Annotated in this window: 42 protein-coding genes and 2 riboswitches (1 of these 44 only partly in view); of the genes, 19 read left to right on the forward strand and 23 right to left on the reverse strand. The window is 39.8% G+C overall.

Annotation, left to right across the window (positions count from 1 at the left end):
- Window positions 1–635, forward strand: the 3' portion of a protein-coding gene (locus tag H9648_RS16410; RefSeq protein WP_225218947.1) for a DegV family protein. The gene continues 229 nt to the left of window position 1, outside the view; 635 of the gene's 864 nt are visible here — the last part of the coding sequence; its start codon lies beyond the left edge, outside the window; the stop codon is at window positions 633–635.
- A gap of 56 nt (window positions 636–691) precedes the next feature.
- Entirely contained in the window at window positions 692–829 is a 138-nt protein-coding gene (locus tag H9648_RS16415) for a hypothetical protein (RefSeq protein WP_186320546.1), read from the forward strand.
- A gap of 60 nt (window positions 830–889) precedes the next feature.
- On the opposite strand, the gene H9648_RS16420 is transcribed toward H9648_RS16415, so the two are convergent.
- Entirely contained in the window at window positions 890–2,023 is a 1,134-nt protein-coding gene (locus H9648_RS16420; protein WP_191754892.1) for a histidine kinase N-terminal domain-containing protein, read from the reverse strand.
- A gap of 326 nt (window positions 2,024–2,349) precedes the next feature.
- Between H9648_RS16420 and ku the strand changes: the two genes are divergently transcribed.
- Genes ku through ligD form a run of 3 tightly spaced genes read left to right on the forward strand, consistent with a single transcriptional unit; the run spans window position 2,350 to window position 5,089 of the window.
- Window positions 2,350–3,237, forward strand: coding sequence for a non-homologous end joining protein Ku (gene ku, locus H9648_RS16425; RefSeq protein WP_191754893.1), 888 nt, complete (start codon window positions 2,350–2,352; stop codon window positions 3,235–3,237).
- A complete protein-coding gene (locus tag H9648_RS20745) occupies window positions 3,234–4,196 on the forward strand; it encodes an ATP-dependent DNA ligase (protein ID WP_225218948.1) in 963 nt (320 codons plus the stop codon). The genes ku and H9648_RS20745 overlap by 4 nt, the downstream gene beginning before the upstream one ends.
- Window positions 4,169–5,089, forward strand: a complete 921-nt coding sequence (gene ligD / locus H9648_RS20750; protein ID WP_225218949.1) for a non-homologous end-joining DNA ligase — start codon at window positions 4,169–4,171, stop codon at window positions 5,087–5,089. The genes H9648_RS20745 and ligD overlap by 28 nt, the downstream gene beginning before the upstream one ends.
- Window positions 5,090–5,465: 376 nt before the next feature.
- Here ligD and H9648_RS16435 read toward each other — a convergent pair whose 3' ends face one another.
- The 5 genes from H9648_RS16435 to H9648_RS16455 all read right to left on the reverse strand — a co-directional run bounded on the left by H9648_RS16435 (window position 5,466) and on the right by H9648_RS16455 (window position 11,726).
- Window positions 5,466–6,494 (reverse strand): LacI family DNA-binding transcriptional regulator, encoded by a 1,029-nt coding sequence (locus H9648_RS16435; RefSeq protein WP_191754894.1) that lies wholly within the window; start codon window positions 6,492–6,494, stop codon window positions 5,466–5,468.
- A gap of 155 nt (window positions 6,495–6,649) precedes the next feature.
- Window positions 6,650–8,179, reverse strand: coding sequence for an alpha-amylase family glycosyl hydrolase (locus tag H9648_RS16440; protein WP_191754895.1), 1,530 nt, complete (start codon window positions 8,177–8,179; stop codon window positions 6,650–6,652).
- Window positions 8,180–8,209: 30 nt separating this feature from the next.
- Entirely contained in the window at window positions 8,210–9,046 is an 837-nt protein-coding gene (locus tag H9648_RS16445; protein WP_191754896.1) for a sugar ABC transporter permease, read from the reverse strand.
- Window position 9,047: 1 nt separating this feature from the next.
- Window positions 9,048–10,310 (reverse strand): carbohydrate ABC transporter permease, encoded by a 1,263-nt coding sequence (locus H9648_RS16450; protein ID WP_191754897.1) that lies wholly within the window; start codon window positions 10,308–10,310, stop codon window positions 9,048–9,050.
- Window positions 10,311–10,457: 147 nt separating this feature from the next.
- Window positions 10,458–11,726, reverse strand: coding sequence for an extracellular solute-binding protein (locus tag H9648_RS16455; protein ID WP_191754898.1), 1,269 nt, complete (start codon window positions 11,724–11,726; stop codon window positions 10,458–10,460).
- A 335-nt stretch (window positions 11,727–12,061) separates the two neighbouring features.
- Here H9648_RS16455 and H9648_RS16460 point away from each other — a divergent pair, with 335 nt between their 5' ends.
- Window positions 12,062–13,786, forward strand: coding sequence for a glycoside hydrolase family 13 protein (locus tag H9648_RS16460; RefSeq protein WP_191754899.1), 1,725 nt, complete (start codon window positions 12,062–12,064; stop codon window positions 13,784–13,786).
- Between the two features lie 115 nt (window positions 13,787–13,901).
- Window positions 13,902–15,257 (forward strand): MATE family efflux transporter, encoded by a 1,356-nt coding sequence (locus H9648_RS16465; RefSeq protein ID WP_191754900.1) that lies wholly within the window; start codon window positions 13,902–13,904, stop codon window positions 15,255–15,257.
- Between the two features lie 45 nt (window positions 15,258–15,302).
- On the opposite strand, the gene asnB is transcribed toward H9648_RS16465, so the two are convergent.
- Window positions 15,303–17,150 carry an asparagine synthase (glutamine-hydrolyzing) gene (gene asnB, locus H9648_RS16470; RefSeq protein WP_191754901.1) on the reverse strand — a complete coding sequence of 616 codons (1,848 nt, stop codon included), beginning with the start codon at window positions 17,148–17,150 and terminating at the stop codon, window positions 15,303–15,305.
- Between the two features lie 159 nt (window positions 17,151–17,309).
- Here asnB and H9648_RS16475 point away from each other — a divergent pair, with 159 nt between their 5' ends.
- A complete protein-coding gene (locus H9648_RS16475) occupies window positions 17,310–18,398 on the forward strand; it encodes an AI-2E family transporter (protein WP_191754902.1) in 1,089 nt (362 codons plus the stop codon).
- A 243-nt stretch (window positions 18,399–18,641) separates the two neighbouring features.
- Here H9648_RS16475 and H9648_RS16480 read toward each other — a convergent pair whose 3' ends face one another.
- The 5 genes from H9648_RS16480 to H9648_RS16500 form a co-directional block, all read right to left on the reverse strand.
- A complete protein-coding gene (locus H9648_RS16480) occupies window positions 18,642–19,178 on the reverse strand; it encodes a 1,2-dihydroxy-3-keto-5-methylthiopentene dioxygenase (RefSeq protein ID WP_144701207.1) in 537 nt (178 codons plus the stop codon).
- Window positions 19,156–19,821 carry a methylthioribulose 1-phosphate dehydratase gene (locus tag H9648_RS16485; protein ID WP_191754903.1) on the reverse strand — a complete coding sequence of 222 codons (666 nt, stop codon included), beginning with the start codon at window positions 19,819–19,821 and terminating at the stop codon, window positions 19,156–19,158. The genes H9648_RS16480 and H9648_RS16485 overlap by 23 nt, the downstream gene beginning before the upstream one ends.
- A complete protein-coding gene (locus H9648_RS16490; RefSeq protein WP_191754904.1) occupies window positions 19,818–20,492 on the reverse strand; it encodes a 2-hydroxy-3-keto-5-methylthiopentenyl-1-phosphate phosphatase in 675 nt (224 codons plus the stop codon). Before H9648_RS16490 ends, H9648_RS16485 begins: the two co-directional genes overlap by 4 nt.
- Window positions 20,489–21,730, reverse strand: a complete 1,242-nt coding sequence (locus H9648_RS16495) for a 2,3-diketo-5-methylthiopentyl-1-phosphate enolase (protein WP_191754905.1) — start codon at window positions 21,728–21,730, stop codon at window positions 20,489–20,491. Before H9648_RS16495 ends, H9648_RS16490 begins: the two co-directional genes overlap by 4 nt.
- Before the next feature lie 77 nt (window positions 21,731–21,807).
- A riboswitch (SAM riboswitch) is annotated at window positions 21,808–21,927 on the reverse strand.
- 270 nt (window positions 21,928–22,197) lie between these two features.
- Window positions 22,198–23,364, reverse strand: a complete 1,167-nt coding sequence (locus H9648_RS16500) for a pyridoxal phosphate-dependent aminotransferase (RefSeq protein ID WP_191754906.1) — start codon at window positions 23,362–23,364, stop codon at window positions 22,198–22,200.
- 21 nt (window positions 23,365–23,385) lie between these two features.
- Between H9648_RS16500 and H9648_RS16505 the strand changes: the two genes are divergently transcribed.
- The 6 genes from H9648_RS16505 (at window position 23,386) to H9648_RS16530 (ending at window position 30,544) form a co-directional block, all read left to right on the forward strand.
- Complete coding sequence (locus tag H9648_RS16505; RefSeq protein WP_404825762.1) at window positions 23,386–24,255, forward strand: carbon-nitrogen family hydrolase; 870 nt, start codon at window positions 23,386–23,388, stop codon at window positions 24,253–24,255.
- Between the two features lie 106 nt (window positions 24,256–24,361).
- A riboswitch (SAM riboswitch) is annotated at window positions 24,362–24,526 on the forward strand.
- Between the two features lie 86 nt (window positions 24,527–24,612).
- Complete coding sequence (gene mtnK / locus H9648_RS16510) at window positions 24,613–25,830, forward strand: S-methyl-5-thioribose kinase (protein WP_191754908.1); 1,218 nt, start codon at window positions 24,613–24,615, stop codon at window positions 25,828–25,830.
- 3 nt (window positions 25,831–25,833) lie between these two features.
- A complete protein-coding gene (gene mtnA / locus H9648_RS16515) occupies window positions 25,834–26,901 on the forward strand; it encodes an S-methyl-5-thioribose-1-phosphate isomerase (RefSeq protein WP_225218950.1) in 1,068 nt (355 codons plus the stop codon).
- Entirely contained in the window at window positions 26,879–28,024 is a 1,146-nt protein-coding gene (locus H9648_RS16520) for a sugar ABC transporter substrate-binding protein (RefSeq protein WP_191754909.1), read from the forward strand. Before mtnA ends, H9648_RS16520 begins: the two co-directional genes overlap by 23 nt.
- Window positions 28,021–29,526 (forward strand): sugar ABC transporter ATP-binding protein, encoded by a 1,506-nt coding sequence (locus H9648_RS16525; protein ID WP_191754910.1) that lies wholly within the window; start codon window positions 28,021–28,023, stop codon window positions 29,524–29,526. Before H9648_RS16520 ends, H9648_RS16525 begins: the two co-directional genes overlap by 4 nt.
- Window positions 29,507–30,544, forward strand: coding sequence for an ABC transporter permease (locus H9648_RS16530; RefSeq protein WP_144701226.1), 1,038 nt, complete (start codon window positions 29,507–29,509; stop codon window positions 30,542–30,544). Before H9648_RS16525 ends, H9648_RS16530 begins: the two co-directional genes overlap by 20 nt.
- A 22-nt stretch (window positions 30,545–30,566) precedes the next feature.
- Here the strand turns inward: H9648_RS16530 and H9648_RS16535 are convergent, their stop codons facing one another.
- Window positions 30,567–32,345 carry a sensor domain-containing protein gene (locus tag H9648_RS16535; protein ID WP_191754911.1) on the reverse strand — a complete coding sequence of 593 codons (1,779 nt, stop codon included), beginning with the start codon at window positions 32,343–32,345 and terminating at the stop codon, window positions 30,567–30,569.
- 153 nt (window positions 32,346–32,498) lie between these two features.
- On the reverse strand, window positions 32,499–32,855 hold the full coding sequence (locus tag H9648_RS16540) for a DUF1516 family protein (protein WP_066392958.1): 357 nt from the start codon (window positions 32,853–32,855) through the stop codon (window positions 32,499–32,501).
- 147 nt (window positions 32,856–33,002) lie between these two features.
- Between H9648_RS16540 and H9648_RS16545 the strand changes: the two genes are divergently transcribed.
- On the forward strand, window positions 33,003–34,211 hold the full coding sequence (locus H9648_RS16545) for an ornithine--oxo-acid transaminase (protein ID WP_137789912.1): 1,209 nt from the start codon (window positions 33,003–33,005) through the stop codon (window positions 34,209–34,211).
- Between the two features lie 278 nt (window positions 34,212–34,489).
- On the opposite strand, the gene H9648_RS16550 is transcribed toward H9648_RS16545, so the two are convergent.
- The 3 genes from H9648_RS16550 to H9648_RS16560 are packed head-to-tail and all read right to left on the reverse strand — an operon-like array spanning window position 34,490 to window position 37,654.
- Window positions 34,490–35,278, reverse strand: a complete 789-nt coding sequence (locus H9648_RS16550) for an SDR family oxidoreductase (RefSeq protein WP_191754912.1) — start codon at window positions 35,276–35,278, stop codon at window positions 34,490–34,492.
- 30 nt (window positions 35,279–35,308) lie between these two features.
- Entirely contained in the window at window positions 35,309–36,733 is a 1,425-nt protein-coding gene (locus tag H9648_RS16555; RefSeq protein WP_191754913.1) for an NAD-dependent succinate-semialdehyde dehydrogenase, read from the reverse strand.
- 36 nt (window positions 36,734–36,769) lie between these two features.
- Window positions 36,770–37,654, reverse strand: a complete 885-nt coding sequence (locus H9648_RS16560) for a fumarylacetoacetate hydrolase family protein (RefSeq protein ID WP_191754914.1) — start codon at window positions 37,652–37,654, stop codon at window positions 36,770–36,772.
- Between the two features lie 194 nt (window positions 37,655–37,848).
- On the opposite strand from H9648_RS16560, the gene H9648_RS16565 reads away from it, so the two are divergent.
- Window positions 37,849–39,603 carry a B12-binding domain-containing radical SAM protein gene (locus H9648_RS16565; protein WP_191754915.1) on the forward strand — a complete coding sequence of 585 codons (1,755 nt, stop codon included), beginning with the start codon at window positions 37,849–37,851 and terminating at the stop codon, window positions 39,601–39,603.
- A gap of 308 nt (window positions 39,604–39,911) precedes the next feature.
- Here the strand turns inward: H9648_RS16565 and H9648_RS16570 are convergent, their stop codons facing one another.
- Window positions 39,912–40,985, reverse strand: coding sequence for an efflux RND transporter periplasmic adaptor subunit (locus H9648_RS16570; RefSeq protein ID WP_191754916.1), 1,074 nt, complete (start codon window positions 40,983–40,985; stop codon window positions 39,912–39,914).
- A gap of 15 nt (window positions 40,986–41,000) precedes the next feature.
- A complete protein-coding gene (locus H9648_RS16575; RefSeq protein WP_191754917.1) occupies window positions 41,001–41,672 on the reverse strand; it encodes a hypothetical protein in 672 nt (223 codons plus the stop codon).
- Between the two features lie 258 nt (window positions 41,673–41,930).
- Here H9648_RS16575 and H9648_RS16580 point away from each other — a divergent pair, with 258 nt between their 5' ends.
- Genes H9648_RS16580 through H9648_RS16590 form a run of 3 tightly spaced genes read left to right on the forward strand, consistent with a single transcriptional unit; the run spans window position 41,931 to window position 45,645 of the window.
- Window positions 41,931–43,427 (forward strand): spore germination protein, encoded by a 1,497-nt coding sequence (locus H9648_RS16580; RefSeq protein ID WP_404825767.1) that lies wholly within the window; start codon window positions 41,931–41,933, stop codon window positions 43,425–43,427.
- Window positions 43,424–44,521, forward strand: a complete 1,098-nt coding sequence (locus H9648_RS16585; RefSeq protein ID WP_191754919.1) for a GerAB/ArcD/ProY family transporter — start codon at window positions 43,424–43,426, stop codon at window positions 44,519–44,521. The genes H9648_RS16580 and H9648_RS16585 overlap by 4 nt, the downstream gene beginning before the upstream one ends.
- Window positions 44,518–45,645 carry a Ger(x)C family spore germination protein gene (locus H9648_RS16590; RefSeq protein ID WP_191754920.1) on the forward strand — a complete coding sequence of 376 codons (1,128 nt, stop codon included), beginning with the start codon at window positions 44,518–44,520 and terminating at the stop codon, window positions 45,643–45,645. Before H9648_RS16585 ends, H9648_RS16590 begins: the two co-directional genes overlap by 4 nt.
- Before the next feature lie 36 nt (window positions 45,646–45,681).
- Here the strand turns inward: H9648_RS16590 and H9648_RS16595 are convergent, their stop codons facing one another.
- Genes H9648_RS16595 through addB form a run of 4 tightly spaced genes read right to left on the reverse strand, consistent with a single transcriptional unit; the run spans window position 45,682 to window position 57,516 of the window.
- Window positions 45,682–49,083 carry an AAA family ATPase gene (locus tag H9648_RS16595; protein ID WP_191754921.1) on the reverse strand — a complete coding sequence of 1,134 codons (3,402 nt, stop codon included), beginning with the start codon at window positions 49,081–49,083 and terminating at the stop codon, window positions 45,682–45,684.
- Window positions 49,080–50,261, reverse strand: a complete 1,182-nt coding sequence (locus H9648_RS16600) for a metallophosphoesterase family protein (protein ID WP_191754922.1) — start codon at window positions 50,259–50,261, stop codon at window positions 49,080–49,082. The genes H9648_RS16595 and H9648_RS16600 overlap by 4 nt, the downstream gene beginning before the upstream one ends.
- Window positions 50,262–50,272: 11 nt before the next feature.
- Complete coding sequence (gene addA, locus H9648_RS16605; RefSeq protein ID WP_191754923.1) at window positions 50,273–54,016, reverse strand: helicase-exonuclease AddAB subunit AddA; 3,744 nt, start codon at window positions 54,014–54,016, stop codon at window positions 50,273–50,275.
- Complete coding sequence (addB, locus tag H9648_RS16610) at window positions 54,013–57,516, reverse strand: helicase-exonuclease AddAB subunit AddB (protein WP_191754924.1); 3,504 nt, start codon at window positions 57,514–57,516, stop codon at window positions 54,013–54,015. The genes addA and addB overlap by 4 nt, the downstream gene beginning before the upstream one ends.
- Between the last annotated feature and the right edge of the window lie 155 nt (window positions 57,517–57,671).

Consider the following 57,671-nt stretch of genomic DNA (forward strand, 5'->3'; position numbering starts at 1 on the left):
ATGGACAACCTGCCATCTATATCACTTTATCTTCAGGAATCAGTGGGACCTATCAAACAGCTGTACTTATGAAAAATGAAGTGCTTGAAGAATATCCAAATGCTCAAATAGAAGTCTTTGATAGCCAAGCCGCATCATTAGGATATGGTTTGATGGTCTATGAAGCAGCTAAAGAAGCCAAGGAAGGAAAGTCCTTTGATGAGATTCTTCACACGCTTCAACACTATCAGAACCACCTTGAACATATTTTTACCGTTGATGACCTTGAATATTTATTACGCGGCGGCAGAGTAAGTAAAACAGCAGCTCTCATGGGGACACTTTTAAAAATTAAGCCTGTTCTTCATATGGAAGACGGAAAGCTGTTTCCACTTGAAAAACTGCGTGGAAAGAAAAAAGTTCTAGGACGCATGGTAGAACTTATGAAAGAAAGAGCTTCATCTCTTGATGACATTACGATCGGAATCAGTCATGCGGATGATACGGAAACGGCAAAAGCTTTAAAAGATTTGATCATTGAAGAAACAGGAAACAAGAACATTTTAGTTACGATGATCGGTTGTGCGATCGGCGCTCACGCAGGACCTGGAACAATTGCTCTATTCTTCTTAAATACACCTAAAAAAGCATCTTAAAACATGATGAATAATGAGACCCCTTCTGACAGATGTTAGAGTCAGGAGGGATTTTTATGACGCACCATAATACAAAAGACAACAATAAACGCCCAGAAGATAATCAGGCAATGAATCAATTGAAGAATGAAGCAGAACTTGAGAGTAAACAAAAAGGAAAACAGCCATACTCAAAAAAACCTGATCATCTTTAAAGATCGAAAAAAGCCCCCTTATAAAAGGGAGCTTTTTTTGTTCTATTTAGTCTGTCAGAATCAGCTGATCGGAAATTTAATCGTAAAACAAGTGTCATCTCTTGTAGAACTTACTTCAATCGTCCCGTTATGTTTTTCAACGATCTGTTTACAAACAGAAAGCCCAAGTCCTGTTCCGAGTGACTTTGTCGTAACAAATGGTTCAAAAACGTTCTCAAGTAAATAATCAGGAATCGGGTTACCATTATTACAGATTGATAATTCTGCCATATCGTCCTCGTTTTTCATTAAAGAAACCTTAATCTTTCTCTCACCACTCCAGCCACTTAATTCTTCGACGGCATTCACTAAGATGTTTAATAACACCTGTTTGATCTGTGAACTGTCGCCCTCTGTAAACACGTCTTTTTCAACCTGAGAAATGGTTACAATATTCGTCTCAGTAAAACGCGGATACATAAAGTTAAGCATTTCCTTCAAAAGTGATGATAACGAGACTTTCTCGAGCTTATCTTGCAAGCCTCTCATTTTTGATAAATACAGAAACTGTGTAATCTTTTCTTCAAGGCTCTGCATCTCGTTTTGTATGATCTCAAAATAATACTCGGATTGGTCCGTCTTATCTAATTCTTTTTGTAAAAGATAGATGAAGCCCTTAACGGAAGTAAGTGGATTTCGAAATTCATGGGCAAAACTGGCTGCAATCTGTCCAAGCATGGTTAACCGATCGTGGTGCATCTCTTGGATAAACTGGTTTTTGCGGTCAATGATCGAATCCTTAAGCGCTGTATATTCTTGAACACTCAAGAAGACAAGTTGATCAAAATACCTCTGCATTTTTAGAACGCCATCGCCTTTCAATTGGTCATTTAAGAGTGAACACATTAAAAGTTCATAGACGATGCTCCGGCCTATATTAATGTTATGAACAAAATCTCCGACGTTCGCTTTTGCTTCAATTCGTTCCTTGGCGATCTTACTCGTTAGAGCTTGCAGTCTATCCAGTGAACCTGTTTCCAAAAAGTTGATCAGCTCTACAATCGTTTGATGACCGTTCTTTTTTACTTCTTCATAAAAAGGGTCATTTTGAGGCAACAGTACGTTTTCCAGCCATTTTTCTACAATGCTTGTTCTTTGGTTGTTTAAGAATTGAGCAAGTTCTGTATTTGATTGTGTGTTTGTACTGCTATCCAATGTTATCACCCTTTTATTGAAAGGCTGTTTTCGTATACATTGTTGCTTGCTCGCTTTCCATGGGGCATGTGTTGAGCCTCCTGCCCCTTTGCGCTGTTTAGAGGTCTCACACCTTACACTACAATCAACTAGTGCGTTTTATTAAAAGTAAGACAATGCAACAATCATAGTAAAAAGCCTATTGAAAAAACTCTATTCTTATTATGAATGAAATTGCATGTTTCTACAATGCATTGTCGAAATCTGTATAAACTATGGAAAAATATACATGATGTCGATTCGTATGGAGAAACTATCTGTAAATGAGTTTTGAAAGGATGGTTTTCATGCACACGATGTGGAAAGGTGCAATCAGCTTTGGTCTTGTTAATATTCCTATCAAGCTGTTTGCAGCAACTGAAAATAAAGATATTAAAATGAGATATTTACATGAGAAATGCCATAGTCCCGTTCAATATGAAAAGATTTGCCCTGTATGTGAAGAGACTGTGGACTCAAAAGAAATTGTAAAAGGATATGAGTATGAACCCGGTAAGTTCGTAGTGGTGGAAAAGGAAGAACTTGATGAACTAGCAGGTGTTTCTGATAAATCAATCGAGATCATCGATTTTATTAAGTTAGAGGAAATTGATCCTATCTTTTATAACCGTTCCTATTTCGTTGGACCTGGCGAGAACGGTACAAAATCTTTTGCCCTCTTAAAAAAAGCAATGGAAGACACCGGGAAGATCGGGCTTGCCAAGTTCACACTTCGATCAAAAGAACACCTTGCAGCTGTTCGTGTATATAAAAACGGTCTAGTCTTGGAAACCATCTTTTATCCCGATGAAGTAAGGAATGTTGATCATGTTCCTGGTTTAACAGATGAAGTATCACTCAATGAAAAAGAAGTTGAGATGGCCAAACAGCTTATCGAACAATTAACAGCCCCGTTCGAGCCTGAAAAGTATGAAGACGAATACCGTGAAGCGGTTCTCGAATTAATCAACTCAAAAATTTCTGGTGATGAAGTGAAAGTTGCGAAAGAAAAACCGAAAACAAATGTTGTAGATCTTATGGAAGCACTTCAAGCTTCTATCAATGAGAGTAAAGGAAAAGAAACTGCTGATAAAGGTAAGAAAACAAAAGAAACAAGTTCTAAGAAAAGCAATGATTCCACAGAAACAAAGCCTAAAAAGAAAAAGTCAACATCAAAGAAGAAAGCTAGTTCATGATTCAACCCTTTTTAAAACCGATGCTCCCTTCTCTTTCAAATGAATTGCCTGTAGGGGATCAGTGGGTATATGAAGTGAAATATGATGGCTTTAGATGTTTACTTTACTGGGATCATTCGAATGTGATCATGACATCTAGAAATGGTCATCCTCTGCATGGTATTTTCCCTGAAGTTGCAGATCACCTTAAAAACATTGAGCATCATGTTAAACACATGTTCCCCCTTCTTTTAGATGGAGAACTATGCATTCTAGAAAACGAGAATAAAGCCAACTTTGAACACATTCAAAAAAGAGGCAGATTAAAACAACCCGATAAAATCATACAAGCTTCTAAAACAAATCCTTCTTCTTATTGTGCATTCGATCTGCTAGCTAGTAAAGATGATTACATTTATCGGCAGAGTTTTTTTGAACGAAAAGAAAACTTGCAGAGTCTTCTTAAGCTTGCAGGTGTTCAAAGCAGTAAAATTTCAACCGAAAGTCTTCTTAATTTTATTCCGTTTACTTCAGCAAGATCAGAAATAATGAAAAGAGTTCAAGTAAACAATAGTGAAGGAATCGTGGCAAAGAGTCTTTCTAATAAATGGACTCCAGGACTTCGAACAAACGAATGGATCAAAGTAAAAAATCTTAAATTTCATCCCTTTATCGTATTGGGTTATGATACGGAAAACGGTTTTTTCCATGTTGGTGTAATGAATGAAGGAACCGTTCAGTTTGTGGGATTATTCTCTCACGGCATCTCTCCTCAAGAGAAGGAAGCGTTGATTCAAATCATAAAAAAAAATATGAGGAGCAGGAACGGTACGCTTATTATGATAGAGCCTTCAATCTGCGTAGAACTTTCGTATTTAGAACTATACAAAAATCAATTGAGACAGCCAAGGTTTGTTTCATTTCGTTTTGATACAAACTGGGAGGAATGTACATGGGAAAGTCTTCAAAAAAACAAGTAGATCTTCATGTTAACGGCGAGATCGTAACGTTAACAAGTCCTAACAAACCATTATGGCCGGATCACGATATTGTTAAAGTTGAATATATCAATTATTTAACTCAAATAGCGCCATATATGCTGCCTTTTTTGAAGAATCGGTCCTTAACGGTCATTAGATATCCTCATGGTGTGAGTGAGGAAAAGTTCTATCAAAAGAATTGTCCAGATTACGCTCCACAATATGTACATACGAATATGGAAGAAGATATTAATTATATCGTCTGTAATAACTTATCTACATTGCTCTGGTTAGGAAACCAGCTCGCATTTGAGTTTCACATTCCTTATCGAACAGTTGAAAATGTTCACCCCTCAGAGATCGTGATGGATTTAGATCCTCCGTCTCGTAAGGAATTTCATCTTTCGGTAGAAGCCGCGCTTATGATAAAAGAAGTTTGTGATAAGTTACATCTCACCTCGTTCATCAAAACAAGTGGTAATAAAGGAATGCAGATCTATATTCCATTACCTGAACAAGCCGTCACATTTGAAGATTCACGTCTATTCACAGAATTTCTAGCACAATATTTAATCGAACGTGAGCCGAAATGGTTTACGATTGAACGATTAAAAAAGAACCGTGGCCACCGGTGCTATATTGATTACATTCAGCACGCAGAAGGCAAAACGATTATTGCTCCTTATTCTGTAAGAGGAAACGACGATGCTTTAGTGGCTACTCCCCTATATTGGAGTGAAGTAAATACTTCATTAAAGCCTGAACAGTTTCCTATTACATCAATCATGGATCGGATAAAAGATGTGGATGACCCGTTTAAAGATTTTTTTTCTTGTAAAAGCAAACAGCCGATCTTACCCGTAATTAAAGCTCTTAAGGAAAAAAGCCTCTGAGAAGATTTGAAGTTATCTTCCAAGAGGCTTTTTTGGTTTACTTTGTTGCTATTGAAAGTTGTTGATTTCCACTCCAGGTTGCTCGCTTTCAATGGGGCGTGCGGTTTACGAAGAAGTATGTGTGCTCCTGTGTCTACAAGTAAATACTACCGAAGCGTTCTTCCTCGTCGCATGCCTTACGAGAAGAAATTGCAAGGTGGCTGGCACGCTACGTGCCTTTAGGAGTCTCCACCTGACAGCTTGTCCCATAGGAGTCGGCAAACTTCCGCTCCAATCAACTTGCATATGAAGTGAAAAAGAGGCTTGAAAATCTACATTCTTCTAGAAATGATTACCCATGGTCATTAAAACCCCGTTAAATCCATCAAACTGATCATTACTTCTCGCTAACTTTACTGCACGTTTGTCTTTCAATCAACTGAAAAGGTACGACTACTCGTTTTGCTTCTTTTTCGGGACATTGAATGCATTCTAAGAGTCCCTTAGCCGCTTCATAACCGAGTTTAAAGATATTGATGTCTACAGATGATAATGAAGGTGATGAGAGTTCAGATAGCATAACGTTGTTGAAACTTAGTAACGAGATGTCATCGGGTACGGTCACACCAAGCTCGTTTAAAGTGCTCAAGACACCGAAGGACATAACGTCATCTATAACAAGAAGTGCTGACGGTGGCTCTTTTAATGCGAGAAGCTCTTTTACTGCTTCTTGCCCTCCTTCTTTTAAGAACTCTTCATGAACGATGTACTCATCTTTATAAGGCAGTCCCGCATTTCGTATCGCTTTTTCATAGCCTAATAACCGGTCGATGGTTACGACTAGATTCAAATTTCCTCCTACAAAACCGATTCGTTCGTGACCTAATGATATAAGATATTCTGTCATTTCTTGAGCAGCTTTGAAGTTATCATTATCTATATGTGTGATACTTTCAGCGTTTTTAAACGGCTTACCGATTACTGTGAACGGGAATTTTTGTTCTTGCAGGTAGCACATGATCCGATCATCTACACGTGAATACAACATAACGATGCCATCCACTCGACGACCTTGTACCATTCGCACAACGCCTTCGAAGATTTCATCTTCTGTATTACCTGTCGACATGTATAGGGCGTATTCTTGTTCATGTGCAATCGTACTGATTCCTCTGATTACTTCTGGAAAAAACGGATTTTGAAAAGCTTTGTCTGCAGAACTAGGCATGACAAGACCGATCGCCTGAGTGCTTCGGTTTGCCAAACTTCTTGCATTAAAGTTTGGATGATAGCCAAGATAGTCCATCGCTTCTTTAACTTTTCGTTTTGTCTTTTCAGAAATTCGAGGATTATTTGCAATTACTCTTGAAACGGTTGAAGGTGCAACATCTGCTAATTTTGCTACATCTTTTATCGTTACTGACATGATATAGTCCTCCTTTCAGACTATTTGGCATAGTGTATACGCTTACTTTATTCCATCAATTATTGTATAGCGTTCGTAGGAAAAAAGAAATATTAATTCCTTTCCACTTTTAATGTTTTAGACTTTTTTTGTAAATTGAATAGTTATAAGACTTTTCAACTTGATAAAGTTCGTTTTTTTCTTTTTTTATTAATATAGAAAGAACTTAACAATAGTACGATTATTGCTGCTATTAAGTAGAGCTTCCAATCGGAATCTGCTTCTTGTACAGAATAAATATCAGCTGATTCCAAATCCATATTCATTTCAACAGAAGTATCGTTCACCTTTATCTCTTCGTCTGATAACAGACTCACAAGTTTTTTATTATGAAGGCTTTTATCCGAAAAAGAAATAGCAGATTTCTTCTTATCATTGTTAAAAGCGATATAAAGTGTTTCATCCTGATATTTTCGTTTAAAGACGGCTTTCCCATCTTTATCAACAATCATCGAATAATCGCCACGTCTAAGTGCAGGATGTTTCTGTCTGAGCTTTCCTAATTTTGAAGTGAATCTTTCAAAATCCTTATTTTGAGTAAAGTCCATCATTCGACGGTTGTCCGGATCTTTGGCTCCATCCATCATATGCTCTGTTCCTTGATAGAGGATAGGAATACCAGGTGCCGAGTAAAGGTAAGTAAGAGCTAACTTTAGCCTCTTTTCAGGATCTTCTTGCTTCAGCAGTGCTTCACGCACGAAGCGAATGTTATCATGATTATCTATAAAATTTCCTAACGTATGCGGATCTTTATAATAGAACTTGTTTCGCTCCCATACAGCGTTCAGCTCTGAAAGCGATTGCCCGCTTTGTCTAAAGATACGAACCATCTCATTGAACAAAGGATAATCTACAAACGATTGAATTCCGGCTTTATTATACTCAGCAATATATCTTGGATCATTGTGCCAAACTTCACCGATCAAATAAAATCCATGCTTAGCTCTATTCACTCGTTCTGAAAATTCTTGCCAAAAATCTTTTGGCACATGTTTCACTGTATCTAACCGGTAGCCATCTATGTCTGTTTCTTTGATCCAATATTCTGCCATGTCGAGTAAATACTTACGCGTTTCATTGTTTTCGGTGTTCAGATCGGGCAATCCAGCGAGCCAGCCGTTCTCAACTTCTTTTTGGTTATCCCAGTTGCCGATCTCCCTCTCTGGGTGGAACCAATCTTGTTTTGACTCTTCTAACCAAGGATGTTTATAGCCTGTATGATTTACGACAAGATCTAATATAACTTTTATATCACGATCATGTGCTTTTTTAACAAGCTGCTTTAACTCATCCTTTGAACCAAAATGTTCTTCCGTATCATAGAAATTCTCCGTCCAATAACCGTGATAGCCTCCTGGTTCGTTCTTTACGACAGGCGTTAGCCAAATTGCCGTAACTCCAAGGTCATCAAGATAATCAAGTTTATCCATGACTCCTTTAAAGTCTCCCCCATGGTAAGCTGAAGGGTCATTAAGATCTACATCAAAATCGTTATTTTTGTCTCCATTGTTGAACCTGTCCACCATGATAAAATAGATTGTTTCATCTTTCCATGACCGTTCTTCCTTTTTTTCTGCAAACGCTTTATTTTGAACAGATAAAAAAAGAAGAAACGACATAGCTAAGAATACAATTCTTTTGCCCATCGCCGTTCCTCCTATAATGAGGTGCTGTGATTAACCTTTTGTACCACCAGCAGTTAAGCCGGAGATAAAGTAACGCTGCAGTGATAAGAATAATAGACCAATTGGAATCGCTACTAATACAGAACCTGCTGCAAACAATGTGAAACTGTTCCCGAACTCATTCTTAATCATATTAAACAGACCAACGGCAAGTGTCATCTTTTCATCTGAACTGATCAGAATGGACGCTAAGATAAAATCAGCGAACGGTGAGATGAAACTGAAAAGTGCGATTACCGCTAAGATTGGCTTTGAAAGCGGCAGGATAATCTGCCAAAAGATACGAAAGTGACCAGCGCCATCAATTCGCGCAGATTCGTCTAGTTCTTTTGGAATGGTATCGTAATAGTTCTTTGCCAAGTATGTGTTCATAGGAATCAATCCACCCACATAAACAAGGATTAAGGCAAAATGTGTATCAAGCAATCCAACTTGGTAAGCTAGGATGTAGATTGCAAGGATCGCTACGAATTGTGGTATCATCTGCAAGATTAAGAAAAGAAGCAATCCGTTTTTACGTCCTATGAACTTGTATCTTGAGAATGCATAAGCCGTTAGGCCGATAAAGATAACAGAGAGAACCATCGTAATAAAACAAATCTTCAATGTGTTCCAATACCAGATCAGATAATCCGTCTCAGCAAATAGCTCTTTATAATGAGCAAGAGTCGCATTTTGTGGAATGATCGTAGAACTGGATAGAGTGTTCCCTGGGTTAAAGGAAGAACCGATTACCCAAAGGATCGGATAGACCACGATTGCGATCGCTGACAATAAAACTAGATAGGACAGAGTTAACCGTATTCTTCTTGCTGTTTTTATACTCATATTAAATCATTCCTTCGTCCTTAAATGATTTCGTTTTTCTAAACTGCCACAATGCAAGTGACACGATGATCAACGATAATAATACAGTTACAGCTGCAGCCTTGCTGTATTGAGCTGAAGTCATCGTTAAGTTATAGATCCAAGAGATCAAGATGTCTGTCCCACCTGCATTTTGATCAGCTACTGCAGGTCCACCGTTATTAAATAGATAGATAACGTTGAAGTTATTAAAGTTGAACGTGTATTGCGTTATTAAAATTGGTGCTGTTGTAAATAAGACCATTGGAAGTGTGATTTTACGAAATTTATCCCAGTTCGATGCCCCATCCACAGTTGCAGCTTCATAAAGTTCCCCAGGAATCGACTGAAGTACACCCGTTGTCATCGCCATGATGAACGGGAAACCAAGCCATGATTGGATAAAGATTAAAGCCACTTTTGTATAGAAAGGATCAGTCATCCAAGGTATGGAATCGATTCCAAGAGGTGCTAAAATAGATTGATTGATCGCTCCGAATGTATCATTGAACAATCCTGAGAAAATTAAGATAGATACGAAAGCCGGTACAGCCCAAGGCAAAATCAATAGTGTACGAATAATCCCTTTAAACTTAATTTCTTTCTGGTTCAATACAACTGCTAAGAAAATACCGACAGAAACTTGAAGTGTAGTCGCTGTAAATGTCCAGATAATCGTCCATGCAAATACCGAGATAAACGTCTCACGCCAAATTTCTAGTGAGAAAATTTCAATAAAGTTTTTAAAACCAACCCAATCAACAAGTTTTGCTGGTGGTGAGTTGTATAAATTGTAGTTCGTAAATGCTAACAACAACATAAAGATGATTGGAAAAATAACAACGAAGATCAACAATAAAAATCCAGGTCCAACCATTAAATATGGAAACCCTTTGTCTACTACATTGTGATATTGCTCTTTTAGTGTGTTAAGTTTAACACCGTGATCCCGTTTTTTTCCGTTTTGGAAAGCATCGTAAATATTAAAGTAGTAAAATCCTAATCCAATGCCTACTACAAGTATAGAGATAACGCCGTTAACAAGTAAGAAGATGGAGTGATCTCTAGGCACTTCTGTTCCAAGTGTTACAATTCCCCAAAGTCCAATGTTTAGAAAATCAAGAAATGCTATAAAGTAACAAATTGCTAAAAACAAGAATGCGAAACCTTTAACAAATTGCTTGTTATAGAATTGTCCCATTCCTGGAATGATTGACAGCAAAGCTGCGGTCTTACGGTGTGTCATTACAGGTTTCCCCTTTCTATTCCCCACTTTTGTGTATTGTTCGAAAGATTTTAGGACCCATTTATAAGTGAAATCTTTCCAACACACACAATAGTTAGAGAAAGCAGTACCCGCGACGTCTGGGTACCGCTTTCCAGTTACTGCTTATTATTTTTTACCGTGGTTCGCTTCAATGTTTTGTCCGATCGTCTTAACTGCACTCTCTAGAGCCGCTTTTGGCTCAGACTTGCCAGTTGCAGATAATTGAAGTGCGTTTGCAGCTGGAGCCCAAACTTCTGCCATTTCAGGAATGTTAGGCATTGGAACTCCACGTTCTGATTGAACGGCTACAGCTTTAGCTGCTTCGTTGTCTGCGATGATTGGGTCCTCCATTAAAGATACGATTGGAGGGATCTCTGCTGTTTTCTCAAAACGAGTCTTAGCGTTTTCTTCGTTTGTGATGAACTCAACAAGCTTTGCAGCCCACTCTTGGTTAGGAGAGAATTGGCTTACGTTGTAACCTTTAACACCGATGAACGTTTTTACATCTTCACCGTTTGGAAGTTTAGGCATTGGTGAAACACCAATATCGATTCCAGCATCTTTATAGCCTTGGAAAGACCATGGTCCGTTCATTACAGAAGCAACTTTACCTTCTTGGAAAAGACCGTCGATCGTAGGGCCAGCTTTTTCACCGATGATTCCTTTAGGGAATAAGCCGTCTTTGTACCAGCTAGTGATATAATCTAATCCTTCAACAGCACCTTTATTTGAAAGACCAAGGTCTTTTGCATCTAAAGTTCCGTTGTCGTCTTTGAATACATAGCTTCCATATCCAGAAAGCACACCATTTGCAAAGTAGAAGTCAGTCCAGTTAGCTAAGAAGCCATACTGTGCTCCACCTTTGTCACCTTTAGAGAATGCAAGTACATCATCAAATGATTCAGGTGCTTCAGGCATTAATTTTTTGTTGTAGATGAAAACAGGTGTTTCAGTTGATTTTGGAAGTCCGTAAAGCTTTCCATCATATGTTAATGCGTTAATTGAAGATTCAGTGTAAAGCTTTGTTACATCATCAGATACTTTAATTGGTGCGATAAGACCTTCGATCGCTAATGGTCCAATACGGTCATGCGGAGTTGTAATAACATCCGGTCCTTTTTTAGCTGGTCCATCAAGACGAAGCTTCTCTTGTTGATCTAACATTGGGATTTCTTTCAGATCAACTTTGATGCCGTATTTCTCTTCGAACTTTTTGATTGCGTCTTCAGTTCCAGCACCTTTTTCTTGGTCTTCCCACATTACTAATTTTTCAGGCTTGTCTGCAGCCGAGTCTTTCTTACCACCTGTAGAAGAACTGTCTTCTTGCGGTCCGCAAGCAGCTAACGCACTTGCAGCTAGAGCAAAAGTTAAAGGCAAAGCTAATAACTTTTTCATCAATTGTACCCCCCATTATTGTTAAAAGATCAAAGCATACAAACGTTTGCACAGATTAGCAAAAAAAATGTTTTTCTATCTTCTTATAAAGTTTTTTGCTGTTTATGAAAACGATTGCATTACCTGCTCAATTTCATTATACCTATGCTTTGAATTTTTACAATACTTTTTTAATTATTTTTGGTTTCGCTTTCATTTCTCTTGATTTTGTTAGTGAAAGCGGTTTATACTTTCACCATTACAAGTTGAAGGCAATGTACGTTCCTTAGGGGTACAACCTAGTTTCTATAGGTTGTGCCCCTTTTTTATTGCCAAGACTGAGAGGAGATTAAAATATGTTAAAAGAAGCAATCTACCACAGAGCAGGCAACAACTTTGCTTATGCATATGACGAGACTACCCTTCACATCCGTCTTCGTACTAAAAAAGGTGATGTTGATTCTGTAACGTTAATTCACGGTGATCCTTATGACTGGACGAAGGATGGCTGGCAGACGTCTCGATCGCTCATGACACTTTCGGGTACAGACGAATATTTTGATTACTATTTCATTGCGATTCAACCCCCTTTTAGACGTTTGCGATATGGATTCGAACTAAAAAGCGGTGATGAAACGTTAGTGTTTACCGAAAAGGGCTTCTATAATGAAGCTCCATTCGATGACACGGCTTATTACTTCTGTTTTCCATTCTTAAATGGCATTGATGTATTTCGTGCTCCTTCTTGGGTGAAGGATACGGTTTGGTATCAAATCTTCCCTGAACGTTTTGCAAACGGAGATACGAGCAACGATCCTGAAGGTTCTCTTCCGTGGGCAAGCGACGAACCGAAATTCAACAATTTCTTTGGCGGAGATTTTCAAGGTGTGATCGATCATATCGATCACCTCATTAAACTTGGTGTGACAGGGATCTATTTCACACCCATCTTTAAAGCGAAATCTAATCATAAATACGATACGATCGATTATTTAGAGATCGATCCACAATTCGGTGATAAAGAAACGTTTAAGCAACTAGTGAAAGTATGTCATGAAAACGGTATTAAAGTTATGCTTGATGCCGTGTTTAATCATAGTGGATATTATTTTGAACCGTTTCAGGATGTGTTAAGTAATCAAGAGAATTCTTCTTATAAGAGCTGGTTTCATTTAAAAGAATTTCCAATTCAGACTGAACCACGCCCAAATTATGATACGTTTGCTTTTGAAAAATCAATGCCGAAACTAAACACTGAAAACCCTGAGGTTCGCGAATACTTACTCAAGGTTGCTCGTTATTGGGTGGAAGAATTTGATATTGATGGCTGGAGATTAGATGTTGCAAATGAAGTGGATCATTCATTTTGGAGAGAGTTCAGAACCGCTGTTAAGTCTGTCAAACCAGATGCATATATCTTAGGTGAGATCTGGCATGATTCAATGAACTGGCTCCAAGGAGACCAGTTCGACGCCGTTATGAACTATCCGTTCACAAATGCTGCTCTTGATTTTGTAGCAAAAGAAACGATCGATGCAAAAGTGTTTGCTGAAAAAATGACGGCTGTTCTTCATATGTACCCTGAAAACGTAAACGAAGCTGCGTTTAATCTTTTAGGCTCGCACGATACAAAACGTGTTCTAACGTTCTGTGATGAAAATAAGGATAAGATGAAGTTATTGTTCTTATTGATGTTAACCTTTAAAGGAACACCGTGTATCTATTATGGCGACGAGATCGGTATGACGGGTGGTAATGATCCGGGTTGCAGAAAATGTATGGAATGGGATGAAAGCAAACAAGATCTAGAACTGTTCAATCACATTCAAGCATTGCTTAGCCTTCGTCAAAATCACAAAGTATTAGCAAATGATGGAGAAATAAAGTTTATTAAGGCTGATGAGCAAACTTTAGTTTATGAGCGTTCATCAGAAGAAGAAAATGTTTGGATTCTTTTGAATGCTAGTGAACATAGCGCGGAAATTTCCATTGAGATCCCTGAAGACTACTCCCACATTTTAGGGTCATCCTTCTCAGGTTCTCTGCCTGGATATGGCTTTAGTATATATAGAAGAAAATAAACATGTTCCCCTTACTGTAAAAAGTGAGGGGATTTTATTTCAGTAAGTACTCATACCTGTTACAATAGGTAAATGTTAAAACCATACAATATAAACACGATGGAGAGGGATTCACATGAAAGGCAACAAAGCTGCTAAGCTTTCCCTTTTTGCCATAACGTGGCCAATTTTTATAGAGATAATGCTTCATATGTTGATGGGAAACGCGGATACTCTTATGCTCAGTCAATATTCCGATCATTCTGTAGCCGCTGTTGGTCTTACTAATCAACTTTTATCAATCGTAATCGTTATGTTTGGATTTGTTGCTACCGGGGCCAGTGTCGTTATTGCTCAGGCAATTGGTGCTAAGCTTGAACGAACGGCTGCTGAGGTAGCTGTCGTTGCAATCTTAGGGAACTTGCTTTTTGGGTTGCTATTAAGTGCTGCATTATTAATCTGGGGCGATGTGTTCTTAAAATGGATGAATACGCCACCAGAGTTGATGGCGGAAGCATCTAGCTATCTTATGATCGTAGGAGGATTTTCATTTATCCAATCGGTCATCATGACGATCGGAGCTGCTATTAGAAGCTACGGTTTTACGAAAGATGCTATGTACGTGACAATTGGAATGAACATCTTAAACGTATTTGGAAACTATTTATTCATCTTCGGAGCTTTCGGCTTTCCTGTACTAGGTGTTGAAGGAGTAGCGATATCAACGTCTGTTAGCCGTTTTTTAGGCTTAGTTGTGATTCTTTATATCTTGTTCAAGCGCTCTTCTATACCACTGCCGTTTGCGAGCTCGTTCAAACTATTTCCTCTTCATATTAAGAGTGTATTAAAAAACGGATTGCCATCAGCCGGAGAGCACCTTTCATATAGCGGATCTCAGATGCTGATCACGTTCTTCATTACGCTGCTTGGTACAACTGCACTAACGACTAAAGTGTATACCTTTAATATCATGATGTTTATATTTCTTTTCGCCGTAGCGATCGGTCAAGGTACACAGATATTAATCGGTCATTTAATAGGTGCAAAATCATACGACTCTGCTTATAAGATGTGTCTCAAAAGTCAGACGTATGCCATGATCATAAGTTTTCTAATGGCAGGTATAGCTTCATTATTCGCAAAGCCACTTCTGTCTATTTTTACAGATAATCCTGAGATTATTAAGGAGGGTACTATTCTTTTATACTTAACGCTCCTGCTCGAACCTGGCCGTTCTTTTAATCTTGTTATCATTTCTAGTTTGAGAGCTGCAGGTGATGTGAAATTCCCGGTCATTATGGGTGTCATCTCTATGTGGGGAGTAAGTGTCCCTCTTGCCTACTTGTTGGGAATTACCTTTGATCTAGGGTTAATAGGAATCTGGCTAGCTTTCACTGCAGATGAATGGCTCCGGGGGTTATTCATGCTATCGAGATGGCGTAATAGAAAGTGGCAAAAACAATTAGTCGTGGAACAAGAAGCAACTGCATAAACACAAAAAACCGGAGAACAGTACGTACTCCGGTTTTTTGTGTATTTAATCGATGATATTAATATTATAGTCTGTCAACCAGCTGTCGATCTGTGCAAGATGAGCCATTAATTGTGGTCCAGTCATAAGCTGACCGAACCACGGTTCTTTAAACGTTTCTCCATTCGTTTGAATGATGTCCTGAACGCGTTCTCGATTTAATACTTCAAACAATGGTGAATTCTTTTTTGTGACAATGCTTGTTAGCCAATCTTTTACGCCGTTTGTATAATCCGGATGGAACGTTTTCGGGTAAGGACTCTTTTTCCGATATAGAACATCATTCGGAAGAACACCAGTAAGTGCTTTTCTAAGTATTCCCTTCTCTCTTCCATCTAACATTTTCATGTCCCAAGGAATGTTCCATGCGTATTCTACAATTCTATGATCTGCAAAAGGCACCCTCACTTCTAATGAAGCTCCCATGCTCATACGGTCTTTGCGATCCAATAGAGTCGTCATAAACCAAATCATATTCAAATAGAAGATTTCTCGTCTTCTCGCTTCAATTTTAGATTCTCCCTCTAAGACAGGCGTTTCATTCACCGTCTCTTCGTAACGTTGCTGCACATACGAAGCTAAATTTAGTTTACTAGCCCACGAGTCTTGCAAAAGATTCTGACGAGCTTCTGTTGAACGCATCCATGGAAACATCGGACGGTTTAATAACTCTTCTTTATGAAACCAAGGATACCCTCCAAAGATTTCGTCTGCGCATTCACCTGATAGTGCAACGGTTGACTGCGGTTTGATCTGACGACAGAACCATAACAGAGAAGAATCAACATCAGCCATTCCTGGCAGGTCCCGAACAGTAACAGCTTCACGCAAATGATTGATTAATAGTTCATTATCGATCACGCAGCTATGATGAACAGATCCTGTAGCCTCAACCATCTGATTGATCCAATACGCATCAGAATTTGGCTGATAATCACTTGCTTTAAAATACTTGTCATTATCAACATAATCAATGCTGAACGTATGAAGGTCACCCTTGTTTTCTTCTTTAAAATATTTTGCTGCGATTGCTGTTATGGCACTTGAATCGAGGCCGCCAGAAAGAAACGTACATACGGGGACATCTGCAACCAGCTGTCGTGTTACTGCATCAGTCACAAGTTTCTTCACATTTTCAATCGTGTCTTCTAAAGAGTCTTGATGTGGTTTACTTTCTACGTTCCAATACCGCCAAATTTTCAGCCCATTTTTTGTATACGTCGCAGCATGAGCCGGACGAAGTTCTTTTATACCTTTATATACACCATTACCTGGGGTACGCGATGGTCCTAGACCAAACACTTCTTGCAATCCTTCACGATCTATTTCAGCCTTCACATCTGGATGAGCTAAAATGGATTTTATTTCAGAACCAAATAACAGCATACCGCCTTTTTCCGTATAAAAAAATGGCTTTACCCCTAGTCGATCTCGAGCTACAAACAAACTTTGCTTTTCTTCATCCCAAATGCCAAATGCAAATATTCCATTAAAACGATCAATACAACTTTCTCCCCATTCTATATAAGAAGTAAGCAACACTTCTGTATCAGAATGTCCCTCAAACGAATACCCTCTTTGTAAAAGTTCCTTACGTAAATCTTCTGTGTTGTACAGCTCTCCGTTATAGCAAAGTGTATACTGTAATTTGTTCTTTGTTCTTGTCATCGGCTGAACGCCGCCTTCAATATCTACAACCGCTAACCTTGCGTGACCAAAACCTGCATGCGTGGTACTCCATACATTGAGTGCGTCAGGTCCTCTTTTTGATAAAGGTGTGGCCATCTTAATCAATATATTTTTTTCATGTGTGAGGTTACGATTCCAATCTGCCCAACCCGTTATTCCGCACATTGGTTTCATCCTTTCTGTACAAACTCCATTTCTAGTACGTATGCCCATTACTCAGCATATGCTTTTATCCTTGTACGGGTGTTTTTTTAAAAATTTGTGTATGTTCTCATAAGTTGTATATAATGAATACATATTTCAGAAGATAAAGGTGATAATTACATGCCACAGTCGAAATTTTTTCGTATCGGTTACGGATTTCTCCTCATTTTTTTAATCATTTTAGTAGGAACAAAGATTGATTTTATTTTCAGGCCGATCGTCGTTCTTGTTCAAACGTTATTTTTCCCGTTTTTACTTGGCGGTGTTCTCTATTATCTGTTCCGGCCCGTCGTTCAGTTCTTGCATAAGCGAAATGTGCCGAAGGTTTTATCTATCCTTCTCATCTATCTGCTTGCGATCGGACTTTTCGTATTGCTGTTCTATTCTATTGGTCCGATACTACAAAGACAGGTAAGTAATTTGATCGAGAATACACCTGCTTTAATCGATGCTATTCGTTCAAAACTAAATGATTTACAGCAGAATGAATGGGTAAGCCGTTTCCAAGAAAGTGACCAGTTTGACGTGAAAGAAATCTCTGATAAAGTTTCTGCTTATTTGTCTACTAGTGTTCAAACAATTGGTACTAACATCGCAAACTTTATTGGAATCATCACAAACATTATTATGATTTTTGTTACCGTTCCTTTCATTCTTTATTACATGTTAAAAGAGGGTGAAAAAGCTCCACAGATGGTGCTTCAAACGCTTCCAGAAAGACAGCGTAATAATGGTACAAAAATTCTAAAAGACATGGACATCGCACTTAGTTCTTACATCCAAGGACAGATTCTTGTCAGTGTCTGTGTCGGTACAATGCTGTATATCGGTTATCTCGTAATCGGAATCGAGTACTCGCTGATCTTAGCTATCATCGCGATGTTCACAAATGTTATTCCGTTCCTCGGACCGATTATCGGAGTCGTTCCTGCACTGATCGTAGCAGTCGTTGACTCGCCGGCGATGGTCATCAAAGTACTAGTCGTTATGGTTATTGCTCAGCAGATCGAGGGTAATGTAATCTCTCCTCAAGTTATGGGCAAGAAGCTGGATATCCATCCGCTTACCATTATCTCAATCTTGCTTGTTGCAGGAAGCCTAGGTGGACTACTTGGATTGATTCTAGCCGTCCCAGTATATGCGGTGCTTAAGGTAATTGCCCTGCACACGTATCGCCTGATCAATCTAAGAAAATCAAAAGAGCTTTAAAATAATGAGGAATTGGAAAAAGCATCGGATATTAGAGTCCGATGCTTTTTTTGTATCGTATTTTCTGTATGGCGCTCGTATTTTCTGTATGGCGCTCGTATTTTCTGTATGGCGCTCGTATTTTCTGTATGGCGCTCGTCCATCGTGCTTGTCAGCCGCTGGACGAGCGCCTAAACCACCATTTACTCTTTCATTACAAAAGAAAACACACCATTTCATTTCAATGGTGTGCAAAAATTTTTATTATTGTGCTTCTTGCGGTTGTTTATCGTAGATCGGTACCCAGCCTTCTTTTGATTTGAATATGCGGACCGCTACTACTTTACGATCTTCTTGCAGCGTGAAATAGTGACGGAAATTTTCAGGAACGGAGATAAGGTCTCCTGGCTCAAGTTCAACATCGAAGAATCTTCCGTTGGGCCCTTCGATGGCAAAGATTCCATGTCCAGAAACGATAAAGCGTACTTCATCATCCGTGTGATGATGTTCCGCTAAGAAGTTTTTCAATAGCTCATCTAAGTTTGGTGTCGCATCAGAAAGGGAGATAACATCTTCTGTTACATACCCTCTGCGCTCAGAAATATCATCAATCTCACTGCGGAAGGTTTGAATCACTTCTGCTTTGTCCTCATCACTTAACGAAAAATTTTCACGAAGGTGGGATGGAAGTTTTTCAATGTCCCACTTTTCGTAAATAACTTCCTGTGAGTTTAAGTACGATTCTACCTCGCTTTGTTTTTCAATTCTTTCGTTGTTATCATGAAATCGTAGTTGTGCCATTTATAACGCCTCCAAATGATTGATTTTTATTTAAAACGTTTAAAGTTCGTAATTTGATGTGGTAAGAGAATAGAAACTCGAAAGCTTCTAGGTGTTTCTTTGCTTCAAAAGCATTTCTGCCCCATACGGTAATACCATGATTACGAATCAAAACAGCTTTTGTATCAGGTTTTATAACCGCACCCACTGCTTCTGACAGCTTGGAGAGATCACCATAATTTTCAACGATAGGAACCGTTATACTTCCTTCTTCTTCCCATATTCCAAAAGCCTTTATCAGTTCCTGACCTTGGAATGTAATCTCTCCAACATCACCGTACAACTCAGAGATTAAGTTGTTATCCACGGTGTGAACGTGTAAACAACAGCCGGCATCCGTTAATCGGTAGACTTCACAATGAATACCTGTTTCTGCTGAAGCTTTTAAGTGTGTTTCTTCTATCGGTTTTCCATATTGATCCACTAAAAGAAAATCTTCTGAAGTACGTTTTGTTTTATCTTTTCCACTTGCAGAAACATAAAAGGCGAGCGGGGAATCACTTACTTTAATAGATACGTTACCACTTGTACCAGGAAACCAATCCCGTGAAGCCAGCTCATCCTTTACATCAGCAAGCTCATTCCAACGCTGTTGTTTACTCAACTTTTTACAACTCTTTTCTCTAAAACATGAATGATGTCATGAAACGTCTCAAATGGTGTGTATGGTATTTGGTTTTCTTCACATTTTTTAATAAGGTAATCTCTTGCGAATACAACATCCGCCATTTTAGAAGCTTGTAGATCTGTAATTGAATCGCCGATTACAATCTTTTCTGCTCCCTGATATTTCTCTTCTAGGCGTCTGATAACAGAAGGTTTACAGCAACCACAATCATTGTCACACTGATTATCACACGCATTCGGCCAAGTGATCTTTATCGTATCACCGGTAAAGTCACTGGCGTTACAAAAAACGTTGGCTGCCTCTAGCTTGTTCTCTAAAACAGGGTGAACAAAAAAATCAATGCCTCCACTAACGATGTATAATGGAATTCTCTCACTTTGAGTAAATTGAATAAATTCCTGAAAGCCTTCTCTGATCTTAGAACGTGTTAGGACAAATTCAATGATCTCTTCCTTTTTATCCGAAGAAATTCTAGAAAACATCTTTCCTACACCTTCACGAATCGAGATCGTTTCATTCAAGATTTCATTAACGATCGGCTGCCAGCCCTCAGGTGAAAATTCTTCCATGATCGCGACGATGTTATCTTTTTCGGTAACAGTCCCATCAAAATCACAAAAGATTACCGATTGGTGTTGAGTTGTCATTTTACAGGAACACCGCCCCAAAGCTCTAATGCTTTTTGTAGTTCTGCATGTTTTTCAGCAAAGCTCTCAAAGTCTTCTCCTTTAACAACTGCGTCAATAGCTTGACGGAAAGCGCGCGCTCCACCAGCAGCTCCATCTGGATGACCATGTATGCCACCACCTGCGTTTATAACACTGTCTAATCCGAAGTCATTGTATAAAACCGGTGTTAAACCTGGATGGATACCAGCTGATGGGACAGGAAACGACTTGTTTAATGAGATACTATCAGTTGTTAAAGCATCCGCAATGCTTAACGTTTCTTTACGATCAAGTGCCACACTTCCATATGGTGATGGGAACAACACAAGATCGGCTCCTGCATAACGAAGCAGTTTGCCTAGTAACACGGAATAACCAATTCCGTAGAGAGACGATGATCCGATAGCTCCGGATAATGCAGGATGTGCCATGATTGGAAGCGGAACCTCTTTATCTTCTGCTAATTCTTGCAATACATCTGGTCCGTAGGATAAAACGTTGAACAATAATGCGTTAGCTCCTAATTCTGCTGCTCGCCTCGCTTTGTCTCGAAGTTCACTCGTTCTGCCTGTCAAGTTAACTGCGTAGAGCGTCTTTTCACCTGTTCGCTCGTGAACAGACTTTAATACTTCTTTAGCGATTTTCACTCTTTCTTCAAAAGGAGTAAGTGGATTCTCAAAAAGAATCTCATCATCTTTCACAAGATCTACCCCACCTAAAGCCTGCTCATATAATTGCTGCTTGAAAAATGACAGATCTTTTCCGAGTACCCCTTTAAAAATACTCATAACAAGTGGACGATTATGTACGTCTAAGATATCTCGGATTCCTGTTATCCCAAACTTCGGACCTGGAAATTGGTTTTCTAGCTCTCTATCAAACTCTAAATCTACGAGCTTGATCTCACCATCTAACGAAAGCTTACCGAATACCGTCGTTAGAATTGCTGGAATATCATTTGAAAAGTTTGCTGATGGATAGGAAATCTTAAGCAAGCCTCGTGTTCTTTTACTTCCTAAAAATTGATCAGCACGCGGATCTTCAGGAAGTTCAGTTACCTCTTCAACAATACCTTTATGTTTTTTTAGCTGTTCTTGCTCAAGCTGGGGAAGATCTGTCCAAGAACCTACTGTAAGTCCTAGTGCGATGCCTTCTGCTTTTTTGTGTAGATTCTCTTTTTTATCATGTACTAAGTACGTAGCTGTAATTTTACTCATGTTCGTCGTTCTCCTTTCAAAAACGCAAAAAACCCCTTCACGAGGAAGGGGTGTCTACATATTGACAGTTCCGCTTCCTCTTATCTCTCAGCCAAACGTTCGACTGCAAGAATTAGCACCGTTTTCAGTTAAGCTAAATTAACTGAATGGTTGCCGGGTTTCATCGGGCTAGTCCCTCCACCTGCTCTTAATAAGAGTGCAAATTGTTAGAATATAATTTTAATTGTGATTATGACAGGGTATGAAGGATCTGTCAACCCTATCTTCTTCCTTCAATGTATTGAAAGTGATTTGATTTCCGTTCCAGATGCTCGCTTTCCGGGGGGGCGTGCGGTGAGCCCCTTGCCGCTTGCGCCTTTAAGGGTCTCACCTGCCACACTCGTCCCCCAGGAGTCTCCCATCTTGCACTACAATCAAATGTCAGTGGAGGTAAACACCAGTTACCAATTAATTCTCAAAGGAGTGGTTTAAATTAATTTAGCAATTCGATCTGCAGCCTCAATCAAACGGTCTTCAGACGTTAAAAGACCGGCACGTACATATCGATCGCCTTCGCTTCCGAATCCGATTCCTGGTGCGACTACTACGTGTGCTTTCTCAAGCAAATAATCTGAGAACGTTTCGGAAGTATACCCTTCAGGTACAGGCAGCCAGCAGAAGAATGAACCTTTTGGCGATTCCACGTTCCATCCGTTTTCATTCAAACGTCCGATGAATGCATTTCGGCGTCGTTCATATGTATCTACCAGTTCATCCACACATCGTTGTGACCCGTTCAAAGCCTCAGCTGCTGCATGCTGGACCGCTCCAAACAAGCTTACATAAAAATGATCTTGAAGTAGATTGATGGATTCGATGACAGATTCGTTTCCAATAGCAAAACCAACGCGCCAGCCTGCCATGTTATAGGTTTTGGAAAGTGTATAGATCTCTATCCCTACTTCTTTTGCTCCTTCGATCTGTAGAAAACTAACCGGTTTTTGCCCATCGAATCCGACAGCTCCATATGCAAAATCATGACACACGAGTATATCATGTTTGTTAGCGAGTTCCACTGTCTCTTTAAAAAAAGATTCAGTGGCAACACCTGCAGTCGGGTTGTTCGGATAGTTTAAGAACATAAGCTTTGCTTTGTTCAATACTGTCTCAGGTAATTCATCATACTTCGGGAGAAAGTCATTTTCTTTTCTTAAAGGCATGGTCTCCATTGTAGCTCCAGCCATTGCTACACCTGACCAATAGTCGGGGTATCCTGGATCTGGAACGAGTGCGACATCTCCTGGGTTTAAATAACACTGTGATAACTCTACTAAACCTACTTTCCCACCAAAAAGTACGGCTACTTCTTTCTCAGGATCAAGTGTGACCCCATATTCTCGTTTATAAAAATCGGCAGCTGCCTGCTTTAAAAATCCATGACCGCGAAACGGTGAATACTTATGAAATTCAGGTCGATCTGCTCCCTCTTTTAATGCATCTACAATATGCTGTGGAGTGGGCTGATCAGGATTTCCTTGTCCTAGATTTATAACGTCATAGCCTTTTTCCACGTAGTAAGATACTTTTTTTACAAGTTTGGCGAAAAATTGCTCCGGCAGCTTCCCCATCACTTCTGCCTGCTCAAATCGTTTCACGACGATCACTTCCAGTCTAATTTGAATGTTCTTGAAATTCTAATCAGTTATGTTATACGCTTAAGGAAATTCTGTAAAGACTTTTTTTACAATCTGGAGGGTACAATCATGAAAATTGCCTGTATTCAAGTTGATATACATTATGGCGATCCTAAGAAAAATTATGAACACATAGAAAATAATATCCGAGAAGCGGTTCAACAGCACAAACCTGATACAATCGTTCTGCCAGAACTGTGGGATACAGGATATGATCTTTCTCGATTAGATGAGATTAGTGATCATGATGGTAAAAAAGCAAAGGAATGGTTAAGTCGATTATCTAAAGAGCTGGATATTAATATTGTCGGCGGATCTATCGCGTATCGTGAAAGTAACAATGTTTACAATACATCACTCACTTACAACCGAAATGGTGAACATGTTGGCACCTATTCAAAGGCTCACCTGATTACACTTATGGAAGAAGAAAAATATATCTCACCAGGAAGTAACAGTAATCTGTTTACAATCGACGGCAACCTCTCCACTCTTGCTATCTGTTACGACATCCGTTTTCCTGAATGGATTCGCGCACCTTTCTTAAACGGGGCTAAGATTTTATTCGTTCCTGCCGAATGGCCGATTCAAAGACAAGCCCATTGGAGGGCATTGCTTACTGCACGTGCTATAGAGAATCAGTGCTACGTTATTGCCTGTAACCGAGTAGGCAGCGACCCTAAAAATACCTTCGCAGGTCAATCTTTAATCATTGATCCGTGGGGAGATATTATCGCCGAAGGATCGGTGCACGATGAAGAGATCCTTACAGCAGAGATCTCTCCTGAATTGGTAGACGAAGTACGCATAAAGGTTCCTGTGTTTAACGATCGTCGAACAGACCTGTATTAATCTTAATTTTAAAATTTAGTGTTGACAGATCTTCATACAACGTTGTAGTATAACGATTATGAATTGCGTGAATATTGTTGCGCATTAAAAAACGAATAATTTTGGTCTCTTATCAAGAGCAGGTGGAGGGATATGGCCCGATGAAACCCAGCAACCGACCGTAATACCATTGTAAGATGGGGCGCCCGCATTCTATGGGGAGCCGCTGATTAAGTCAGCGTATGGCACGGTGCTAATTCCGGCAAAACATTTTGTTTTGCTAAGATAAGAGGCACGGGAAATCATCATTCCGAGCCTCTTTTCTTATACGAAAAGAGGCTCTTTTTATTTGTAAAAAACTTTCCGGGGGGAACAAAAATGAGCGTACAAGTAAGACCTACATATGAACCGTTAAATGAATTGACTGTCCTTGATGTGGTAAAACCTTTAGCATTTTTCGATGCATCCGAACAAAACCAGCTGCATGTTAGAGAGATTGGAGATGGCAACTTAAACCTTGTTTTTCATATAGAAAGCGCACTCTCCAAAAAAGCACTGATCGTCAAACAAGCACTTCCATACGCAAAAGTAGTTGGAGAAAGCTGGCCGCTCACACTAGATCGCGCACGAATTGAGAGCGATGCCTTACTAAAAGAAGCTGAGTCCGTTCCTCACTTGGTTCCGAGGGTTTTATTTTCAGATTCAACACTTGCTGTCACAGTTATGGAAGATTTGTCTGATCATGTCATCCTTCGAAAAGGACTTATTGATGGTCAAATTTATACACAGCTTGCTGATGACATTGGAACGTTTGCAGCTAAGACCGCTTTTTATTCTAGTGACTTTTACCTTCATCCGTTTGAGAAAAAAGACCAAGTTAAACGATTTTCAAACCCAGAGCTTTGCAAGATCACGGAAGACTTAGTATTCACAGATCCTTTTTTCAACAACGAAACGAACGACTTCCCTGATGAACTTCAAAGTGAAGTTGATGTAATTTGGAATGACAAAGAGCTTTTACAAGAGGTAGCTCAACTGCGACTATCATTCTTAACAAGAGCAGAAGTTCTTCTTCATGGAGATCTACATTCTGGAAGTATTTTTGTAAAGAGCGATTCTACTAAAGTGATCGATCCTGAGTTTGCATTCTATGGTCCAGCAGGATTTGATATCGCTCACTTCATAGCTAACCTTGCGCTTAATCACCTTTCTCAGAATGCACATACAAAAGAGCCATTTCATCGTGAAACATTACAAACCTACCTGTTACAAACGATTGAAAAGACTTGGGAGACATACACAGATACGTTCACACAGCTTTGGAACGAGAAAGCGACTGATCCTTTTGCCAAGATCGAAGGTGTTCTTGAAAATTTCTTAGAAAAAACGTTTCAAGAAGCGATTGGATTTGCGGGATGTGAAATCATTCGAAGAACGATCGGACTTGCACATGTAGCTGATCTAGACTCTATACCTCAAAAAGAAGTCGAGTTCTTTTATAAAAAAACAGCTCTAGAGCTAGGTGCAAAACTTATTAAGAATCAGAGAAAAATTACAAACATCACAGAACTTACTGACTGGATTAGAGGTGCTTAAATTATGACTGTGGCTGAAAAGTGGGTTCCTTCTGTTCGATACAGAGGTAACCATCTTCTTATATTAGATCAACAACAACTTCCCCATCACACGGTTTACTTAAACGTAACCACGATTGAACACGTATGGGACGCAATTTCCAAACTTAAAGTTCGAGGCGCTCCCGCGATTGGAATTGCTGCAGCATTCGGACTCGCACTATGGAGTAATTCTGAAAAAGAGCTTGATCATTCCTCGTTTTTAACGGGATTGCAAAAACAGAGAGATTACTTAGCCTCTTCCCGCCCTACCGCTGTAAATTTATTTTGGGCATTAGATCGTGTTGTTGCTTCTGCCGAACGATCAACTTCAGTAGAAGAGGCGAAAAATAGAATTGAAGCTGAAGCACTTCTGATTCAGGAAGAAGACGAGAATACATGCAGAAAGATCGGTGAGTACGCCTTATCACTACTTCAAGACGGAGATGCTGTTATGACGATCTGTAATGCTGGTGCCATCGCAACAAGCAAATATGGAACAGCTTTAGCTCCTTTTCATCTTGCAAAAGAGCAAGGCTGGAATCTTTCTGTATACGCGAACGAAACGCGTCCTGTATTACAAGGATCTCGTTTAACCGCATGGGAGCTGCAAGCAAACGATATTGATGTGACCTTGATCACAGATAATATGGCAGCCCACACGCTTAAAACAAAAAATATTAAAGCCGTTATCGTTGGATGTGACCGAGTGGCAGCGAATGGAGATACAGCAAACAAGATCGGAACTTTTGGGCTTGCGCTTCAAGCAAAAGCACTTAGTATTCCCTTTTATGTAGCATGTCCTCTATCTACATTGGATTTAAAAACAACAAGCGGTGAGGATATTCCGATCGAAGAACGTCCAGAAGAAGAAGTCACTCATCTAAACGGTGTTCGCATTGCACCGGCAGGAATAAAAGTATTCAACCCAGCTTTCGATGTCACTCCTGCTGAATACATTTCAGCGATCATTACAGAAAAAGGGATCGTGAGCGGCAATTATCGAGAAGCGCTAGCCACACTTAAGGAGGATGAAAATATTGAAACCTTATAAAGTCTTGGCAACCGCTTGCCTAACTACGGCCTTGTTCTTAACAGGATGCACCAATGAACAAGATGCTCTTTCCAAAAAGACAGAAGCCAAACCAGCTGCCGCAAATGAGTCACAATCAAAACAAAAAAATACCGCTTCAACATCCAGCAAAGTTCCAGAACAGCTTCAGAAGCCTTTAAAAATCGCTTCGATCAACCAGTTCTCTATTGGTACTTTTTCTTCTCAATATATTAGTGGTGTAAAGAAGCAAGTTGAAGAGTTCGGTGGTGAGGTACAGATTTATAACGCTGATAACGACCTTTCAAAAATGGCAGCATATGTAGAAACAGCCGTTAACCAGCAAGTTGATGGAATCTTAATCGATCATGGTCGTGCTGATGCAATTGCACCAAGTGTAAAAAAAGCAGTTGCAGCAGGAATTCCTGTTGTCGCATTTGATAGTGACATCAACATACCAGGTGTAACCGTTATCGACCAGGACGACTATAGCCTTTCTTGGAACGCTTTACGAAGCATGGCGCAAGACTTAAATGGAAAAGGTGAGATCGTATACGTTTGGGTAGGCGGTTTCACACCGATGGAACGAAGAAACGTTATGTATGAAGCTTTCAAGAAGCGTTATCCTTCGATAAAAGAGATCGCTCGTTTTGGAACTGCAACACAGAATACAGCGCTTGATACACAATCGCAAATGGAAGCACTGCTCCAAAAATATCCGAAAAAAGGTGACATTGATGCCGTATTCGCACCTTGGGACGAATTTGCTAAAGGCGTAACGCGTGCGATTCAACAAGCAGGACGTGATGAGATTAAAGTATATGGAATCGACTTGAGTGACGAAGATCTGCAACTGATGCAAGAAAGTGATAGTCCATGGGTCTCAACGGCTGCTACAGATCCTGCTGATGTAGGAAAATTACAAGTGCGCTTTCTCTACCAAAAAGTAGCCGGTGAAGAAACACCACAAATCTATAGTGTTCAACCTCACCTTGTAGAAAAAGAGGATCTGCCTAAGTCCAATGTATCTATGGATGAGATCGGGAAGTACGTAGAAGGCTGGGGCAAATCAGATGCCGGAACATCTCCTTGGATGGAAAACTTACGTAAGGATAACCAACAATGACGATACTCTCATTAACTTCTATACAAAAATCGTTTGGTGAACAGATTGTATTAAAAGGAGTGGACTTTACCGTAAATAGCGGTGAGGTCCATGCTCTTTTAGGAGCGAATGGCGCAGGTAAAAGTACACTCATGAAAATACTCTCAGGCGATTATGAGCGCGATGGCGGTATTATCACCCTGAATGAAAAAGAACTGACTATCAAAACACCGGCACATGCAAAAGCAGCTGGCATAGAAATGGTCGTTCAAGAAGTAGATACTGCCCTCGTCTCTTCTTTAAGTATTGCAGAGAACGTAACGATGAATACTTTTATCACGGGTCCTGCCTTCTTCTCCTGGAAAAAAAGATATAAAGTCGCTCAAGAGTTATTAAACAGAGTTGGCCTAACACTGGATCCTGCCATGCCCCTCTCTCAATGTTCTTTAGCTGAGAAACAGTTAGTACTCATCGCAAAAGCAATTTCTCGGAATATATCTTTTATTATTCTTGATGAACCTACAGCTGCACTTAGTACGAAAGAAGCTCAGCATCTGTTTTCTGTACTTCGTGAACTTCAGAAGCAAAATGTTGGCATTATCTATATTTCTCACCGGTTACCTGAGATCATGGAACTTTCGACAAAAGTAACCGTCTTAAAAGATGGGTATGTGACGCTTCAAAAAGAAACGTCTGCCTGCACTTCTGAAGAAATTGTTCGCTCGATGCTAGGCAATGAATTGGTTGAACTCTTAAACGATGAAGAAGATAGAATACTAGGCGATAACCTTTTAGAAGTCAAACAGTTCAGTGTTCCAGGTACAGGTGAAACTGTATCCCTATCTGTTCGAGAAGGAGAAATTGTAGGAGTTGCTGGATTAGTAGGTGCAGGAAAAACGGAAACGGCAAGAGCATTGTTTGGTGCAGATCCATCAAAAGACTCTATTTACATGAAAGGTAGAAAAATAAGAATATCGAACCCTCAAAAAGCCATTTCGGCTGGTATCGGCTTTGTTCCAGAAGAGAGACGCAAAGAAGGAATACTTGTCGATTACAATGTGGTTGAGAATTTAACCCTCCCTGTCTTAAAGCAGTTTACCAAGTTCGGGTTTATCCAAAGAAAACGCGAAAAAACGGAAGCTGAAAAATGGATCAAACAACTCGGTATCAAGACACAAAAATCTTCACTCTTGCTGAACCATTTAAGCGGGGGTAATCAGCAAAAAGCTTCGATCGGTAAATGGCTTCTTACGGACGGAGATGTATATATTTTCGATGAACCGACTAAAGGTATTGATGTTGGCGCTAAGCAAGATGTGTTTCAATGCATCAAGAACTTAGCTGACAACAAAAAAGGAGTTCTCTATTTTACGAGTGAGATACAAGAACTGCTCGCATTTTGTGACCGAATCCTCGTTATGTACGATGGAAAGATTGCAGGAGAATTAACTAAAAATGAAGCAACCACTGAAAAAATTATGCACTATGCAACTGGAGGTCATTATGGCACAGTACGTTCATAAAGAACACGTTGAGAACGACATAAACACTACTAAACTCTCACTTCAAGAAAAGATCTTTCCTTTTCTTTACCGATACGGCACCCTTCTTGTCATATTATTAACCGTTATCGGATTTAGTCTAGCAAACGATAAGTTCTTAAGTTATCAAAACTTTACAGATATCTTACGTTCCGTTTCTATTATTACATTGCTCGCAATCGGTGTAACCATATCTTTAATCGTTGGAGGCTTTGACCTTTCTGTTGGATCGACGGCGAGCCTTGCGACAGTTACCAGCGCTGCAGCACTCGTTCTGTATCGTCAAGAAACGATCATCGCCATTCTTATTCCAATAGCAATCGGTCTATTAGTAGGGCTGTTAAACTCGTTCTTCGTTGTAAAAGTGAGGCTTCCAGATCTACTCGCAACATTAGCCGTTATGTATATTATTAATGGATTACATCTTACGTTTACAAAAGGATTTTCAATCTACAACAACATGCCTTTATCAGAAGGTGGAACAGCTCCTGGTGTTTTCCTTCCCTCTTTCTTATTTATTGGTCAAGGTGAGATATGGTCTGTTCCGGTTCCTGTCATCATCATGCTGATCGCAGTTATTGTTGTCCATGTCATTCTACAGCAGACTCGTTTCGGCAGATTATTGTATATTACAGGTGGAAATGAAGAAGCTGCTCGTCTATCTGGTGTCCCTGTTCAGCGTTACAAGATGTATGCTTATCTTTTATCTGCATTCTTTGCCACTCTTGCTGGTATATTATTAGCGGCACGAATCGGAACCGGCCAAGTTTCCGCGGGTGCTCCTCTATTAATGGACGGTGTTGCAGCAGCTTTTATTGGCTTTTCAGTGTTTGGCGCAGGTAAACCAAATGTGATCGGTACATTTGTTGGTGCCGTTTTGATCGGTATACTTCTCAATGGGTTAACGATGCTAAACGTTCCATACTACGCACAAGATATCGTAAAAGGTTCGATTCTGATCGGTGCCCTTGCGTTTATGTATTATGAAAAGAAAAAATAGAACGAACAAAACAGCACACTCTTTACAGAGTTGTGCTGTTTTTTGGTAATAGGAAAGTCCTTAAGAACTCACTCGCTTCACAAGCCGGCATAGGCTTACTGATTATGTATCCTTGAGCTGTGTGACAGCCATACTCTTGAAGTAATTTCATCTGTTCATGTGTTTCTACACCTTCTGCCACTGTTGACAGAGAAAGTCCTTCACACATCATGATGATCGCTTTAATGATCGCCGCATCACTCGTATTAAAAAAGTCATCGCTAAGATGTCGGATAAAGCTTTGATCGATCTTTAAATAATCGACCGGAAAATCTTTTAAATAACTCAGAGAACTGTAACCCGTACCAAAATCGTCGATCGATAGACGTACACCTAGCTCTCTTAATTCTTCCATGATGCTGATGCTGTATTGAACATTTTGTATCATCGTACTCTCTGTTAATTCTAGGTGCAGATATTCAGCGGATATTCCTGCCGTTTCTATCGCTTCTTTTACTTCATATACAAATGACAACCTTTGAAACTGTCTGCCTGAAACATTTACAGAGATAGAAAGATGAGGTGCACCATCATCATGCCATCTTTTTAGCTGCTTACAGGACTCGAATAGAACAAACCGACCGATCTCATCAATAAGGCCGATCTCTTCAGCTAAAGGTATGAACTGCATCGGAGATACTAGGCCCAAGTCAGGATGGTTCCATCTTACAAGCGCCTCAAATCCAAGAATTCTTTCCGTTTTCAAACAAAACTGAGGTTGAAAATAAGGTTCTAATTCACCTTTTTGAACAGCTTTACGTAGAAAGCCTTCTAGCTTTAGCCTTTCAAGTGTGAATGCGTTCATATCACCCGTAAAGAATTCACGTTTTCCTCTGCCCTTTTCTTTGGCTTTATGCAGAGCTGTGTCCGCATTCTTGATGAGAACATCGGCACTCGTGCTATCATTTGGATAGATGCTGACCCCAATCGACGTACTAACCGTATACTCTTGTCCATCTAGATAGATCGGCAATTGAAGTGCTTCTTCTATCCGATCTGCTGTATCGATCACGTCAGACGGCTTTTCAATCGTTAAGATTAACGTAAATAAGTCCCCAGCGAACCGGCAGAGCAAATCTTGACTATGGATTACTTGTCTAAGCTGATTGCTTACATGCCTTAACACTACGTCTCCGATATGGTGACCTAAACTCTCATTTATGATCTTAAAATGATCGATATCCACAAACATTACAGCTAATAAGTGGTTCGCAGGATCACTTTCAGAAACGAGTTCTCTTAATCTTTTTTCAAATAAACTTCGATTTGGCAAACCTGTTAGCGAATCGTGAAATGCAAGTTGTTCGATCTCTTCTTCTGCTTTTTGCTGCCAAGTAATGTTCTTTCCGATCCCATATACACCAACTACTTGATCGTTTACGACGATGGGAATGTTCGTGATGCTGCTTAAAATGTACCCGCCATCTTTTTTCTTAATATTTGCAACAAAATTTTGCGGTTTATCATGTACGGCGAGCCTGAAGTGTTCAACGACCCTTTTGTGATCTTCATCGCACACAAATTGCAGTGCGTGGGTTGAGAGCAATTCTTCTTCTGAATACTCTAAAGACTGAACGAGTGCATGGTTCACACTCGTTATATAACCTTGTAGATCCATAGAATAGATCATATCTGGATTATGATCGAACAACGACTTATAGCGCTGTTCAGATTCAATTAAGTTATCATTAAGCTCTTCCATCTCTTTCGTATTCATCTTGATTAAATGAGATAGCGCTAAATATTCATCCATCTCTTTCATTCTTACACCTCATCTGTCCAATGAACCTCATTTATATAGTGATACGTTTCTATCATTTATATCGGTGTACAGAGGGCATTGTTAACAAAACAATAGATGGATATTTTATCCAAATAAAAAAAGCCGCCCTGTAAAGAGCGACTTTTAAAAGTATTAACCAAGAACAGAATAACCGTAGAATAACACAAGTAATAAAGTGATCCAGAAAAACACCCAATTAAGCAGGCGGCTCTCACCACGTTTTCTTTGTACAAGAATGATTTCCATCAATCCGATGAGGACAACTCCTAAAGTTCCCTTGATGATAATCGGTCCTTGATTAACGATACCAGGGTCGGTTAAATAACCAGCAAGCATGTGGCCACCTGTTGCAAGGATCGCTAAGTACAGAACGCGCAGAATCATATGCAAAATTTTTGATTTTTTTCCGGCATTTTTTTTGTATAGCATATACGTTACAAAAAACAAAATTAACGCTAGAAACCATGATGTTACGTGAGCATGAATCATAAATATATCCTCCTATGTATAATTCTCCATATAACTATACCATGAACTGCTATAAACTAGGCAATCAAATGAGTTCCCTCTGTAAAGTAAGCACTTTCATTGCTATAATAGCAATGTGAGAAATCTTGCAGAATAGAGGTGTTTCCTTTGAAACAGACAGAAACGAAAAATACGGAAACTGTAATTTCAAAAACGGAACAATATGGTGCACAAAACTATCATCCGCTTCCTATCGTTATCTCGGTAGCCGAAGGTGTATGGGTAACAGATCCAGAAGGTAACCGCTACATGGACATGCTAAGTGCATACTCTGCGGTAAATCAAGGGCACCGCCACCCTAAAATCATTCAAGCACTAAAAGATCAAGCAGACAAAGTAACACTAACATCGCGTGCATTTCATAACGATCAACTTGGAGACTTTTATGAAAAAGTATCAAGTCTAACGAAGAAAGATATGGTATTACCGATGAACACTGGTGCTGAAGCTGTTGAGACAGCTATTAAAGCGGTTCGCCGCTGGGCATATGATGTAAAAGGTGTTGCGGATAACCAAGCTGAGATCATCGTTTGTGAAGGAAACTTCCACGGCCGTACGATGACTGCCGTATCCATGTCATCTGATCCTGATTACCAACGTGGATTCGGTCCTATGCTTCCAGGGATCAAAGTGATTCCTTACGGTGACTTAGACGCACTAAAAGCAGCCATTACACCTAATACCGCTGCATTCATTTTAGAGCCGATCCAAGGTGAAGCTGGAATCGTTATTCCTCGAGAAGGTTTCTTGAAAGAAGCTCTTGATGTTTGTAAGTCTGAAAACGTACTCTTTGTAGCTGATGAAATTCAATCAGGACTTGGACGTTCGGGGAAAATGTTTGCTTGTGACTGGGAAGAGATCGAGCCAGACATGTACATCTTAGGAAAAGCACTTGGCGGCGGCGTAATGCCGATCTCTTGTGTAGCAGCAAACCGTGAAGTACTAGGCGTGTTCAATCCTGGATCTCATGGATCAACATTCGGAGGAAACCCGCTTTCTTGTGCGGTATCAGTGGCTTCTGTAGACGTGCTTGTGGAAGAAAACTTAGTTGAACGTTCACTTAAACTTGGTGAATATTTCTTAGATGAATTAAAGAAGATCGATAATCCAGTAATCAAAGAAGTTCGTGGTAAAGGTCTGTTCATTGGTGTTGAATTGAACGAACCAGCTCGTCCATATTGTGAGCGTTTAAAAGAGCAAGGCTTGTTATGTAAAGAAACACACGAAAACGTGATTCGTTTCGCACCGCCATTAATTATTTCTGATGAGGATTTAGATTGGGCGATCGAACGCATCAAAAAAGTACTATCTGTTTAAATCATAGACTGAGGCTGACTCTTTTTGGAGTCAGCTTTTTTTTGGGCTCAATTGAGCCCAGTTTCATATACGCACTAGGGTATTAATCCGCAGTTTGATAGATGAATCTACAACTTTTATGGATCAATCCAAAAGTTTTAGCTCTTTATCCAGAAGTTTTAGCTCTCAATCCAAAAGTTTTCACTGTTTATCCACGAGTCTACAAATATTGACATCTGCACTGGAACTTATACCCCTCACATAACTCAAAAAGAAGCAGCCAGAGCTGCTTCTTCCCTTTATAGTGCTTTCACCATACCGCCATCGATCAGCAGTGACTGGCCTGTTATATAGGTGTTTGCGTCAGAGCAAAGGAACACGACCATCTTAGCAAACTCTGCAGGTTCACCGTATCGGCCAAGTGGAATTCCGCTTTCCATGGAAGTTTTGACGTCCTCAGCGGAAACTCCTTTTTTATCAGCCATCATTTGATCTAATTCACCTACTCGATCAGTTCCGATTCGTCCGGGTCCGATGGTATTGATCAAAATGCCATCTTTCCCTAGCTCTTGTGAAAGACTCTTTGATAATCCATTAATAGCTGTTCGGAAAGTGTTTGATAAGATGAGTCCGTCGATCGGCTGTTTAAAGGACGAAGAAGCGATATTCACGATGCGACCTCCCCCGTTTTTAATCATATTTGGCGTAACTGCGCGAACGGAACGTACAAGACTGAGTAATGTTAACTCAAAAGCACCCTGCCAATGCTCATCTTCAAAATCATTAAACGTACCAGCAGGAGGACCTCCTGCATTGTTCACGAGCACGTCCACACTGCCAAACTTCTCTACGGCAGCTGCAACAAGTTCATCGATCTCATTACGCTGTGTGATGTCACATTTTTTATAGAAAACATCCGTACCTGTTTCCCTCTTTATCTCTTCCGATGTCAAAGAAAGCTGTTCTTCATCACGGCTTGTTAGCATCACGTTTGCACCTTCTCGTGCAAATTCCAATGCACAAGCTTTTCCAAGCCCTTTACTTGAAGCAAGAACGAGTACATTTTTCCCTTTTAGACCTAGATCCATCTCACAATCACCTGGTTTCTTAGAAAGATTTTATAATACGAAACTTACGTATTTCGTTTCGAGATAAGCTTCCATACCTTCTACGCCACCTTCACGGCCAAGACCGCTCTCTTTCATACCTCCGAACGGTGCTTGTGCAGCAGAAGGAACACCATCGTTCCAGCCTATGATTCCGTAATCTAAACCTTCAACAACTTGAGTTCCTTTGGACATACTCTCTGTATAAACATATGCCGCTAAACCGAATGGACTTGTGTTTGCAAGGCGGATCCCTTCTTCAACACTACTGATCTTATGAATCGGAATGACTGGACCGAACGTTTCTTCATTCATGATCAGCATATCTTGTGAAACATTCTTTAAGACCGTAGGCTCGTAATAATACCCACCGTTATCTGCTCTTCCTTTTCCGCCTGTTACACACTCTGCACCATTTGAAACAGCATTTTCCACGTGCTCGGAGATCTTTTCATATCCGTCTTTGTTAATGATCGGACCGATATCTGTTCCTTCTTCCAATCCGTTTCCTACTTTTAGTTTTCTAGCTTCAGCAGCCACGCGTTCTATAAACTCTTCATACACATCTTCATGTACGTATACTCGGTTTATACAAATACACGTTTGGCCTGCGTTACGAAACTTAGAAGCTACAATTCCAGCGACTGCTTTTTTTAAGTCTGCATCATCAAGAACGACGGCTGGAGCATGCCCGCCTAGTTCCATAGAAACATTTTTCACAGTCACAGCACTTTGTTCGATCAATTTTTTCCCAATCTCTGTAGATCCTGTAAAGGTAACTTTTCTAACTTTCTCGGAATCCATAATGGCTTTGCCGATTAAAGATGAAGATCCTGTTACGAGATTGATAACACCTTTCGGAAATCCTGCTTGATCGGCTAACTCTACCAATTTAATTGCTGTTAGTGGTGTTTCTTTTGGTGGTTTCACAATAAACGTACAGCCTGCTGCGAGCGCTGGACCGAGCTTTCTTGTAATCATTGCTGCTGGGAAGTTCCATGGCGTGATGGCTGCCACTACTCCTACGGGCTGGCGTAAAACTTGCATTCTCTTATTTTCTGCACTTGAAGGAATCGTACGGCCGTATATACGCTTACCTTCTTCTGCATACCACTTAATAAAAGAAGCAGCATACATCACTTCACCGACAGATTCTTTTAACGGTTTTCCCATCTCAAGTGTCATTAATTCTGCTAGTTCTTCTTTTTGTTCGATCATTAAGTCATGCAGTTTCATAAGATAATCAGCGCGCTCGTAAGCCGTTAACTTTGACCAGCTCGGAAACGCTTCGTGCGCAGCATCTATCGCAGCATCTGTTTCTTCTTTTCCACAAGATGCTACAGTCCCTACCACTTCACCGTTAGCAGGATTGAACACCTCTATTTTTTCAAGAGAATTTCCTGTCCATGAACCGTTAATATAAAGCAGCTTTTCCATGTGAATTCCTCCTCTATGTAACTAGTTAATTCGACTTCATTCTACTATTTCATTACGGAGTGTCCCGATTCCTTCAATTGTAATCTCGATAACATCTCGGGGCTTCAAAAATACAGGCGGCTTCATTCCTTTACCTACTCCAGCAGGTGTACCTGTCGCGATAATATCTCCAGCTTCAAGCGTCATGCCCTTTGAAAGCTCTGTGATCATCGTCGGTATGTCAAAGATAAAATCAGATGTGTTTCCGTTCTGCCTTACTTCTCCGTTTACTTTTGTCACGATCGATAGGTTTTCCGGGTTTGGTACCTCAGAGTGATGAACGATCCATGGACCCATCGGGCAAGTTCCATTCAGACTTTTTCCGAGTAAAAATTGCTTATGCTTCTGCTGAAGATCACGTGCTGTAATATCGTTGATGATGGTATAGCCGAAAACGTGATCCATTGCTTCTTCTTTCTTTATACCTGTACCCGTTTTGCCGATAATTATGGCAAGTTCGCCTTCATAATCAAGTTGACTAGTTACGGAAGAGTGATTTGGAATACCATCACCATGACCGACCACAGACGTGGGAGCTTTTGAAAATACCATGATATCTTCAGGAATGTCTGCTTCGCTTCCCATCTCTATCGCATGATCGCGATAATTTTTCCCGATACAGAATACATTTTTCCCAGGACGCGGGATAGGTGCTTTTAATTGGATCTCATTTAACTCATATGTATGGTTCTCTGCCGAATCAGAATGAATCAAAGTCTCGACTTGCCCAAAAACTGATTCTCCAAGTGAAATAGCTTCAATTAGAGTTGATGGAAACTTCACATCCCTGCTCTCAGCAAGTGCTGTTAAATTGATAACCTTTTCTTCTTTTACGATGCCTATAAACGTCTTATTATTCCTAACAGCTGTAACCCATTTCACAATACCGAATTCCTCCTTTTTAACAAACGCTTACAAAGTAATTATTACTACTATATAGGTTCTGACTTTGTACCGTAAAGAAATTTGCTGTATGAAAATGCAATACTCATTTTTGATTCTTTTTAAAATATGGTAAAATAGTTTGTCATCTAAAACGCCCAATTGATGGGTAACAGTAATGAGGTTATCAAATTATGAAAACTGTACTAAGTACGTTAAATGCTAAATATATACACACATGCCTTGCGCTGCGCTATTTGAAGGCGTATAGCGAACCTGATTTTCCTGTAACGATTCGAGAGTTCACGATCAAGGATCCTTCTCTTAATATTGTGACTGATCTTTACAGCCAAGAGCCTGACGTTCTCGGATTCAGCTGCTACATCTGGAATATTGAAGAGACGATTAAGGTTATCCAAATGTTTAAAAAGATTAAGCCTGATACTAAAATCGTCTTAGGTGGTCCTGAAGTTTCTTACGATGTGGCGCATTGGCTCGAGAGCATTCCAGAAGTGGATTTTATCGTTGTTAATGAAGGGGAGGAAACATTTAAGCATTTGTTGACTCAAATTCAGGACGGTGCTGGCTTTGATTCCGTAGCTGGCCTTGCTTATCGAAAAGATGGAAAATCTAAAATTAACGGTCCACGAGAAAAACTTGACTTAAAGACAGTCCCATCGCCTTTCCGATTCCAAGAAGATATACAGTCATTATCAAAACGAATCACGTATTTTGAGACAAGCCGTGGCTGTCCATATTCATGTGCGTTCTGCTTATCATCGATTGAAGTTGGGGTTCGTTATTTTGATCCAAAACTCGTTAAAGATGATCTGATCTTCTTAATGGATAATGGAGCAAAGATCATTAAGTTTGTAGACAGAACGTTTAACATTCGGAGAGATTATGCACTCGATATGTTCTCGTTCTTGATTGAAAACAGAAGACCAGGGGTTGTTTTTCAGTTTGAGATCACAGCTGACATCATGAGACCTGAAGTCATCGATTACTTGAACGAACATGCACCAAAAGGTTTGTTCCGTTTTGAGATCGGTGTTCAATCTACAAACGATGCTGTCAATGAATTGGTACAACGCCGACAGAATTTTGAAAAGCTGACTCGAACGGTAACAACTGTGCGCGATGGCGGGAAGATCGTTCAGCATCTAGACTTAATCGCTGGTTTGCCTGAGGAAGATTACAACTCGTTCAGAAAGACATTTAATGATGTATTCGCTTTTGGCATCGAAGAAGTTCAGTTAGGTTTCTTAAAGATGTTAAGAGGTACAGGGCTAAGATTAACAGCTGAAAAACATGACTACGTGTATATGGATCACTCTCCATATGAGATCTTAGGAAACAACGTTTTAACGTTTGATGAGATTATCCGTATTAAACAAGTTGAGGATGTATTAGAAAAATATTGGAACGACCATCGAATGGATTATACCGTTAAGTATTTGATACACCATGTATTCTCATCACCTTTTGACTTCTTTCAAGAATTCGGGACCTATTGGGAAACACGTGGATGGTCAAGAATCGGCCATCAGTTAGAAGACTTATATACGCGCTTGATCGCCTTCTTAACGGAAGCAGCACCACACTCACTTCCTGTTGCAGAAAGCCTGATGAAACTTGATTATTTAGAAAGACAACAGTTCAAACCGCGTAAACCATGGTGGGAAAACACACAGAACAAAGAAGAAACGTCAAAAGTACTCTCACTGCTCGCTCAATATCCTGAAATGATCGAAGGGTTTCCAGCTCTTTCTGAAAAAGATATGCACAAGCACGCGTTTGTAACAGAAACAGCGATTGATCCATTATCAGATCAACTAGTGCCACAAGGGGAGAAAAATTTCTTACTTATTGCGTTGTTTGATCCTAAGCAACAATCAACAAAAGTGTTCACAACATCTATAAAGTCATTGTTAACAAAAAATTCGTAAATTGTGAAAGCGGGGATCTCCGTTCCAGGGTACATGCTTTCCGCGGGGCGGGCGGTGAGCCCCCTGCCGCTACACTCCTTTAGTGGTCTCACCTGTCCCACTTGTCCCGCAGGAGTCAGTACCCTTCCACTCCAATCCCTAAAAGTTAGCACGAAAAAGATTAAAGACACTAACTAAAAAACGCTAAGTAAAAAAACAAGGGTTTCGCAAGTAATATACTTGCGAAACCCTTTTTCTTCTTAAAAAACGTAACACTAGTGTAATCCCACTTGTTTTTTATTGGTAAAAATTTAAGATCTAAATAGCAATTACTTCTTTAAGACCGGCTGCCCTGAAACATGCACAGGGGAAGGATTCAGTACGACAACCTGACCATTTTTAAGCCCTTTTGTAATCTGAACATTACCCTTTTGCTCAAGACCCTCTGAAACCTTCAGCTTATACAATTTGTTTTTCACAATCGTTAACACATACGTTTTCCCATCATCTTTTAAGATTGCTTGTTTAGGCACGCTAATTGCTTTTTCTGCAAGCTTTTCTGTTACGATGATCTGAGCTGTCTGTCCTTCAACCCAAGCCGCTTCATCCTCAACGAGAACGGTTAACTTAAAGTCATTCTGATCAGCTGGTAATACAGTTTGAACAGTACCCTTCAACATCTTTTCACCGTTGGACTTGATTAGAACTGAGTCTCCTGTCTTCACGAGAGACGCCATCTTCTGATCGATGTCAGCAACAAGTTCAAAGTTCCCTTGCCCTACAATGGTTAGAAGCGGTTCATCGTCACCAACCCCACTTAATTCTGAAACTACACCGTCAGCTGGACTTTTCACATTAAGATCATCAAGCTGTTTTTCGAGATCAGATATTTCATCTGATAAGACGGAGCTTTCGTTTTCAGCTAAGTCATTTTGCAGCTCAGCTTCTGCTAATTTTTCTTGAAGAAGCACTTTAGCATCTTTGCTGTCTTTTTCTTCATCAAAATCTGAGAGTTCACTTTTCCATTCGCTTATTTGCCCAGAATAATGGCTGCTTCGAACATCAGCTGATTCCTTGTCTCGTTTCAAGCTGCGAAGTTCTTTTTCAATCTCTGCATTTTCATATGTAATTAAAGTTTGACCCGATGTAACGGTCTCCCCCTTCGATACCATTATTTCTTTTATCGAACCGAGAGATGCATTCTCGTATATCTCAAATGTGTTCTTGGACTGAGCAACACCCGTTGTTTCGTGTGTCTTACTAAAATCTTTTTGAGAAGACAGACCGGTCTTAACTCTTGGAGCTTCAACTGCGGCTGATTCTTTTTTATCAAAAATCACGATGTTCATAACGACTAGGAGGATAACCATAATAGCTGCAGCAACCCATTTCAGTTTATTCATAAGTTTGTCTCCCCCTTAAACCAACTGTCCACTAGCTAATGCAGCATATAGTGAAGATAATAATATGAAAACAACAACAGTTCCGATCGTAACAACTAGACAGTATTTCTTTTCTTTAAACGACAACTGACGAAGTGCAAAATACATAACAACCGAACCCCAGATGGTAAAAATATTGATGGAGTTCAAGAGTTCTTGCCAAAAACCATGCTTAAAGAATAGAACACCAGCAAAACCGAAACCTAATGGCTGCACAACTTCTTCAGCACCCGTTACGAACTGAACCGGAAGTTCAAAGAGTAATCCGAGAATAAATAGAAGATATACCGTTGTCATTACATAAAAGAGTGCTTTATATCCAATGTCTCGGAAGAAAATATATAAAAAAAGTGCTCCTGAATTTATCACTAAGAATGGGACAATCATACCCCAAGCACCGCCTACTAAAGCGATGAGATATCGTAACAACTCAAGTTCCATACCACTTAATTTCGCTGCCTCTACAAAAGAAATCGTCTTGAACGAAGGAAACGCTGCAAAAAAAGATAGTGCATGCAGCAATCCGCTAGTGACTAAAATGGCAAAAAAACGGATCCAAAAACCCTCTTTATCTTTCCACTCATTATAAAATGCAAAATATGTATTCGGCTTAGTTAAAGCAGGAATAAATTGTGCCCTTCCTGTCATGGTGCCGCCCCCTTCTCTCTTTATCTCTGTCTATGTTATCACAATTTTTTACTCATAATGACAATTTCTGACTCATTTTTGAAAAATAGTACCTTATCCGCATAATTACGTTGAGGTAGCAAAAACTAAACCAAATTATTGCGAATCGGGATGATGTTCATCATGACTTTCTTTAAAAAACCAAAAAAATTGCTCGAACAAAAACAGACTGTAATAGAAAAAGAAAAAGAGTCTAGTTCATCCTCTCAACAAACTTCTGTGAAAAAATCTCAATCTGAGCAGGATGCAAATGTAAATCAGCATCAATCGATAAATGATCTGTTAAATGACATTGAAAAGAGTTTTTCATCTTCGGAAGATTTGATGACTCATTGGGTTGAGATGCCTGCTGACAAGAGCAAAGTGGCATTAATTTTCTTGGACTCAATTATTGATAAACAGAAACTTCAAGATTTGATATTGAATCCTTTATTTGAATTGGACAAAGATATTGATCTTCACACCTTCGAAAAAGTAATCAATATAGACTTTAAGAAACAAACAGACTTCACGAAGATTCAAGAGTTACTCTTGCAGTCGTATACATTGATATTTACTAAAGACAGCACTTGCTTTTTTTCTGTATTTACTCCGATCAAAACAGAACGTGACATATCTGAACCAGATAACGAGGCCGTTATCCGTGGTTCTCATGAAGGTTTTATTGAGAGTATGTCGACGAATATAGCTCTAATTCGTAAGCGCCTTAAAAGTCAAAAGCTTGTAGTAAAGTATTTAAAAGTGGGAAAAGAGACTCACACGAATATTGCAATGCTTTATATGTCTGATATCGCAAATCCAGAGATTCTTCATGAGGTTGAAAGAAGAATAACTTCGATAGAAGCGGATTCTGTTATGACTCCGGGGAATATCGAAGAAAGTATTGAAGATAGAACATTTAGTTTGTTTCCCCAAACGTTGAGTACAGAACGACCTGACCGTGTAGCTGCAAACCTGATGGAAGGAAGAGTAGCTCTTTTATATGATAGTTCACCTACCGTAAACCTTGCTCCCGTGAACTTTTTTGTATTCTTTCAAACACCAGATGATTATAACAAACGTTGGATGTTAGGAAGCTTCTATAGGATGATCCGTTTATTCAGCTTTTTCATTGCGATCGGTCTTCCAGCCTTTTATATTGCGATTGTTTCTTTTCATTACGAGGTCATCCCATCAGCACTCATACTATTGATGAAAAGTTCACTTGAAAATATCCCGTACCCACCACTTTTTGAAGCGTTAGTGATGGAGCTCACGATTGAATTAATCCGCGAAGCCGCTATTCGGCTCCCAACAAGGATTGGTTCCACGATCGCTATCGTTGGCGGCTTAGTTATCGGTGATGCGGTTGTTAAAGCAGGACTCATCTCAAACCTAATGATCATCGTTGTTGCGACGACAGCGATTGCTGCATATACAGTACCTTCCAATGAGATGAGTTTAGCTGTTCGCTTATTGCGCTTTCCATTTATGGTAGCTGCCGCGACTTTTGGTTTCTTAGGCATCGTATTCGGATTGATCATCATGTTTTTTCATCTATGTCGTTTATATTCATTTGGTACGCCATACTTTGCACCGCTCGCACCTTTTAAAATAGGAGATCTAAAAGATACAATCATTCGTTTACCTTTTTTCAAGATGAACTCTCGTCCTAGTGACATCAAGCCACTAAAAAAAGATGAAGATAATCATACGAGAAAGTGGGAGAAGTCATGAATAGCAGCCATACAATTACACATAGACAGCTGTTCTTTGTTATCATTCAATCCCAAATTGGTGTTGGTGTACTGTCACTTCCTTATACGTTGTTCGCTAAAGCGAAAACAGACGGCTGGATCTCTTTACTCTTAGCAGGACTCTTTATTCAAATCTCCATACTTGCTATTTGGAAATTATGCGAGATGTATCCTAAGCAGACGATCTTTGACTTTATACCTAAAATCGTCGGGACAAAATTAGGAGTTGTTCTGAATATTTTATTCGTTGTTCACTTGTTCTCTGTTTGTGTAATCATTCTAATCCTATACAACAGCATCGTATCAAAATGGATCTTCTTTCAGACTCCACGGTTAGTTGTTATATTAATTTTAGCTCTTACGTGTGTCTACTGTATTACATGTACGGCAAGAGAGATCGCCAGGTTTTTGATGTTAGTCTCGCCATTGCTGCTTGTGCTATTTTTCTTTGTTGCATATGCCTATAGTGATGTTCACCTTCTTTATGCTTTTCCGGTAGGTGCAGCGGGAATTAAAACAATACTATCAGGGTCTTCTGATGCGTTAATCTCTTTACTTGGCTTTGATACAGCGCTCGTATTCTTAGCTTATACGCAAGGAAGATCGAACAGTAAATTAAAAGTAATATCTTATGCTTCTTTATGCGTCACTCTTTTCTACTGCTTTGTGACTTTTACAACATATATTTTTTTCAATCCAGTTGAAATTGTGATTGTTCCAGAGCCAGTGCTGTATATGTTAAAAGCTTTTTCATTCAAGATTTTGGAGAGGACAGACCTTATCTTCCTGTCCATATGGATTGTATTTGTTACAACTTCCCTTATCAGTTATCTTTTCTTTACAGCAAAAGGTGTGCAGACACTGTTTAAACTGAAGCATCATAAATCTGCCGCACCTTATGTGGGAATTATCTGTGCTTTAATCGCTTCAATTCCAGGGAGTAAACTAGATGTTCAGCTGTGGTCAAAGTTAATTGGTATGTCTGCATTATGCTGTTCTTCGCTCTTTCCAATCTTCTTATTGCTGATTGCTATATTTAGAAAAAGAAAAGAAAAAGGAGCAGTTTCGACATGAGGAGTGTTAAGTTAATTTCTCTTTTTTCTAGCCTATTATTATTAACTGGATGTTGGGATCAAACTCAACTAAACGAGACCAAATTGGTCAGAGCGGCAGGATTTGACTATTTAAAGAACGGAAAAATAAGAAACTCCGCCTCTATTCCACAATCCATCAATACGGATACAGGAACAGGACAAGTAAATAATCAAATTTTTCATGCTGTAGGGAATACGGCTCGACAAAGTAGAATTAAGTTAGATCGAAAAGTTTCCGAGAAAGTTGATGCTTCTAAAAATCTGATTGTGATCTTAGGAGAAGAAGCTGCAAGAAAAGATATCTATCACATTTTAGATGTCTTTTACCGAGATCCCAAGTCCGCTCTAAATGCTCGCATTGCCGTAGCAAAAGGCAAAGCTTCTGATGTACTAAGTGCAAGGTTTGAAGAGACAGAAACTTCGATTGGCGTTGGAACATACTTGAATGAATCCATTCGATCAGCAGAAGATGCAGCAATTGTTCCAGTAGAAAATATACAGACCGTATGCCCTATTATGTTTGATCCTGGTCAAGATTTTGCGTTACCTTATCTCGTAGCTGAGAAGAATGCTGTATCCGTTAATGGCATTGCTGTTTTTCATGGTAATAAGATGGTAGGAACGATACATGGTGCTCAAGGAGTATTATTCACGTTGCTCACCGGGAAACAAAAAAACCGCTCCATGTCTTTAACAAGGAAAATATCTAACAAACATAAAGATAGAATTTTAAATTACGTTTCAATAAAAGTTAAAAGAAATAAAAGAACGTTCAACGTAAATGTTTCTCCTGATGATAAAATTTCCGCTCACATTACACTTAATATGAGCGTCGTTATTACAGAGTACCCTGGGGATAATCTCACTTCTAAAAAGAAGATCAATAAAATCGAACACGCCCTAACAAAGTCATTAACAAAAGAAGCAAATAATGTCCTAAAAAAGCTTCAAGACATGAACAGTGATGCTTTTGGGGTTGGCAGGAAACTAATCGCATTCCATAATCCAACATGGAAGAAGTTAAATTGGAACGAAGAGTATCCGAATATAGATTATACCGCTTCAGTGAATGTTAAAGTCATCGGTCATGGAATTATCGAATAACAAAAGGATGCAGAGCGTATACGCCCTGCATCCTTTTTATAACTGATCTAATTTAACCCGAGTTCCTCTGCCAGAATGTTCAGCAGGTTCGACGATAAGTCGTTTCGTTAGTCTTGCTTTTAACTCAGGAACGTGAGATATAACCCCGATCGAAAAGTTTTCCATCCTTACTTTTTCTAACGCGGTTACAACTGTATCTAACAGCTCTTGATCAAGTGTGCCGAATCCTTCATCTAAGAAGAAAAACTGAAGAGGAAACTTCCCTCTTAGCTGAATTTGAGCAGATAGTGATAGCGCGAGTGCAAGGGATGTTAAAAATGTCTCTCCCCCAGATAAAGAGGTAACAGGGCGTTTGATTCCTCCGTTGGCATCATCACGAATAACAAAACCACCCGCTGAATCGACTTCGATCGCATAACGTCCACGAGTAAGTTTAGCGAGCCTGCCAGACGCATCACGTGTTACAAGATGCAATTGCTCTTCAGCCATGAATTCAACAAAAGTATTTCCACGGAACACACTTTGAAGTTTACCTAATTGCTCTAGTAAATGAGAGACCTTTTTCTTTTCCGTTTCCAGTTCATTGTAACGTGCATGATTTTTCTCGATCATCATATACCTTTGTCGCGCTTCTCCAACAGCTTCATGCGTATGGTTCATTTCTACTTTGAGACTCTGCAGCTGGCTTTTTGCCGATTCAACATGTTGAACGGATAGAATCTCCTTAGGGAGTTTTTCTTTTATCGCATCTAATGCCATAGCATTTGACTTACAGCGATCTTGATAATCTGCTAACTGATTTTCCCATTCCATCTGAACGTGCTCATCTTTTAAACAGTTTTCAAAGTCTTCATATGATTGGAAATCAGACTTACTTAACTGTTTGTTCCATTCTTGTGTTGCTTTTTCTACTCTAGATTCAGCATCATTCTTCCTTTGAACAGCAGAATGATATACTTTATCACTCTCTACGTACTGCTTTTTAGCATTTTCATATTCTCGTTCGGAATGAATGAATGATGTCTTGAGACTCTGCAACGCATCTTGAACATCTTCAAGAACTCTTTGAGCTTTTTGATCGCCTACTCTGTTATATAGCTTTTCTTTACTATCTTGAATTTCTTTTTGCAGCATTTCGTATTGTTTAGAAGAGACCGATAAACTCGTCTTCAACTCAGATTTTTGCTCTTTGGCGGATTCCATTTTTTTCGTTTGTGTTTCTAAAAATTCTTCTGCAATATTTAAACTTTTTACGATTTCCGTTTGGCGACTTTCTTTTTGTTGAAATCGTTCTAGCTGCTCTTTAAGCTCCTCTGATGAAAAGGGGATCTCTGCTTGCTCCCATTCCAATTGAATATGGTCTATTTTTTTCGATATCAAAAGAAGCTGTTGTTTTAACTTGTTAGTTGTTTCATCATTATTTTCAAACGAAATAGAAATTCGTTCATATTGTTTTTGATCATCTTCTAATTTGGATAATAACTTCTGCATGCGTTCTTCAATCAAGAGCTTATCTTGCTTAATCCCTTTTACTCTCGCTACATGATCCTTGAACTGATCCAAAGAAAACGCTTTGAGTTCTTCTTTCTCAACTGTGATCGTGCTTTGATCTGATGCTGCAGTTTCAGCTTCAGCAAGATTAAGTTTTTTCCATAGCGTTTGGGAATCCTTTTCAAGTCCTTCACTTAGGTGTTTCAGCTCATGATAATTTTCCTTCAAACGTTCGATTGCTTCTTCTAATTCGTGAATACGCTCGTTATCATGTTCAACATTTGCATGCATTTGGTTCGGTGATGGATGAATTGTTGAACCGCATACTGAGCACGGTTCGTTTTCTTTTAATTCTGCAGAAAGCTGTGCAGCCAAATGGCTGATCCTTATTTTTTCTTGTTCGTCCTTCCATTCACGCAGTTTATCCATCGAAGCTTTTGAGATCTTTTCATTTGTACGCAGAACTTCAGACACTTCTTCAAACATTTGCTGAATATCTTTCAGCACTTTCTTTCCTGCATCGTAACTGTTAACTATTGTTGAACTGATCTGTTTCTTTGCTTTTTCTGCAGAAGTCATTTCAACTTCTGAAACGGAGATTTCTTTTTGTGTCTTTTTCTCTTCATCACGAACATCTTCTAATCGTTGATTAAGCAGAATAGCATGTTGATATAAACGGCGATCATTTTGGGTGATTTCAATTTGAGATAATTCTTTCTTTAAAGCGAATTGTTTATCTTTCCCACGTTTAAGAACTTGCGTGGCATCATATTCAGCTCTTTCGCATTCTTCATACAAAGTCACCAATTGTTTATGCCTTTCCGTTTCATTCTGCAAAATCTGATTTTTTCTTTCAAGATCCTTTTCCCAGTCAACTGCTTCTCTTAAGCCACTTCTTTTTTCGATAAGAACAGGCTCTTCCTCGTTGATCGCCTTTTTGGCTGCTTCATATTTCTCTTCAAGCTCTTCAAGAATGGTCTGAAGTTTTTCAGTCCGCTTCTTCAGTTGCTCTTGCTCTTCGCGTAACTTTTTCTCATCTGAGAGTGATTGCTTCAACTCGTTCGCATAGGGAGCAATTTTGTCTGCATAAACAGCTTTCTTTAAATCTCCTTGAACACGTTTCATATGGATTTCCTGTTTGTTCAGTTCATTTCTCTCTTCAATCAGCTTTTCATTCTGAACTTGAGCATCCCAATACACCTCAAGCGTTTTGAGGTTCTCTTCTTCATCTTTGTATTGTTTTGTTACTTTTTCTAACTTTTTTTCATTTTCTTTTAGGTGAACCAATGCCTGTTCTAACGATTCAAATGAAGCTTCGCCGAGACCTGTTTGTTCAGCTGTAATCTCATTCAGACGATTTTTTTGTTCATCCGACCGTTTCTTTAGCTTTTGATTTAATTGATCTCCGTACTTTTCAAGCTGGAACAAACGTTGCAGCATCTGTCTTCGATCAGCACCTTTAAGAGATAAGAATTCAGCGAATTTACCTTGAGGCAGAACGACCGCTCGCGTAAAATCATCGATTGTCAGTCCGATCAGCTCTTGAACAAGACGCGTTACATCTCGTTCTTTGTCGGCATGAACGATTGATTCACTATTTACCACCTCAATTAATCGACAAGTACTAGTTCGAATGGAATGTTCGCCACTTCGTTTAAAGATGCGCTCCACACTGTATTCTTTTTGCTGAGCACCTTCACCGATCTGAAACGTAAACGAAACAGACAGTTTATCTTCAGCCTGATTCATGATTCCATGTGTTCCACCAGCCGCTCGTTCTACCTTTCCATATAGTGCTAGTGTAACAGCGTCTAGAATCGTGGACTTCCCGCTTCCAGTCGGTCCAAATATACCGAAGACTCCGCCAGAACAGAGTTCATGAAAAGGAACGGATTGTGCTTCTCGAAAACTTTGCAAGCCTGAAACGGTTAATGCTATAGGTCTCATTCTCGTTCCTCTCCTTCTGTTCCCTCTTCTCCAACAAGATCAAGAAATAAGGAGGTCAACTCCTCATCTGGCAACGCTCCCCCTGTCTGTCGTTTATAAAACGTTGTAAACAGTTCATCAACAGGCAGTTTTTGAGCAGATACAGAGATTTGTTCTCCAGACTTTTCTCGATACACAGGTTTGATATGAACAATGCCATCATGTGATTTTCTAAGTCGTTGAATTTCTTCCATCGAAAGTGCATCATCTACATGTATGGATAGATCAATCCAGCAATTCTGATGCAAACCATCTTGAATTCCTGAAATGACCTCCTGGACCCCATTCTTTGCTTCCCATGCTACTAGCGGTTTTCCCGAAGTTAGATGAAGCTCTTCAACTTCTGCAATACCGTTTGGTTCTATGTTAATAATGGACACAGATTTTGCTTGTCCACTTTCAGAGAAACTATAAGATAGTGGAGAACCTGAATACCTTGCATCTGTTTTTGCTCGTTTGATTTTTTGTGGACGATGCAGATGGCCTAATGCAACGTATTGAGCTGCACTCGGAAGACTTTCTGCAGCTACCGTATACGCACCACCTATGTGAACAGGTCGCTCAGAATCGGTTTCCTTGCTTCCTGCAACATAAAGATGACTCATCGCAACATGCACGTTTCCTGGCGTAAAGTGAGAGGTGATCTGTTTAAAATACGAGTCCACCCAATCATCATATTGAGTTCTTACATCTAATTCTTCAGCAGATTCACTCAGTAGTACTTTTAGTCTTGATTCGGAAGGATACGGCAGAGCAGCGATTTCTAAGATCTCTCCCGTTCTCTTGATCGGAACACGCTGAAGTTCTAGCGTTGGCAGTCCTACAAGTGTGATGCCCAGTTCTCTTAATAGGGGAAAAGAGGCTGCTAGTCTTTCAGGATGATCATGATTTCCAGCAATCGCAATGAACGGACATTCTCCGTTTCTATTAATCCGTGACAGTGCATCATAAAACATTTGCTCTGCCGCAGCTGGAGGGTTTACCGTATCAAATACATCTCCTGCCATCAGAACAGCATCTATTTTTTCTCGTCGTACGATCTCGACAAGTTCGTCTAGAAAATCTTGCTGCTCCTGAAGTCTGCTGCGTCCTTCCAATGATCGACCAAGATGCCAGTCAGCTGTATGAAGTAATCGCATCATATCCCTCCTTATTTTACTTGAAGAATGTGTCCACCATCAAAAAAGTAAAGATAACTTTCTTTAACAGGTTTCTTTAATATTCTTTCAATGGCTTTTGCGTACAAATTCAGTTGCAACTCGTAACGTTTGTACAGGATATCCTTTGCTCCTGTAAACCCGTTTGTAAACCGGTTCGTAATTCTGTCTGTTTTGTAGTCAATCAATATATATCCGTCTTCCTCTTCGATCAGACAGTCAATAACACCTTGAACGAGAACATGTTCTTCTTCACCAATCCACTCTCTTTGAATCTCTGATATCGGAAGCGCCATACTAAACGGAATTTCTCTTTTCAAATTCTCGTCGTTCTCTTTGATTCTCTCGCCAAGTTGCCCTTCCATAAACTTCTGGATCTGTGGAAGCTGGATATATTGAGCTTGTTCTCTTGTAAGCAACTCTTTCATTTCCATTTCTGCAAGCTGATTTTCGAGAGATTCTAGTGTACCAGGCTTTCTAAAGTCAATATGCTGCATCACCATATGCATCGCTGTACCTACTTCAGCTGCATTCAACTGCTCTTCTTGCATAAATTTTGGCCGCTCATGTATAACTTGTTGGGCGGCTTTTACTAATTCTGTAGAACTGTATTCATCTGCTTGATATTGTTTTTTTATCTCTGTAACAGACTGTTTGGAACGGGTGTATGTCGAATTTTTATTCGTATATCGCCATTGGAGTCGACGTTGGACTTCATTAAAGTCATCTGAAGCAAGATTCACTCTTTCATAGTTCTCTAACTGCTTCAGCAACTCTTCTTGTTTTTCTTTCTCTTCAACTTTCAACTCTTCATATTGACTCGCTTGCAGAACGGTAATCTTCCAATCTGTTTCATCCAGATAAACTTCACCTCTACCTCTTTCACCTGTTCCAAGAAGCGATAGGAGAGGATCTGCATTCTTATGGCGGATGACCGCTCTCCCGATCCAATCGAGATAGCTCTTTACACCAGCTCTTTCAAAGTCTGGTAGAATCCAGTTTTCTTCATAAAGAGAATCCCTCCATGCATCCACAGATTTTTCAATGTCATTTACTGTGCCGACTACGTACAATTTTTCTTTTGCACGTGTGAGAGCAACATATAGAACTCGCATCTCTTCTGCGATCAATTCCATTTTCTTTCTTCCGGCGATCGCAAGCTTCGGCAGTGTCGGATAGGCAATTCGGTACTCTGGATTTATATATTGAGTTCCTAGTCCGAGTTCTTTATGAAGAAGAACTTTTTCGTTCAGATCTCTTGTATTGAACTGTTTGTTGATACCTCCAACGAATACAATAGGAAACTCTAAGCCTTTACTTTTATGAATCGTCATTACACGAACAACATCTTCTTGCTCACCTAGCGCTCTTGCCGCTCCTAGATCTTTTCCACGCTCCTGCATTCTTTCAATAAAACGTAGAAAGCGGAAAAGCCCTCTGAAAGATGTACTTTCATACATTTTCGCTCGATCATTTAAAGCTCTTAAGTTCGCTTGTCGTTGTTTTCCACCAGTTAATCCGCCTACATAATCAAAATATCCGGTTTCTCGGTAGATCTCCCAAATCAGGTCAGAAAGAGATCCTTGACGCGCTTGATGACGCCACTTTTCCAGCTGATCTAAAAACGTAGAGACCTTCTCTTGAATCTGAGCGTTCTCTCCTTCAGCACGATACAGTTCTACGGCTCCCAAATAATTATCTTGTTTTTGTTTCAATCTGATCACTGCAAGTTCTTCACCAGTCATTCCGACAAGGGGGGAACGAAGAACAGCTGCAAGCGGTATGTCTTGCAGAGGGTTATCGATCACCTTCAAGAGTGACATCATGACATGAATCTCCGTCGCATCAAAATAGCCCGTTGAAAGTTCAGCATAAGCAGGTATCCCTTGCTGCTTAAACTCTTCTAGTATGACTGGTGCCCAAACGGAGGTTGCCCGAAACAACATAACGATGTCTTTGTATTTTGCCGGCCTCAATTTTTTCGTATGTTTATCAAGTACGAGCTGAGGAGAGTTCCCCGTCGTTCCAACGATCTGTTTTATTTTTTCAGCTATAACTCTTGCTTCTAACTGAACGGTTTCAAGCTCCGATTTTTCTACTTCTCCATTCTCAAGACCTTCTTCATCTGTTACAGGCTGACTTTTATTGATAAGAAGAAGTTCTGGTTCATTTCCCTCTTGCTCAGGATAATAAGTGGCACCTAGCTTTAATTCAGCATCATCGTTGTAATCAATTTCCCCTACTGTTTCGTTCATGATCTGTCTGAACAAATAGTTTGTAGCTTGCAAGATTCCATTTCGGCTTCTAAAGTTTTTTGCAAGGTCAATTCGTAAACCGTTGCCGCCCTCTTTCGTGAACTGTTTGTACTTAGTTAGAAAAAGAAGTGGTTCTGCTAGTCTGAATCGGTAAATGGATTGCTTCACATCACCTACCATGAACATGTTTCCTGCTTCTCCGTCTTTTGATACTAAGCGAACTATGGATTCTTGGACAAAATTCGTGTCTTGATACTCATCGACTAGTACCTCTACAAATCTTTCGCGGTACTCTAATGCAGCATTAGATGGAACCGGCACATCCATCGTTGACCCTTCACCTTTCAATATCCCTAGGCAAAAATGTTCAAGATCACCAAAATCAACAAGAGACTTTTCTTGCTTCGCTTCAAGATAGCGTTCTCCAAACTTTTTCACTAAGGAAGACAGTTCTTTAACAACAGGAGCCATCTCTTCAATATGAACGATATACGAATCAGGATGCCTTTCAAAATATTCTTCTTTTAATGCACCCGTCCGTTTTTTAATGTTGTCTCTCATAGCTTTTACTTTATTCTTCAGTTCTTCATCTACATCTTTCCCACGAATGGCTTTTAATTTCGGAGGCTCATATGATTGAAATTCCTCATAAAGTTCACTCCAGCTATTCTTTGCAAGAAGTAATCGTTCGATAAAGACGAGATCTTCTTGAAGTGTTTCTGCGTATGCAAGAGGTCCTCCTGAGTGCTCGCTCAGCTCTATCGCTCTTAATGCCAAAGAACGAAGCCCTTCTATCTGTATCGATATATCGATCAGAAGCTCTTTCGTCCAAGGAAGATCGTCAATGGCCGCCGCTTGCACCTGATACGTTTCTGCCATCTGGTCTAGCCAGCCGTTCGGATCAGGGTGACTTCGAGCAAAATCATAGAGCGATAAGATCAGTTTTTGAAGTTCCATATCATTTCGGTCAGAACTATAAGCATCGACCACTTGGTAAAAAATATGGTCTTCTCCTTTGCTATACTCTTCTTCAAATAAATCCTCTATCACTTCTTGACGAATAAGTTCTGCTTCTGTTTCTTCTGCTACACGAAAGCCTGGATCGAGATCTGTTTCATAATAGTGTTTACGAAGCACCTCAATACAAAAAGAATGAAGAGTAGAGATCGATGCTTTGTTTAATAAGTTAAGCTGCCTTCTTAAGTGGAGAGAAGAAGGATTTAAAGACAATTCTTTATCAATTGCTTCTCCTATTCTTTTTCTCATTTCAGCAGCGGCAGCATTGGTGAATGTAACGATAAGCAAACGGTCTACATCCGCTACCTTTTCACGTATCATCGTAATGATTCGTTCTACAAGGACAGCTGTTTTACCCGATCCAGCTGCTGCAGCAACGAGAACATTTTCTCCTCTTGCCTGAATAGCTTGCCACTGTTCGTCCGTCCATGTTGCACCTTCTGGTTTTGGGATCAAAGTCTTCAATTCACATTTCCTCCTTCCTCATGCATTTTTTCTAGAATAACATCATCTTTTTCTGAACGAAGTTGACGGTATTGATTCTCTTCAAGAGTTTGATCAAACTGACAGACAGGCTTATATGAACAGAACGTACATGGTATTTTTTTCTTCATCTCATATGGAGAGATATCGATCACTCCGTTTGTAATCCCTTCACCGCTCGTTACAGCCATCTTTCGTGCATGATTACGCATCGTGTTAAACTGCTCTCTTGAGGCGATAGCGGAATGTGATTTATGAAATCCTTTTTGAGTTAAAGCGACAGGAATGATAGAAGAACGTTTTTCCATTGTACTGTCCATAAGTTGAACGGCTTCTTCCTCAGCAAGGACCAAACCTTTCATCTTAAACTTCTTTAACACTTCTTTTTCGATTTCTTCTACACTAAGCAGTTTCTTTTGATTTAAAAGCGGGTTGTGAACATGGAAATAAAGAACGCCTGCTGGAACGGACTCTTCACCTAGCCAGCTTTCTGAATGTGTGACTGCAACATCTAGATAAGTCAGCATCTGCAGAGCAATGCCATGATATAACTCTGCTAAGTTAAGTCCTGTCGAGCTGGATTTATAATCAATCACGCGCATCAGAAGTCCTTTAGAACTTTTGGCTGTATCAACACGATCGATACGTCCGATCACTTCCATCGTCGTGCCATTCGGCAAATTATAGGTTAATGGCGGCAATGTTGCACCAGAAGCGAATGCTAGTTCAAGGCCAGCAGGTGTGAAACCACTCGCCTTTGCATGCTGACTTAATATGTGCGAAGCTTTTCCGACTACTTCTTTTAACTTCTTCTTAATATAAAGATGTCTGTTGGAACTTAACAGAATCTCATGTTGAAGCTGTGGTGCCAAAAGTTCAACAATGTCTCCTGCTAAACGATAACAATCACCCTTTGAAAGATCACTCCAAGCTACGCTTCTTTGTTGAAGTGAATCATTCATCTGTTTTAACGCAGCATGAAAAAGCTGTCCGATATCAGGGGCTTCAAGCTTATACAATTGGCGTTCTTTAAGCTTCAGTCCGTACGACATGAACTGAGAGAATGGACATGACTGAAAAAGCTCCATCCTTGAGATGCTCGTTAAGATTTTATCGCCATAAAGGTCTCTTGATACAGATGAACTGAGAGGTGCTTCTCGATTAAAATAGAACAGAGAAGACAGAGCACGCTTTGCATAGAAATCATACTCGTTGTCTTCGATCACCCAATTGTATACATCCCACCAAACAGAAGAGATCGGATAGCCTTTTTTCCATTCTCTAAGCTGTGCACTTAAAAAGGAGACACTTTTTATCGGATGCTGCACAAAATCCATATCATTTTGTAAAGCAGGTTCGTTTTGATATAGCTCTTCCTTTAAATCTGGGAAAAGGTCGTGCAACCGCTGTATGACCATAGAAGGCTGCATCGTTTTCCCTTCCTCGTCTGCTAACGCATACGAAACATACAAATGGTCACTTCCATTCGTTAACGCCAGATAGATCATAAACTGCTCATCTAGCAGCTTTCTGCGAGCAGTCGGTGCAAGCACAACACCGTTTCTATCAAGGGCTTCTCTTTCGTCCTCTGAAAGTAATCCATCGTCTTTTGGTTTTAGCGGAATGATTCCATCGTTTACGCCAAGAACAAAATTTACTTTTACATCCGTGAAACGAGACCTTTCCATCGTTCCTACTAATACTTGATCTAGTGAAGGAGGAACAAGAGCGAACTTAAGGCTTTCAAGTCCTGTTTCAAGCATTTGCATCCACGTCTCTTTTGTAAGTTCTTCCTCGCCAGTCAACTCTACCATCTCATCGAGAAGACCTAACACCGCATTCCAAACTTGACCATGTTCAGATGCTGCTCGTAGTTTCCCTGCTGATTCTGCATGAATTCTCAAGCGTTCCAGTTTCATCGGTACATTGAGATCTTCAAGATACTGATAAAGACTTTTACAATATTGGATGATACTTTTACTGTTTGATAGATTTTTAGATAGACGACTCAATGGGGATACAATCATATCCCGCATGTCATTGATCAGTTGTTCCTTTTCATCGTCACGTGTTGTCTTTCCAAAGTCTTCTGATTCGAACCCTCTAAATCTTTTATATTTCCAAGGTTTTGGATCTGTCCACCTTTTGCCTTGGATACCAAGTGCTAACACATAGTTTTCAAGTTCATCCATACAACGTCTCATCTCAGATGTCGTTTTTCTTATCTCATCAAGCGGATAGAGCATGTCTGTTTTAACGGCTCGAAACACAGATTCATAGCGCCAATTTTTTAGTACAATATCTAACGATGAACGGATCAGCTCAATCAGGGGATGGTGAAGCATAGATTTTTTTTGATCGAGAAAAACAGGTATCTCATAATCTGTGAATACCGTTTCGATCAGTGTTTGATAACTACCCGAATTTCGGACTGTTACAGCGATATCGCGATATCGATAACCTTTGTCACGAACGAGTTCAATGATTTTTTTTGCTGCTCCCTCAACTTCTGATCGAACATTTACTGCCGCCGCTACTCCAACACCTTCATGTTTGGCTGACGTAATGGCCGGTCTTCGATCATACTGATCCTCGATGTGAGCGATGGCAGTTGAATTAAATTTTGGCTTCTCATGAAGATAGATCGGTTCCTCCACGAAAACACCCAGTTCTTTTGCTTGTGCTGTTAGTGACTGTACAGTCTTTTTAGTCATATAGAACAAATCTAGCTCATGAGGCTCAGATTGCGAAGTTAAGAATTCATCGGTTGTAAGTGCAATGGTCACTTTCTTGGCATGAGCCAGTAATCCTGCCGTAACTTCTAATTCTTGGGGGGTAAAAGAATGAAATCCATCTATGTAAATTTCACTTTCCTTAATGCTCTCAGAAAAAGGAATCTTGTCTTGGAGGAGACGCAAGTAATCTTCTGAATCTACATACTTCCCAATTAGCGCTTCATCCAAGGAACTCGAAATGACACTTAGATCTGATAATTTATCTTGAAGCACTTTTTTATTATTTTCTTTTTGTCCGATAGAAAGCAGTGTATCAGCATTCCACGAAAGATCTTCTGCAGAAACACAATATCGCTTAAGTTCTGTAGTCATCAACTCAAGCAATTCGTAAAAACCACTTTGCTCAGAAGCCTTTCGAAAGATTTTAAGGTCTTCTTTTTTGTGCTCGACGATTTTTCGAAGCATCATTCTTATTCCGGTAGATGTGATGTGCATTCTTGTTAAACCACCGGTCTCGCCAAGAATACGCCAAGCAAGCCTTGAAAAACTAAATACTTGTGCACGCATCATTCCCGATAATCCTGGCGCTCCGGCTAGCTTATACTCCGATTGAAATGTCATCTGATCTGGTACAAGATAGATGATTGGATTGCCTGAAGGACGGTCTGTAAGTTCTTTTTGAATCTCTTTAAATACAGAGTGGGACTTTCCGCTGCCGGATCGTCCCAAAATAAATTGCAAACTCATTTTGTTCAGCCCCTGTTCCGCACTTGAATTCTAACTCTATTATCTCATAATCTATTAGGACATCAAAGGCTCGTACCCTGAAAAACAACCACTTCCTCCTGGTAGTTATAGGATAGTTCTTGATAAGAACCCATGACACGTTAGTAACCATAGAG

It is taken from the genome of Fictibacillus norfolkensis (assembly GCF_014836645.1).
GTDB classification, from domain to species: Bacteria; Bacillota; Bacilli; order Bacillales; family Fictibacillaceae; genus Fictibacillus; species Fictibacillus norfolkensis.

Excerpts from the sequence above, each read along its gene's own strand:
- H9648_RS16415 (WP_186320546.1), top strand. The coding sequence starts at position 692 with ATGACGCACCATAATACAAAAGACAACAATAAACGCCCAGAAGATAAT.
- ku (WP_191754893.1), top strand. The coding sequence starts at position 2,350 with ATGCACACGATGTGGAAAGGTGCAATCAGCTTTGGTCTTGTTAATATT.
- H9648_RS20745 (WP_225218948.1), top strand. The coding sequence starts at position 3,234 with ATGATTCAACCCTTTTTAAAACCGATGCTCCCTTCTCTTTCAAATGAA.
- ligD (WP_225218949.1), top strand. The coding sequence starts at position 4,169 with ATGGGAAAGTCTTCAAAAAAACAAGTAGATCTTCATGTTAACGGCGAG.
- H9648_RS16435 (WP_191754894.1), bottom strand. The coding sequence starts at position 6,494 with ATGTCAGTAACGATAAAAGATGTAGCAAAATTAGCAGATGTTGCACCT.
- H9648_RS16440 (WP_191754895.1), bottom strand. The coding sequence starts at position 8,179 with ATGGGCAAAAGAATTGTATTCTTAGCTATGTCGTTTCTTCTTTTTTTA.
- H9648_RS16445 (WP_191754896.1), bottom strand. The coding sequence starts at position 9,046 with ATGAGTATAAAAACAGCAAGAAGAATACGGTTAACTCTGTCCTATCTA.
- H9648_RS16450 (WP_191754897.1), bottom strand. The coding sequence starts at position 10,310 with ATGACACACCGTAAGACCGCAGCTTTGCTGTCAATCATTCCAGGAATG.
- H9648_RS16455 (WP_191754898.1), bottom strand. The coding sequence starts at position 11,726 with ATGAAAAAGTTATTAGCTTTGCCTTTAACTTTTGCTCTAGCTGCAAGT.
- H9648_RS16460 (WP_191754899.1), top strand. The coding sequence starts at position 12,062 with ATGTTAAAAGAAGCAATCTACCACAGAGCAGGCAACAACTTTGCTTAT.
- H9648_RS16465 (WP_191754900.1), top strand. The coding sequence starts at position 13,902 with ATGAAAGGCAACAAAGCTGCTAAGCTTTCCCTTTTTGCCATAACGTGG.
- asnB (WP_191754901.1), bottom strand. The coding sequence starts at position 17,150 with ATGTGCGGAATAACGGGTTGGGCAGATTGGAATCGTAACCTCACACAT.
- H9648_RS16475 (WP_191754902.1), top strand. The coding sequence starts at position 17,310 with ATGCCACAGTCGAAATTTTTTCGTATCGGTTACGGATTTCTCCTCATT.
- H9648_RS16480 (WP_144701207.1), bottom strand. The coding sequence starts at position 19,178 with ATGGCACAACTACGATTTCATGATAACAACGAAAGAATTGAAAAACAA.
- H9648_RS16490 (WP_191754904.1), bottom strand. The coding sequence starts at position 20,492 with ATGACAACTCAACACCAATCGGTAATCTTTTGTGATTTTGATGGGACT.
- H9648_RS16495 (WP_191754905.1), bottom strand. The coding sequence starts at position 21,730 with ATGAGTAAAATTACAGCTACGTACTTAGTACATGATAAAAAAGAGAAT.
- mtnK (WP_191754908.1), top strand. The coding sequence starts at position 24,613 with ATGAGCGTACAAGTAAGACCTACATATGAACCGTTAAATGAATTGACT.
- mtnA (WP_225218950.1), top strand. The coding sequence starts at position 25,834 with ATGACTGTGGCTGAAAAGTGGGTTCCTTCTGTTCGATACAGAGGTAAC.
- H9648_RS16520 (WP_191754909.1), top strand. The coding sequence starts at position 26,879 with ATGAAAATATTGAAACCTTATAAAGTCTTGGCAACCGCTTGCCTAACT.
- H9648_RS16525 (WP_191754910.1), top strand. The coding sequence starts at position 28,021 with ATGACGATACTCTCATTAACTTCTATACAAAAATCGTTTGGTGAACAG.
- H9648_RS16530 (WP_144701226.1), top strand. The coding sequence starts at position 29,507 with ATGGCACAGTACGTTCATAAAGAACACGTTGAGAACGACATAAACACT.
- H9648_RS16535 (WP_191754911.1), bottom strand. The coding sequence starts at position 32,345 with ATGAAAGAGATGGATGAATATTTAGCGCTATCTCATTTAATCAAGATG.
- H9648_RS16540 (WP_066392958.1), bottom strand. The coding sequence starts at position 32,855 with ATGATTCATGCTCACGTAACATCATGGTTTCTAGCGTTAATTTTGTTT.
- H9648_RS16550 (WP_191754912.1), bottom strand. The coding sequence starts at position 35,278 with ATGGATCTAGGTCTAAAAGGGAAAAATGTACTCGTTCTTGCTTCAAGT.
- H9648_RS16555 (WP_191754913.1), bottom strand. The coding sequence starts at position 36,733 with ATGGAAAAGCTGCTTTATATTAACGGTTCATGGACAGGAAATTCTCTT.
- H9648_RS16565 (WP_191754915.1), top strand. The coding sequence starts at position 37,849 with ATGAAAACTGTACTAAGTACGTTAAATGCTAAATATATACACACATGC.
- H9648_RS16570 (WP_191754916.1), bottom strand. The coding sequence starts at position 40,985 with ATGAATAAACTGAAATGGGTTGCTGCAGCTATTATGGTTATCCTCCTA.
- H9648_RS16575 (WP_191754917.1), bottom strand. The coding sequence starts at position 41,672 with ATGACAGGAAGGGCACAATTTATTCCTGCTTTAACTAAGCCGAATACA.
- H9648_RS16585 (WP_191754919.1), top strand. The coding sequence starts at position 43,424 with ATGAATAGCAGCCATACAATTACACATAGACAGCTGTTCTTTGTTATC.
- H9648_RS16590 (WP_191754920.1), top strand. The coding sequence starts at position 44,518 with ATGAGGAGTGTTAAGTTAATTTCTCTTTTTTCTAGCCTATTATTATTA.
- H9648_RS16595 (WP_191754921.1), bottom strand. The coding sequence starts at position 49,083 with ATGAGACCTATAGCATTAACCGTTTCAGGCTTGCAAAGTTTTCGAGAA.
- H9648_RS16600 (WP_191754922.1), bottom strand. The coding sequence starts at position 50,261 with ATGCGATTACTTCATACAGCTGACTGGCATCTTGGTCGATCATTGGAA.
- addB (WP_191754924.1), bottom strand. The coding sequence starts at position 57,516 with ATGAGTTTGCAATTTATTTTGGGACGATCCGGCAGCGGAAAGTCCCAC.